Here is a 57671-nt window from a genome sequence, read left to right on the forward strand (position 1 = left end):
GCAAAGAATGGTATAAAATAGTAGAAAATTTAATTACTCTTTGTAAATCACTCCATCCTTCATTACAAAAATTGCTTGTCGCATTGCGGTAATATCTTTTAAGGGATTGCCTGGTACGGCGATTATGTCCGCTAAAAATCCTTTTTCTAGCCTTCCTAGGGTGTCCAAATGAAATATTTTGGCATTCAGCGACGTCATGGATGCAAGTACGTCTATGGGTTTCATTCCATAGGCGACCATGAGTTCCATTTCACGGTAGTTTTCTCCATGTGTGAAAACGCCAACATCACCTCCAAAAACAATATCCACGCCAGATTCCATGGCCAATTTGAAAGAAGCTTTTTTGTTCGTGATACGTTCCGGTTCGGAATCGATTCCTTTTTTCCACCCTCTATATTGTGAAATGGCGTCTCCGGCAGCCAAGGTAGGGCAGAAGGCTACTCCTTTTTCTTTCATCAATCTAAAAATTTCCAAAGTGCCGCCATCACCATGCTCAATAGTTTCTACGCCTCCTAGAATGGCACGTCGCATACCTTCAGGGGTACTGGCGTGCGCCACAACATATGCACCTGCGCTTGTCGCCGTAGCGACCATGGCATCTATTTCTTCCTGTAAAAAGGTAGGTTGGGATTTTGCACCGGGAGCCCAACGGTAATCGGCATAGATTTTTATAAAATCGGCTCCATTGCCCAATTGCCTTCTTACGGTTTCAATTACTTGAGGCACACCACTAGCGGGTTCGGCACCTAATGGCACCATAACGCCATCGTGAAACCCTTTAGGTCCATAGGCACCTGTAGCCACTATGGCAGGCCCCGCAACCAACAGCCGCGGTCCGGGAACTAGATTGTCCTCTATGGTTTTCTTTAAATAAACGTCTGTGTATCCCGCACCTTCGGCACCTAAATCACGCATGGTAGTCACTCCGGCCATTAAAGAGTTCTTGGCGTGAATTGTACCCCTAATCGCTCTTTCCACGGGGGATTCCTTTAATACCTGATCATTCCAAGAAGTTTCGTTATAAGGATGTAATAGCAGATGCGAGTGGCCTTCAATAACCCCTGGCATCAAGGTCATGCCTTTTAAATCAATCCTTTTTGAATTTTTAGGCGTTCTAAACTCAGAAGCTTCACCCGCATATTCAATTTTATTACCGACTATATAAACCACCCAGTTTTCTTGCATCTGCGTCCCATCAAAAACGCGGTCCGGTAGAAGTAGCGTTTGTGCTTGTAAAAGTGTCACACTGAAAATTAGTACTGTAAAAAAGGATATTCGCACCATTTTATTTCGAAGCATTTTCGGCAATTTTATTGAGACGTTCATCAATTTCAGTTTTGGTAATTAGCTGTCCTTTTAAAATTACGGCCTGTATCTTTTTAAGCGCTTTTATATCTTCTAAAGGATTAGCTTCCAGTAACACCAAATCTGCTACCAATCCCTCTTTTACCTGCCCGAAGGTGTCCTCCATATTAAAAAAAGTAGCAGGGTTCAAGGTTCCGGACTTTAAGATTTCTGTCGGGGTCATTCCGGCACCCAACATGCCATCTATTTCATGATGAATGGAAAACCCGGGAACGTTGAAAAGTTGTGGAGCATCCGAACCTAGTAAAATACCGTGTCCGTTTTTATTTAGAGCGGCCAAAAGTTGTTTTCGGATGGAATCAAATCGTTGCCATTGTGTTTCGGAAAAATCTTCTTCGGCCATATACCTTTCCTTCACTGCTTTCCAATTCTCCAAAGTTGCCTTGGGCATGTATTTCATTTCAGGTTGTTGTAATAATTTGTCGGCGGTAACGGGCGCAAACCAACGTTCAAAAAGACTTTGGGTAGGTACTATCCAAACCTTATGCTTTTTAGAAAGGGAAACCAATTCATTTATATTGGTCGTGTCCGCTAATGGTGTAAAGGCGTATCCAAAAAAGCCATTGGCCGTAGGGTCTACATTTTTGTCCTCGGGTACTAGGCCTTCCAAAAAGCCATCTATGTGATCAATGGAGGCATATTCACTCTTTAGTGCGTGCCGTATGCCTACTGCTACGGGAACATGCCCCGCAAAAGGAATTCCTACCTCATTGGCGGTCGCCACTACCTGATCAAAGACCTCACGCTGAATACCTGGATGAATTTTTAAAAAATCGAATCCTGCTTTCTCGTATGCCGTTACCTTGCTAATTGCTTCTTCTTTGGTAGTTACCGAATTTCCGTTAAGAGATGGACTTGCGGTAAATATCCTTGGCCCGAGTGTTTTTCCCGTAGCAACATTCTCCCGAAGCTCAATATGCTCTTCATGGCCAAGCATACCCCTTATAGTGGTAATTCCATTGGACAGATAAAGAAAGAGTACTTCCTCCGAACGCTCTTTTGGCGTATTGGGTTGCGGAATATGCGCGTGCATTTCGGCAAGCCCCGGTATTAAATAACCATTATTGGCATCGATTTGATTTTTATATCGATTCGCATCGGGAAGCGCATTGCCAATCGCTTGTATTATCATAGAATCTATGACTATTTGTTGGTTCTCCAATATAGTTCCATTTGCAACATCGACTATATTGACATTGGAAATTATCGTGGCCGTTTCACTTACTTCCTGTTGTGATTGCCCACAGGAACATAATATGGCAATAAAGCCGAGAAGTACTAGTTTTTTCATTTTTACGAAATTAGTTATTGTTTACGGCCGATGCCAATAGTTCTTTGAGGTCTTTTTTATTCAACACCGTGGTTCCTTTTATGACCGTATGTATGTTTTGTGTTTGTTTGACGTCTTGTAGCGGGTTTTTTTCTAGCAATACCAGATCCGCAATTTTTCCAACGGAAAGGGTTCCATAATCCGAGTCTTTCTCCAAAAATTTAGCACCATTATAGGCCGAGGTCCGTAACGCTTCCAAGGGGGAGATGCCATTAGCAACCATTTGTTCCAGTTCCTTGTGCAAGGATATTCCAGGATAGGTATAGGAGTTAAAGGCACCGCTGTCAGAACCTGCTAAAAGACCCACGCCAGAATCGTTCAAGGATTTTGCCAATTTACCGAAAAACTCTTGCAGGGCTTTGCGGTCATTTATTTGTTTTTCCGATGATTGCATCGCTCTTTGAATGCGTCCTTGATATGTTTTTAGAATACCCTTGCCCATGTAATCAAGGTAGCTATCGTCGGAGTGGTCATGTTCGTCCAAGTAGCTCAATGTTTCTCCAATGTGCAAAGTGGGAACTACATAAACATCATTTTCTTTTAAATTTAAAAATGTTTTTTGCGCGACGTTTTCTGAATAACCCTTGAGCAACAGTGGCATAGCGCCCCAAAAACCAATTTCGCCGGACTTCATTTTTTCTGTAACGGCTGCTTCGTTAGCTGCGCAACCTTTCATAATATAGTATAGGTGCTCAATGGCATCAATCCCCGCAGCTACGGTTTCTTCCAGTGTTACGGTAAAAGGCATGTGCCCAGAGGTAATCAATCCTCTTTTTTCGGCCTCTTTAATAGTAGCCAAATAATTTTCGCCCGAAAGCCGACTTTCATAAAGTTTCACAAAGTCCGTTGGAATGCTTTGTAATGAATCCAATGCCCTTTGAATATCACCATCATTTTCAACTTCCAAAGAACCTGCCCATGTGGCATCGGGGCCATCTATTTTTGGTCCAGAAGTGAAGATAGTAGGACCTACAAGATCACCTCCGGCAATCTGTTTTTTCCATTCCATGACCGATGACGTTAAATCACCACCGGCATCACGAACCGTAGTAATCCCATTGGCAATGAATAGTTTTAGAAAGTTTTTATTGGCATTGATCAATGAATCACCGCCCCTGAAATGTACATGATTGTCCCAAAACCCGGGGAGCAGAAATTTACCTTTGGCGTTTATGGTCTCTTTTGAGCCATAATAGATATCCTTGGCCCCTTCGGAAACTATTTGCGTAATACGCCCTTTCGCAATAAAAACATCCCTTTTCTTAATTTCGCCCGTAACCATATCTATGATATTGGCATTCTTGATGATGACATCACTTTCTTCGGGCAAAGGAGGACACCCGATCAGCAAAAAACAGATTATCAATATAAAATAATTGTGTTTCATTTGAAAAGTTGTTTGGACTATATGTTTTCCCCAATTCTACAGTAGGCATTAAAAACCTCTATTGAGAATTATATATAAGCATGAAAGTAAGGAATTTTTAAATTAAAAAACCGATGGATTCCATGTGTTATCTATTGATGAACCTACGTAGTGCAATAAAAATAAATATGAAAATGGAGTAGCCAATAAAAAAAGGTATGATATATTCCTTGTAACCCAAGGCAAGCATTAAACCGATAATCAGCAACTGAAACCCCAACCCAAACGTTGATACCGAAGTCATAAACCATTTTGGTAGATGTTTGCTTTCAACTGCCTTATGGTCAAGAAAGTATATAATTTTATCAAAGACCCCATAGAGGGTAGAGTAAATACCGAACAAGATATTTACATTTTGTTGTTTTTCTCCTGCTAAAGCCGTGGGTGTACCTTTTTCGAATACCCTGCTTGTAGTATCCCCATGATGTTTATTTCTCAGAATTACATAATAATAATTGTACAAAGTACCCTGTAATTGAAGACCAAAAAAAGCAATCAGGGTATAGAGCAAAGAGCCATCCGTAATGTGCCAAATAGTAATGAGTATAAAAAGGTTCAAAATAATATCCGACACGGAATCCAAGTACCTTCCAGTATGGGAAGGAGTCTTTTTTATTCGTGCTAGTTCACCGTCGGCAGCATCCAAAATCGATTTTAAAACCAACAAAAAAGCTGTGGCCCAGTAATAATGGTTCAAAATACAGGCAATAGCAACGAAACCCACAAAAATAAAGGCAATGGTAATATGTATGGGTGTAAAAGATGTGTTTTTTAAGGCGTTGGCAATATATCTTGCTATGGGCCTCCCATAATCCGATAAGTCCAAGAACTGATGTTCATTGGGTAATTTTGACATGACTGGTTGTACTTGAACGGAAAACCAATAACGGAAACACGCTAGCTTGGTACACCTTTCAAATGCAATACAAAAATAAGATTTATTTACAATTAATTAACATGGCGAGATACTGTTCTTGTGCTTGGAAATTTCATTAAATCATCGAGCGGCGCCGTTGCGATATTTTTGATTGGCTTCGCATAATCTTACTATTTCTTCGATACGCTTTTCGCGTGTTTCATCTCGCTTGGCTTGGTTTAGCCAATATAAATAACTTTTCCGTTGCCCTCTGGTAAAACCGGTATAGTTGTCAAAGGCCTCTTTGTTCCTATTAAAAGCCTTTTCCAGGTCTAAGGGAAGTACTCCATTTTCTACATCGTCCAAAGCAACCCATGAACCATTGGCTTTGGCAATTTCAATAGCGGCCAAACCGCTTTCATGCATTGATCCGTTCGTAATCAATTCTTTAACATGGGTCTTGTTCACCTTGCTCCAAACGCTTTTAGGTTTTCTAGGGCAGAAGTACTGTCTTCGTTTTCCGTTGCCCAAACTTTTCACGGTACTATCTATCCATCCGTAGCACAATGCAACACGTACAGCTTCCTCCCAGCGCATACTTTCTTTTTCGTGGGCTATGGTATAGAATATAAGATAAACGCCCTTTTTCCGATTATGATTTTGGTGTAACCATCCCCTAAATTCCATATCGTTCCTGAAATAAATCTCAACTAAATCTGACAAAGTGTTCTACTTTTATTAGGTTTTAGCACAAAAATAGCACCATATGCTTCAACAGTACTATTGTCCCATATGGTTAATATGTATTTTTACCCATTATTCATAATACAAAACAAATTTTCACGGATGAAAAAAGTAGTATTCTCTGTAATGTTAGCTATAACTTTAATTTTAGGTTCATGTGGCAACAAAAGAGATGGTGAACCAAAAGTGTTGGTGTTTTCTAAAACTATGGGATTTAAACACCCTTCAATTCCAGCAGGAATCACTGCGATTCAAAAGTTAGGTGTAGAAAATGGATTTGCTGTGGATACAACAAAAAATGCTGACATGTTCACTGATGAAAACTTGAAGCAATATTCTGCCATTGTGTTCTTGAGCACCACAATGAATGTTTTGGACCATTATCAAGAAGCGGCATTTGAACGTTATATCCAGTCCGGTGGTGGATTCGCTGGGATACATGCAGCGGCCGATTGTGAATATGATTGGGGTTGGTACAACAAATTGGTAGGAGCACAATTTTTGAGCCATCCTTCCGGCACGCCCGAAGCAGACTTTATTATTGAGGATAATAGCTTTATTGCTACGAAACATTTTACGGAAAAGGTATGGCATAGGGCAGATGAAATTTACAATTATAAAAATATTAATCCCGATGTAAACATTCTTATGTCCGTGGACGAGTCTACCTATAAAGGCGGAAAAAACGGTAAAAACCATCCTTTTTCCTGGTATCATGAATTTGATGGCGGAAGAGCTTTTTATACTGGTGCAGGTCATACTGATGAAAGTTATTCCGAGGAGCTCTTCTTAAAACATTTACTGGGAGGTATTCAATATGCCATAGGTGAGAATGAGAAACTGGACTATTCCAAAGCTACTACTCAAATACCGCCGGAAATAGATCGTTTTTCAAAAGTCGTTTTGTCGGAAGGGGAATTTTTTGAGCCTACAGAAATGACCATACTTCCAAATAGCGATGTACTTATAGCGCAACGTAGAGGAGAAATTTTGTTATATAGTGAAGCTACAAAAGAGATCAAAGAGGTTGCAAAATTGGATGTGTACCATAAAACCTTGAACACTCCGGGAGTCAATGCGGAAGAAGGTTTAATGGGCATTCAAAAAGACCCTAATTATACGACCAATAATTGGGTGTATGTGTATTATGCGCCAACAGGTGACGCGCAGATAAATCGTTTGTCACGTTTCAAATTTATCGATGGCAATTTTGACCTGACTACCGAACAAGTAATATTGGATGTAGATAGCCAAAGAGAAATATGCTGCCATACGGGAGGCTCCATTGCCTTTGGACCGGACAATTTGTTATATCTATCCACTGGTGATAACTCAACCCCTTTCAATGAGAAAGGCGTAAAGTATATTAATAGTGGGTATGCACCATTAAACGATATTCCTGGTCATGAGCAATACGATGCCAGAAGGTCTTCCGCGAACACGAATGATTTAAGAGGTAAAATCCTTCGAATAAGAATGAACGAGGACGGTACTTATGATATTCCGGAAGGTAACCTATTTCCTGTAGGTACAGAAAAAACAAGGCCGGAAATTTATACGATGGGGCACCGTAATCCGTATCGTATTTCCGTAGATATTAAAAAGGGGTATCTGTATTGGGGAGATGTAGGACCAGATGCAAAGGGAGATAGTTTGGAAACCAGGGGCCCTAGAGGATATGATGAAATGAACCAAGCACGGGAAGCCGGTAATTTTGGTTGGCCTTTATTTATCGGGGATAATTACCCCTACAGAGCCTATGACTATGAAACCGGCCAGTCCGGTGAGATTTTTGATCCGGAAAAACCAATAAACAATTCTAGAAACAACACGGGTTTAACAGAGCTGCCAAAAGCAATGCCGGCCTATGCTTTTTATCCATATGCCGAAACTCAAGATTTCCCCCAATTAGGGACAGGAGGAAGAAATGCCATGGCCGGACCAACATACTATTCCGACCTATACCAAGGTGATGAAAAATTACCAAGCTATTATGACGGGAAAGTAATCATTTATGATTGGATGCGGGGCTGGATGAAAGCTATTCACTTAAATGAAGACGGTAGCTACAGTAAAATGGAACCCTTTGCATCGGATATCAATGTAAATAGCCTAATAGATATGGAAATAGGTCCAAACGGTAAAATCTATTTGCTCGAATATGGTAGCGGTTGGTTCACCAAAAATGCAGATTCCGGCTTAGGCTATATTGAATACAATGGAGGCAACAGACCGCCATTAATAGATCAATTGATTGTAGACAATACTTCCGGAAAGTTACCATTATCCGTAACCGCTTCAGTGGAAGCAAGAGATCGTGAAAAAGACGCAATGACCTATATATGGGATTTAGGAAACGGGAAAATCAAAGAAACTACAGTGCCCCAGATTTCACATTCTTATACCGATACAGGAGATTATAAGATTTCAGTTGAGGTTAAAGATGCTGCGGGAGAATCCGCAAAGAGTAATTCCGTTACTGTTGTAGCCGGTAACTCAAGACCAGAAGTCACTATTGACATCAAAGGTGGAAATTCATCTTTCTTTGTGCCAGGTCAGGAGGTGCAATATGCGGTGAGCGTTGTTGATCCGGACGGAGACGGCACCATTAATGAGGACAATATCTTTGTAAGCGTGGATTATTTGGAAGGAATGGATAAGGTGGCCATGTCCTTAGGGCATCAGCAGGTATCCGCTGCGGTAACCGGTAAAGCCTTAACGCAGTCTATGGATTGCAAGACATGTCATAAAGAGGCGGAAGCTTCCATAGGGCCTAATTATACAGACGTTGCTAAAAAATATAAGGAGCGAAAAGATGCTATAGCTTACTTGCAGAAGAAGATAGTCGCGGGCGGTACAGGCGTTTGGGGAGAAGTTATGATGCCGGCACATCCCAATATTACTTCAGATGAATCCAGACAAATAGCAATGTACATACAGTCCTTGGTTTCTGATGATTTACAAAAGAAATCGCTACCTCCAAAAGGCACTATAGTAGCTAGACCCAAGAAGAGCGAAGAGGTCATGGTGATTACCGCCAGTTATACGGATGAAGGAGTAGAGGGAACCGTTCCGTTGACGGGAAGTACATCTGTTACCCTTTCAAACAAATAGGCTGAGAAGTAACTCATAGTGTTGATTCTTTCTATAGATAGGTTGACATAAAATCGACTTATTTTAGGACGGAACACTAAACAAAAAAGCCCGCTTTAAGCGGGCTTTTTTTGCTTCATATTGGTTTATTGAAGGAATATTTTAATTCCATTTCAAACTTAACGATATTTCATATCGAATATTTTTAAGGATACTGTGATTTTCGAACCAATACATAGGTGATTCCACTTTCCTTTACGGTGCTTAAATGTTTCAAAGGCCCTAGTTTATCAATTAAAACCCCGCCTAATTTTTGAACAGCTTTCCGTGAACGCAAATTGTGTTGGTCTACATGAAACAAGATGTATTTAAAATACTGAAACGCATAATCGACCATTAAGGTTTTAAAAGATTTGTTGTACAAACCGCCCCAGTAGTCTCTTGAAAGAAATGTCCAACCTATTTCAATAGCTTCTTCGGAGCTCTCTGATAGCTTGAACCTTGAACTTCCGATAATTGTATCCGTTGCTTTGTCAATAACTACAAATGCTCCTTTTGAATGAATTGCATCTTTAAAAAATATTTTAAAAATAGATTTTTTATATCTATCGGGATTTTGATGGAGTTTCCAAAGTAAAGGGTCGTTGGCGACTTTATACAATGCTTCAAAGTCTTCTACTCGAATAGGTCTCAGTAAAACCAAACTGTTTTCGAGGATGGGCTGAAGATTTATGCTCATTCCAAGTTTTTTTCCTTTTGTATTTCCGGTTGGTTTCTGGTGCTGAAATTAAAAATATCCGTTCTATTATAATGTCCATTTACATCAAAGTCCATTTTACTATGGATGATTTCCTCTAGATTCAACTCGGCTGTCAATACACCGGCTTTGCCAAACAATGGGCCTGCCAAAACTTTCCCCAATGGAGAAATAATAACACTTCCGCCGGGGCAGAGTTCTTCCGGCTCATCGACCGCTAATGCCCTATGCGCTTCCGAATACATGGATTTGGTAAAATATTGATTGCATCCCAGTACAAAACATCGGCCTTCCAGTGCAATATGGGTCATGGTGGCGGTCCACTCTTTTCGAGAATCCGCTGTGGGGGCCACGTAGATTTCGACTCCATTTTGATACATGGCCATGCGGGCCAACGGCATATAATTCTCCCAGCAAATGAGACCGCCCAGTTTTCCGATTTTGGTATTAAAAGTCACCAAAGATTCTCCGTTGGCCTCGGCCCAAATTAAACGTTCCGTACCTGTAGGTTTAATTTTACGATGTACTCCCAGAAGCCCGTCAGTAGGAGAGATGTAGACCATACTGCAGTAAAGACTACCGTTATGTTTTTGTTTTTCGGTGATGCCCGCCACCAAATACACCTTGTTCTCCTTGGCGAGCTTTACGAGCCGATTCATATCTTTTCCATCAACCGACATACTATTTTTGTAATATTCGGCATAAAGGGCCTTTCCTTCCGGAGTTCTACTTCCTATTTTTGCTCCAAACAAGAAACCTCTTGGATATCCGGGAACAAAAGATTCCGGAAAAACCAACAGTTCACAACCTTCTTTGGCATATTTACGAATAAGGGCTTCCATTTTGGCCAAGGTTTTTTCTTTCTCAAAAAATACGGGACTGTCCTGCACCAAGCCTACCTTTATTTTCATTTTTCAGCAATAGTTTTTAAAAAAGGTTCCATCTCCAAAAGGGTAATATCATCTCGTTTACGCAGTTGCCTAAGAAACCATCCTTTATGTCCGGCCCCATAAACAATTAGAAACCGTTTTCCTTCGTAACGGTGTTTTTCCAAAGCTTTCTCAATATTCCAATAATGTGCAATATTGATATTCTCCCAACCACCAAGTCCCAATTCTACATTAAAGAGCCTATTATAGGTTTGTAAGGCAATATCTTGGATACTGTCATAAGTAGGGGTGTGTATGAAATAGGAATCATTTACCTTTCCGGTTGCTCTGTAAATTGAATCCGAACGTTTATTTGCTTCCGTGTAAGCGTGCCAATCCGCTGTTCTACTACTATCCTTACTTATGGCCCTTAGTTTGGCACTGCGTTCATCGGCCATGGGTTTTGTCCATCCCGCGGTGGGAATAATTTCAAAGTCCATTTCTTTGGTCAAGGGAAAAATGACGTCTACATATTCGGGAAATCGTAGGACCCTGGGTTCGGAGATACTATCATCTCGTTTAAAACCGGTCATGGCCATTTCCATACGATCCGGCGGAATCTCCGCTAGAATATAATCAGGTTGTATCGCTTTAATCAGCTTTTTTAAATACGGGATGTTATAGAGGCTATCCGTTAGATGACCTCCGTGAATAGTTCCCAATACAAGCACTTCATTTTTTGGTCGCTCTTGTAGTTTTGGTGTTGTTTCATTACAACCAAACAATAATATCAGGATGGTTGTAAAAATGAATAGTAGTTTAATAAGTCTCATTTCATCAACAAATTTATAATTCCGGTTATGGGGCGTAATTCTTCCTTCTTTATCGTAACGGATTCCAATACGCTACCGCCTACCACTTGAAATTCATTTTTTAGGGTAGTAATGCATTCCTCTGCTTCCTGAATAGTAATCCCGTTGGGAACCTGATAATAGGTTTTGTCATAATCGGAAGGTTCAAGGCAATCAAAGTCAAAATGCAAATACAAGTGTATAATTTCTTTTTCTTTTAGGGTTTTGACCATTTCCAAATTGTTCATTTTTTTAGGAGCATAAATATTCCCTTCGTCAATTCTTGTCTGTTCGGTGGCATCAATATCCCGCAAGCCTACGTAGTGAATCTGGGAAGCCTTTATGGTTGATAACAAAAGCGTGTCCATACCTTTTTCACCTTCACCCAATAGTGTTCGTAATGGCATTCCAAGAAAATTGCAACTAGCGGAATCACAAGGTCTGTTAATATCGGCATGGGCATCAAACCAGATGATTCCTAAATTCGGATATTTTTGGTTGAGGTAAGATACCGGCACAATTTCCAGCCCACAATCGCCGCCTATCGTTTTGATAGTCGAGGGATTACTTGTAACCAATGCTTTCTTAAAGCGAGTCAATTGCTCGGTTATGGCATCATAATTATTAATGTTATACCGTTTTTCACCTTTTTCGCTTGCAATAATCGTAGATAATGGAATGGCCAAAAACTCAGGATCATCCAAATAGTCCAGTATCGTTTTTGCACCGGGCTCAATATTTGTTCCTGTCCCGGAACCTTGCCATTGCGGAAAGTAAATTTTCATGGAATTAGTATTTATTCTTCTATTTTCAACCAGTCTAGATAAGAAACGACTAAACTTCCTTTTAAGAACTATTTTCTTCGGTTATTTTCCAATATATTCCAGATAATGTCTATCCTATCCTAAAAAATATATAGCCATCGTAAGGATGTTTGTGAATATTATATGTTGTCTCGTTTTTGTTTAAAAATTTCCAGAAATATAGATTATTCGACTATTGAATTCTATTTGAATTACTGATATAAAACGTACCTTGGTGGCACAAGCCCGTTCAATCTCATGGACACCAACATTTGCCCTCTATGATGTGTAATATGGTCAGCAAGCAACAATAATATTTGTCTTTTTGATCTATTTAATCCGAAATAATCCAACTTGTCATCAAGTTTGGCCACATCAAATTCTCTGATTAGTTTTATGGTTTTATCAAATGTTTGATTGATTTTGGAAATCATTTCCTCTTTGGTTTTCTTATCAACTTTAAGCTCTGTGTCAGTTTGCCAATCTCTCGCTTCACGTCCTCCTAATAAGGATTCACTATGCCAGTCCATTGCCCAAGCAATGTGCATTAGGTTTTCCGCAAAGCTTTTGGATTCTGATGTTGCTCTAAATTCATATTTGTCCTCCGGCATGTTTTCCGCTACAAGAATTAAATATGTTCTTGAATTTTCCAATCGTTCTAAATACTCCTTTATAAAAGTATCTTGCTGTGCAAAAAGAGGCGACATGCATGAAGAAACCAACATTACCGATATTAAAATTAAAATCTGCTTCATAATTTCATATTTTTTAGCCCTTTCTGTAATTAACGAAGATGAATTTTTGAAAGGAATATTATTTGGGCATCTATTCCAAAAGTCTACTTTCTATATAATAATTACGGTCTATCCGTACTTTTGGTCGGCCTTCAATCTTATCGGTATTCCATTCTGTTGATGGTTGTAACGTATGTTTTTTATCGTTCAAATAGATAGTAATCGGCATGTTAAAACTATCGATAACATTGGTATATCGGTATTTTAGTACTCCATTGTCTACTTTGTATTCCAGAACAGGAATTTTGGTGGTTCTTAAATACTGGTCAAACACTTTTGATAGATCAACCCCGGATTCTTTGGAGATGTAATCTTCAATCTGTTTGGTGGTCACGGTCTGGTGGTAAAATTCCTTGTTCAAACCTCTTAGGATAGCACGCCATTTTTCATCATCATTTATGATTTGTCTAATGGTGTGCAGCATATTGGAGCCTTTAAAATACATATCGCCACTGCCTTCATAATTTACGTCATATTTCCCGATGATGGGCCTATCATTTTTTATCGCCTTGCGTAGACCAATGACATAATCCGCTCCGGCTTCTTTTCCATAATAATATTCCAAGAACAGACTTTCGGAGTAATTGGTGAAGCCTTCATGCACCCACATATCGGCAATGTCTTTGTAGGTAATGTTATTGGCGAACCATTCGTGCCCCGCTTCATGGATAATGATAAAATCAAACTTCAATCCCCATCCGGTTCCCGATAAATCTCGACCCAGATATCCTTTTTTATATTGATTCCCGTAGGTGACCGAACTTTGATGTTCCATTCCCAAATAAGGCACTTCCACGAGTTTAAAGCTATCCTCATAAAAAGGGTAGGGGCCAAACCAATGCTCAAAGGCCTTCATCATTTTTGGAGCGTCCTTAAAATGCTCTTTGGCTTTCTCAAGATTGGCTCTGAGGACATAGTAGTCCATATCCAAAACACCTTTTTCGCCCTCATATTTTTCGCCAAAATGCACATAGTCGCCAATGTTGATGTTCACCCCATAATTATTGATGGGATTGGAGACAAACCAGTCGTATAATTTATAACCGCCGTACTCGTATTCATATTCCTCACGAAGGCGACCGTTGGCTACTGCGACCAGATCTTTCGGGACGTCTATGGCAATTCGCATGCTGTCCACTTCATCATACATATGATCTTTATTGGGCCACCAGACACTGGCACCCAACCCTTGGCAAGAAGTAGCGGCAAAATGCTTGCCATTGCTATCTTTTTTCCAAGAGAACCCGCCATCCCATGGCGCATTGACCGCTTCCCGGGGATTCCCATCATATTGTACATATAGCTCATTGTATTCCCCTGGAACTTGTTTTTTCTTTAGATTGATGAAATGTGCCGGACCTATTTTACTATAGTTTAGTTGTTCCCCGTCCTGTGAAATACCCGTAATCTTCATGGGTTCCTGTAAATCGATTTGAATCACATCATATTCTTCCAAAACTTTGTAACGGATGATATTATAGCCTGCCAAGAATTTTTTGTCCGGTTGCACCTTTACATTGAGATTATAATACGATACATCCCACCAGGCTCTCTCCAGAGTAATACTTCCCCGGAGTGTATCCTGTTTTGTAAATTGCTGTTTGTCCTGAAGTAATTGGCCCATTGTACCGGTAAAGGTTGCCAAAAACAATAGAAATATTATTCGCCTATACATACATTTTAACTATCTATAATTAAAGAATCAGATCACCTTATTTTTTCTTGCTCTCAATGAATTCATCCATTCGGGAAAGCAACCGCCACCATTCCGTATTATCCTCCCTGAATGTTCTTATGGCACCTGAACGGACCAATATTTTTCTGAGCTCTTCGTCTTCAAATCCTCCAAGATGCTTTTTTAAGGTCTCAAAGGAACGATCTGTGTAAGCCTTATGGTTTAGGAAATGCTTTGCGGTGCTTTCCGCCATAAATTCGGTTTTATGTTCTTCTCGGAGTATTTTTAGCTCTTGCTTAAACCGTTGTCGCTGTAAAAGATAGGAAATAAGCCCTCCCACCAAAGTACCCAATAATGTAAAAATTGCGGTTTCCATAACGGAGAATTCCTATCTAAAGATACCGTTCGGGAAAACTACCGGACTCTCAAATCCGTCCTCTCCAACCGAGGAAACCCCAAAAAAGTAGTTGTCAATGACTATGCCATCAAGTACAAATTCGGTCACGTCACCTACGTTACGGCTGTAGTCCCACGTAGGAGAAGTAGTGTCCCTCCAATAGATTTTATAGCTTTTTGCACCGTCAACCTTGCTCCATTGAAACTTTGCAGAAGGTTCAACGATTCCACCGATCTTCACCTCTTTGGGAGCGGGTGGAGCCCATGCCAAGGAAGCTAAGTTGATGGCATTTACCGCTGTTAGTTTTGTGGCATACCCAAAGTTTACGTGCTCTAGCACATCGCCGTAGGCAATACCATCTTCAACCCTAATATCCTGATGTTGTTGGGTATAATTTTCATGGGCCTCCATGATACGGATTCCGGGAAAACCTGCGTCATTAAAAGGCCTATGGTGTCCACCACGACCGAAACGGTCCAGTCTGTAGATCAACATCGGATTCATTTCGGGCATATAGGTTTTGGTGTTTTTATGCACGTAACGCGCCAACTGGCGGGAAATACCGTCTACCTCGCCCCCATAAAAACGTCTGGCCTGCCTCTGTTGTTCCGTTTCTGTTGGGGGAACGGGTTCGGAAAAAATCCTGAAATCCGTGCTACTGGTAATACCGTCTACCCCGGTGATATTCCCTATCATATCGTTATTGAAAATTCCGATGACTTCCCAGCCTTGGTCCTTTGCGTATCCGGCCACTCCGCCACCCCCGAAAAGACCTTGTTCTTCTCCGGAAAGTCCCATATAAATGATACTGTTGTCAAAAGTATATTTGGATAGCACCCTTGCCGCTTCCAGGGTCCCTGCCATTCCACTGGCATTGTCATTGGCACCTGGGGCATCATCCGTAAAATTATTGGGGTCGCTGACACGCGAATCAATATCCCCGCTCATGATAATAAAGCGGTTCGGGTATTTTGTTCCCCTTTGGATGGCCAAAACATTTACTACTTCTACATCTTTCACAATACGTTTGTTGGCACCTTTTTTTACCAAATCTTTCTGATAGATGACTTCAAGGCAATTGTTACAGGCTGTCGAGGTTTTCTCGAATTCGGATTTTATCCATCTTCTTGCCGCGCCAATTCCTCTTGTATTGGATACCGTATCGCTCAACGTATGCCGCGTGCCAAAATTGGCCAAGGTGGTGATATCCTTTTCTATACGGTCCGTGGAAACCGCATCGATGATATCATAAATACGTTGGTCCGTTTGAGCGGATACAGTAAGAGTTGCGGCCATTAGGCCAATCAAAAGCATTTTTTTCATTTTAATCGATTTTATATTTTTTGTAAAACAAATAACTGTGGAGGCCACAAAACGGACCCAATAGAGAATAAAGTAAACCGGGCAGACCAAAATTTAATCCAATTTCTGAAGCGGCGACGATTATTGAAATAACGGCCGTCAACACAAATAATGCAAAGTGCCTTGCATAAAACAATAATTGCATGGAGCGTTCCATATTTCTCGACTTTTTATAGGCCCTAAGATACATTAAGGAAAGGCACAAAAAAAATAAGCGCGAAGCCTAATCCATAGAGTTCAAATATGCTGCCGAGTTTGTCCTTTGTCATACCGGAAGTGGCAAACCAAGAGTTTATCAATGACTTCAACGGAAATACGTAATAGAGTACCACAAAAAGTAAAACGGTATTAATGGCGATAATCCAATTGTCCATATAATTGGTACGTCTGAAAAAATTATAGTGAAGAAACCAAAAGATAAAAAGCACAAAAAAACTTATCGCGAAACCGGCAAAAGATTTTACATCAATATCTATAATGGAATCATTTGTCCCCGTTCCCAAACTTACTACCAATAGCGTGGCGGCAAAGGCAAAAACTGCATCGCTAAAAGCCTCTATCCTACTAATATGATGTGGGAGTTTCATGGTCCCTAAATGTATTAAAAATTAATCGTTTTTTTGACCCGACAATTGCCATAAACCAAAAAGGGGGCCTATTGCGAGTACTAAAAAAATATAGGTAGGTGCCATTTGTTGGGAGAGAACCGATAAGAGTTGAATACTTACGATCGTTATGGCAAAACCGATGCAATTTACCAATGTTAACCCCGTACCTTTTAGTTTTGGATCAATAGAGGAAGCCACCAAGTTTGAAAATTGAGGGGAATCTGCCGTAACGGCCATGCCCCAAAGACACCAACCGACCAAAAATAAAGATGAACCGAATTCAAATAACAGCGGCGAGACAAGACAAGACAACCCTGAGATAGATAAGGCCATAAAAGCTACCTTTTTACTGCCTAAATGCTGCGAAAGCAATCCGCCTATGGCACATGAGATTCCACCTAATGCAATCACAATTCCTGTCCAAAGCGGTATGGATAGATCTTGGTCGGAAATACTGTTAAAGGTTTTTATGGCAAAGGGCGTAAAGGCCCAAAAGGCGTAAAGTTCCCACATATGTCCAAAATAACCGAAGGCCGCTTTTTTAAAGTTGTTGTTTTGAAATAGTCGAGGTCCGGCCGATAGATTTAACTGTGTGCTCTTTTTTTGAAAAGGTCCGTTCGGGACCAAAAAGAATAACAGAAATCCGCCCAACATGGTAATTAACGAAGTAATTTGAATCACCATGGTGGCATCATTGCCCCAAGAAGTACCGTTTATGAGGTAGGGGAAAGAAGTACCCAAGACCAAAGCACCGACTAAAAAACCTAAGGCTTTGCCCAAGCCTTTTTCATAGTAATCGGCCGCTATTTTCATGCCTACGGGATAAATGCCCGCTAGAAAGAATCCCGTACCAAACCTTGCCGAAAGTAAACTCCAAGCGGCGTTATTTTCCAACAAAAGACTCCAGTTGCACAATGCGGCCAAGATGGCACAGACCATAAATACTTTGGAAGGTGAAAAACGGTCTGCCACCATAAGTAGTGCAAAAACCAATGTTCCTGTGATAAAGCCAAATTGCACCGCCGAAATTAAATATCCGATCAGCTCATTTCCCAGACCTGTTTTTATAATGAGGGAATCAATGATCGTGTTCCCGGCAAACCATGGGGAAGTACAGGCAAATTGAGCAAGGATTATGGTGGGAAGGATATGTGTTTTTGGTTTCAACAAATAAACTACCTTACGAATGTAACTCGTGCTATTTTACCATCATTAACTTCATATATAGCTACAGCACTGAACGTATTGCCATTGGCAGTCACCCGTTCTTGATCAATGACTTTGTTACCGATTACAATTCTATTTTTCAGCTCGCAATGTAAGTCAGGTGTTGCTTCAAAGAATTTGGAATAGCCTTCTCGCATTTGTATTTTTCCTTGGGACCTTTTCTTATCTGGGAAATTATATAAGGATATAGCATCAGCATATGTGTCTAAGAATCCTTCAATATCTCTAGTGTTATAGGCATCTAGTTGCTGTTGTACTACCGTTTTAGGATTGGGAACGCCTTTATCGAATATAAATCGCATACTCATGATTACATCGTTTTCTACTTCGTAAATAGCCACTTGCATTTGTTGAAATATACCATTCTTCATGACTTTTTCATTGTCAATTACCTTATTGCCAATCGTAATACGATTAACAACCTTCACATCGTACGTTTTATTTTCTGGGGAAAGTCCACTGTAATTTTCTCGCATTTTATCATGACCAATATACCAAGTGTCATTGGGAAACACACCTACATACACATTTTCTGAATAACAGTTTACGAAGGCATCAAGATTTCCGGCATTATAAGCCTCCACTTGTTTCTGGACAATCTTATCGGGTAATTCTTCAGAAACTATGGCAAGATATTTACCATTTGGGCTTACCGAAATCCGTGAAGGCCTGTGTATTGTAGCCTTATCAAATTGCCAAAAAGGTTCCCAGATTGAACTAGTATCCGCTTCGACTTTAACCACAGCTTTTTCGTTTGGCGATATTATGGTGGTAGGTGATACCCAATAAATATCTTCCTGTTTATTCCAGATATAATTAATAGTTTTAGTTTCTCCGGTAATCGGGTGTAATGATTTTATTTCCCAAGTTTCATTTTCCTTGCTTATGTAGCTTATCAAATCCGAATTGGGAATTTTGTGTAAAGACCTACCTGCATTTTTCTGAACCGTATAATTGGTGCCATCCTTAAGGTTGGAGACTACTAAATCCATACGGTTATCAACCAATACCGATGAAACGATAATGTCTTTAGTGTACCATACGTGGTAGCCCACTTTTAAGTCTTTGAGTATTTCTGTTGGCTTGCCAGTTTCACTGTTATATTGGTATAGCCGTTGAAGTCCATCTGTATCCAGCCTTATAGCTGAAATGCCTTTAGAATCTGGAATCCGGAGTGGAGAGTACTCGCTGCCGTCCGGGGTATCGGTTAACCAAGAAGTAGTTCCGGTCGGGATGTCATATTTGCGAATATCTGTTTGATCGTTTCTAGTGGATGAAAATAAGATGGTATTGTCATCATAGAACGAGGGTTGATTGTCATAACCCTTATTGTTGGAGATATTAATTGGTTTTCCAAATATGATTGTATCATTTTCTTTTGAAATATCAATTAAGTATACCTCTGTATTTTGTTGGGCAATAGCACTTGATAAAATAAAGAGAAAAGCGAAAATTAATTTTGATAATTTATTCATTTGTAATGGTTTAAATTGTCTTATATGAACTGAAAAATTATCTATTTTCCGCAAACCTAGCCAAGATATCCCGTACATTTTTAGTATTGTCCACAAAATATCTCGCCTGTGTTTTTTGTCTGCCTACTTTAACGGTCACGCTATCTTCGGGTAGTTCCTGAAACATGAATTCATCGGTCCAATCATCGCCAATGGCGAATACAAAATCATATTCCTGTTCAGAATACACTCGCATGGAAGCGCGACCTTTATTAACATTACTGCTCTTGATTTCCATCACCTTGTTTCCGTTAAGGACGCTCAAATCATCATTGGCGATAAGGCTCGTTAAAACGGTATTAAGCTCTACCGCCCTTTTTTGTCCAAAATCTGGGTCGGTATTGCGGTAATGCCAAGCTAGGGAGTAATTTTTTTCTTCCACGAAACTTCCTGGAGTTCGGTCCACAAAGGATTCCAGAACAGGAAGTATCTTTTCCATCCAGTCTTTCTTTACGTTTTCCAGCATACGGAACGCTTCGCCTCCTTGGGAAATCCATACACCATGCTCTACGATCATATTATATTTTTTAGGTAGAAACCATTTGGTAAAGGTTTCTTTGTCCCTACCGCTGATCAGGTACATATCCGTATTCTCCTGGGAAGAAATGTCATCCAACAACTCATAAAGTGCTTCGTCTGGACTTGCTTTTTGGGGATCGTTATGAAAACCGGCCAAGGTACCGTCATAGTCCAAAAAGACAAGCCTTCTTTTTGCTTTTTTATAATCTTTCATGATAACATTCATCAGGTCTACAGAGAGCCTTCGCGATATGTAGGTTTGATCCTTCTCTTTTTGATTGACCAAAGAAGTCATAAAATCATTGGCCCATTTTTCTACATTGTAACGTTCCAAACGTTTCTGAAGTAATGCATTTCGTTGTTGTTGCTCCGCCTCGGGCATGTTGATGGCCTTGTACAAAGTATCGGCAATCTGTTCGAAATTATTGGGATTGATCAATAGCGATTCGTTCATTTCATTGGCGGAACCTGCCATTTCGCTTAAAATCAGTACTCCGGTTTTATCGGTTCTTGTAGCAATGTATTCTTTTGCTACCAAGTTCATTCCGTCCCGTATCGGGGTGAGCCATGCAATATCACATGTGGTATATAAATCGATTAGATTTTCAAATGGCATCGACCTATAGAAATACCAAATGGGCGTCCAGCTTACGGTGGAAAGTTCCCCGTTGATACGCCCCACCAATTCATCTATCTCTTTTTTTAACAGTTTGTATTGTGGCACGTTGGAGCGGGATGGCACCGCAAGAATGATCAATCGTACCTTTTCTTTGTATTCCGGGTATTTGTTGAGAAAATATTCAAAGGCATTCAAACGTTTGGCAATACCTTTGGTATAATCCAAGCGGTCTATGGACAAGAAAAACTTGGTATCCGGGGCAGATTTTTTATGCGTATCCAATCGTTTTTGCAATTCGGATTTTTGGTCTTCCCCTCGTTCACCATGTTCTTTGGCTGCCTCACTAAATTTCTTGTAATCGATTCCCATAGGAAAGGAATCCACTTTTATGACCCTTTCATCCTGATAAATATCATTAAAACTCACTTCCAACCCCAGAAGCCTACGAACCGAACTCAAAAAATGCCTTTCGTAATCATATGTGTGAAAACCGATCAAGTCCGAACCCAAGAGACCTTGTAAAATCTCACGTCGCCACGGCAGTGTTCTAAAAATTTCAAACGAAGGGAAGGGGATGTGCAAGAAAAACCCGATAGAGGTATTGGGTCGTTTTTCCCTGACCATTTGGGGAACGAGCATTAGTTGATAATCATGTACCCAAATAATATCGTCGTCATCGGCTTTTTCTAAAATGGCATCTGCAAATTTCTGGTTTACGGCCTTGTACGTTTCCCAGCTATCCAGCTCAAATTCTGAGTATTCCAGAAAGTAGTGGAACAGGGGCCATATGGTACGGTTGCTGAATCCAAAGTAAAATCCGTCTACCTCTTGTTTGGTGAGTCTTACTTTAGAGGAGCCATGTTCTGCCAAAGCCTTGTCAATTTTAGGAGCTATTTCATCGGGAATCTCCTCGTCCGTAAGGCCGCTCCAACCGATCCAAAGACTATCCCCACCGGAATGAACGGATTTCATTCCTGTTGCCAGTCCGCCAACACTTGGTACGGCAGTGATGTTTCCATTGCTAATTTGTAATTGAACAGGGAGTCTATTTGAGATTATGATAGTTTTGGCCATAAATAGCTTCTTTTGCTTTGATATAAATTTAATTTCTCTCAATTTCGGGAAAAAGTAGGGCAATAGCAATGGATGACCCTATAGAATCATGATTTTTATTGAATGGATAATTTAGACTACGGAATAATTGGAAATTGTAGGAGTGCCGCGTTAATTTCAAAAACAGGCTCGTTGGATTGGTGCTGCCTGCCCGAATTTGATTCGTCCTCCATTTTTGCCAAACTGCTTGATGAAAAAATAGGAGGGAGTTTTGAAATTGTAGTTGCCGACGATTATGTCATAAAACAGCGTTACAAAAAGCACACGGCGGTCCTCATTACCCGTTTTACCAATGGCACCGATATTTTTGAGATACGCGATTTTATGCCACGCTACAGGAAAGAAGGCGGCGGATATAATTCCCCTCCGGAAATTGTTCGGTATTTTAAGCACGTAGCTGGCATACCAAAATTTAAGGTGCTGTATCATCCAAAATTGGAATATGCCGCGGCAAAGACCGAAACCTATATCAAAAAGAATTTTGTAGTAAGCCTTACCCATGGGGAGAAATACGATACTTTTTTCCTGTATACTTCATTTAACAAAAATGCCGTAGTAGAAGGGCGAGAAATAAAGCTCACGAAAGATGGTTATTTTTTATTGGGATACAACGAAAAGATATTTAAGCCTACGGTACGCAAAATGTACACGGAGTTGGAGCGCACCAAGGTATATTGGCTCAATTGGAGTGCAAAAACACCTAATTATAAGAAGTACAACAACCAGATCAGTCGCAGTGCCATTACCCTGAAATTACTGAGCTATGACAAGACCGGAGCTGTATTGGCCGCAGCCACTACTTCTTTGCCGGAGACCATTGGTGAGGTGCGCAATTGGGATTATCGCTTTTGTTGGATAAGAGATGCCTCCATGGCCATAAAGGTAATCGGTGATTTGGGACATAGAAACGTGGCCCGTAGGTACTTACAGTTTATTGTGGATTTAATTCCCGATAAGGATGAGAAGCTGCAAATCATGTATGGCATCAATAAAGAAAAAAAACTGACGGAGCTTACCTTGGATCATTTAGAAGGTTATAAAGGCTCTAGCCCCGTTCGTATCGGTAATGCGGCATATAAACAAAAACAGAACGATATTTACGGAATTCTGATGGATGTTATCTGTGAACAGCTTACCCGCTATAGTAACGATGTTGAAAACGGGGAAGAGCTTTGGGGCATTACCAAAGGCATTGTTTGGATTGTTGCCAAGCACTGGAAAGAGGCGGACAAAGGGATATGGGAATTCAGGAGCGAAGACCGTCATTTTACCTTTTCGAAAGTTTTGTGTTGGGTAGCCATAGACAGGGCGATAAAAGTAGCTAGAATTCTTCATAAGACCAGAAAATTGGAGAAATGGACGGCATTGGAACAGGAAATCAAGAATGATATCCATGATAATGCATGGAACCCCAAAGTAAATGCGTTCACCCAATCCTATGGTTCTCCAGATTTGGATGCTTCGGTTTTATTGATGGAATCCTATGGTTTCATTCATGCAAAGGACCCAAAGTTCGTGAATACTGTAAACGCCATTGAAAAAGAATTGAACAATGACGGGTTGTTATATCGATATAAAAATGAGGATGATTTTGGACTGCCCTCTTCTTCCTTTACCATTTGTACATTCTGGTTCATTAATGCATTATTTAAAATAGGGGAAGAGGAAAAAGCGATGCAGCAGTTTGATCAATTACTCTCTTACAGCAACCATCTTGGTCTATTTAGTGAAGATATCGATTTTAAAACAAAACGATTGCTAGGGAATTTCCCACAAGCGTATTCCCACTTGGCCCTGATAGAGTGCGCTATCAATTTTTCGAATAAAGAATCCGAAGAAAAAGTATTGGAATCCATGGCCTAAACTGAACTTAAAAGTTTTTGATACGATATATTGCTCATTCTATTTAGAATGATTTAGCAACAGTCTTTATTTTTTCTAAAAGTCCTTTTAAATGTGTTATCGTCGTAAACGGATTCATCAGCGAGGTTCTTAAATAATGAATTCCGTTTAGTTTTGTTTGGACCAAGTAGAATTCCCCATCTTCCAGAAGGGTTTGACGGATTTTGCTGTTTAAGTGATTCAGTTCGCTATCGGACAGTTGTTCATTAATATACCGGAAACAAAGAATGTTGGATTGTGGAGCAACCGCCAGTTCAAAGTTTGGGTGACTGTAGAGCGTTTTTTCAAAATCACGGGCCAGATTATATTGCCTTGTTACAAATTCATCAAAAAGGCCTTCCCCATAAAATTTGAGTAATACGTACCAATGCAGGCTCATCATGTTCTTGGTACATTCAAAAGTACGTTTGCCGCCATTGTACCAGTCCTCATGGTCCGTGTCATTTAATAGGTAATCCGCTTTTTGACTAAAAGTTCCGTGGGAATCCGCTCCATTTTTAAAGAGTAGGGCAGTGGTAATAGTGGGCATTAACATCATTTTGTGCCCATCGATCACAACGGAATCCGCTTTTTCAATGCCTTTCAAGAGATAGCTGTATTTTTGGGAATAGATAGCCGCTCCTCCATGGGCACCATCCACATGAAACCATAAATTATGGTCTTGGGCAAAATCTCCAATAGCATCCAGATCATCATAAATTCCCGTAGCCGTAGATGGTGCACTGCCAATAATAGCAAATATTTCGATTCCGTTTTCCGTAGCCTGTCGATAAGCGGTTTCCAGTTTTTGAACATCCATGTTGAAGTTGACCGTAACAGGAATTTTAATGATTCCTTTTTCTCCGAGCCCCATGATTTTAGCGGCTCTATCCGCACAATAATGCGCTTCTTCGCTGACTAGAATTCCTAGCGGTTTCGTATGTCCCTCGTTCCAAACATCGTGCGAGACCTTTGCTTTTCTAGCGGTGAGCAAAGCGGTCAAATTGGCTAAAGTGCCACCTGAGGTCAATAAACCTCTAGCATTCTTGTCCCAACCTATTTTTTCACATATTTGATCGGTTACGATGCGCTCCATGGCCGTAGGAGACATGCCCATTTCATAAACGGCCATGCCATTGTTCAAGAATGAACTTACCAAACTGGTCAGGGCCGTAATCGGCGCAGTGGCACCTACTTGATGTCCTACATACTTTGGGTGGTGTGTGTGGGTAGTTCTTTGAATAATTTCATTGAAAAAATCTTCAGTATTGCCTTTTTCTAAAAAATTCTGCCAGAATAAAAGTTCGTTTTCCGGTGTATTCCAATTGATAACTTTAGAATTATTTTCATTGATAGTATTTGATAGATGCACCGATAATTGTTCCAAAAGCTTTTCTCCAATACGTTTGAAATCATTTTCGGAGTATGCTTTTAATAGTAAAGAATCCTTCATTCTTCAAAATTAATCTCTTTTCGGTAACGGTGAAAGTGGGTTGTCTAAAAAGACTACAAAGTATTGTTGAAACTTAGGTTATCAACCATATTAAGAAGTTCGCACTGTTGTTCCTCAGTATCATAATAAAGCATGATATTGAAGTAGTAACCCTTTCGTTCTTTAGTGAAACATAAAACGTTCTTCACTTTAGTTTTGGTAAACATGGTACCTTGATTGAAGCAGCCTTCATAAACGTCAAAACGTTCACCAGAGATTTCCTTTTTATCTCTTATCAGTTGATTATCAAAATATTGTCCATCATAAACTGTTGCGGTGTGATAGGGAACATCAAGAACCAATATGCGCAAATAATGGCTAGTACCATTTAACTTTCTTAATAGCTCTTCATATCTAGTTTTAGCTAATTCATCATTGCTAAAAAGTTCGCTTTTTACGAATTGAGGGTCAATTTTTAAAAGTTCAGCAGATGCTATTTCATGTGGGAGTTTTTTTAGCACCTGAATGGTATCCGCTTCCGTTAAGCTTGAATATTGCAAATCGTACCACTTATAGTTGGCTCTATAGTTGTTCGGTATCGTTATTTTAAAATCGAAAAAATCATTGCAATATTGATTTCCTTCTAGCGTGCCATAATCAAAGTATTGTACCTTTTTTCCTTCCTTCTTTTTTTGTTCGAATAAGGTTGTTGACCAATCCAATTGATACAAATGATAGCAACCGTAAAAAAGTAGGATAATTAAACTTCCCCATAAAAGTAGTTGCTCGCTGAAATCTTTTGTTCTTTCTCTTCTCATCTATCCTTAAGATAGTAAAACAGAATACCCAACGCATCACGGTAAACCGTGAAAAAAAGGTTTTTGATGTAAAAGCCTCTTTATGTAAAGCGAAGTTTAAGCCATATCTAGTTCAAACTGTTAGAACTGTTGATGACCTTCTCTGCCGCTTTGGTCACTTTTTCATGACTGGCCGAAGCAAATCCTATTCCCATAGATTCCGTTGTATTTTTCATGGCCTTGTATTTTTTTGGATTCCTGGACAGCTCTCTTAGCTCCCTACTTGCTTTGATATAATTATCTATATCCATATAGTAGATAATAAATGGGGAAGGTCTACTAATGTTCATTTCCCTTTTTAATCTATCCTTATCGTTGGCAAGCTTCTTAAAAGCATTGTAATGGGCAATCAATTCTTTTAAATTTTGGTCGTAGGTTTCCAAATCTAATTGATCATATTCTTGATAATTTATTTCATAGAGCGGTGCGGTATGCTTTTTTAAACTGTTGATAATCATCCCTTTGTTATATAGTAAAAGCTGATTGTTTTCTTTGTACTCCACCAATGCCTCCGTGGATAATTTATTGTCTATTTCCTGTAATATGGGCCCAAGTGCATCACTTGCTTTAATAAAGTTTTTGATAGGTCCTCTTATCTTAAAGTAAAGTTCCCTTGATTTTTCAAAATCGTCATCCAAATAGGATTGTAACTTGTAATAATCCGAAAGTTGTTGTAATGGTTCCCTAAACGCCTTATACGACTTAATGATGTCCGGTCCCAATTTATCCAATTCCGGAATTTCAGGTTTTTCATTCAAGATTCTTTCTAAATAATCTATAGCACTACTTTCTGGCACTGCCGGGATATAGTATTTTTCACTTTCTTTTAATGGATTTCCTGTTTTGTCATTTATAATATTGTAAAGCGAATTGTAACTGCGTTCCACCCTTGGACTCACATCGTTCCAAATGGCTATATATGCGTTATATTTATTAATATAGGCTTGTTTTTCATCTATTTCTATATTAGAGGACGTATTGGCATTGGTCTCCGTACCCTTAGAATTATTTGTATCCTTACATGATTGAAATAAGGTTAAAGCGAGAATAATTGCAAATGTTTTTTTTATGGTTTTCATAAGAGATAAAGTTAATGTTTGCATAAATGTACCACTAGAAATTTGAACGGTATTCCCTGTTTTCAGTTAAAATGTATAACAAAAAACCGCTCCTTTTAGGAGCGGTTTTACTTCTGTACAAATAACAAAAGTGCAATCTGAATTAGTCAAAGGTGTACCCGTTATCGGCAGCTACTTTGTCCGCAATTTGTGTGCGTAGAGCTACTACGTTAGGGTAATTGGTATATTTTGTAAAACGTTTGAGCCCCATAAGCATCATACGTTGTTCATCGCCTTCCGCAAATGAAACAATGGCTTCCCTACCTTTTTTCGTCACTGTTTCCACAGCCTCGTAGAGATATAGTTTGGACATGGCTATTTGGGTGGTCTGCGAATCTTCCCCGTTACGTTTGGCATTTTTTTCCGTACGTAAAATGGTGGATTCCGCCATATAGATCTCAATTAGGATGTCTGCGGCTGCCAACATGAGCTGTTGGTGGTTTTCCAATTCGGGCCCAAATTTTTGTACGGCTGCTCCTGCTACCATAAGGAAAACTTTTTTCAATCTTTTGATCAAATCTTTTTCTTCGGCAAACAACTCCGAAAAATCAGGAGTTTCAAAAGACGGGATTCCCATTAATTCCTCACCGACCGCAGTTGCCGGCCCTAATAGATCCACATGGCCCTTCATGGCTTTCTTGACAAGCATGCCTACGGCCAGCATCCGGTTGATTTCGTTGGTGCCTTCATAAATTCTAGAGATACGGGCATCCCTCCATGCAGATTCCATTGGTGTATCCGCACTAAAGCCCATACCGCCAAAAATTTGGATACCTTCGTCCGTGGTGTTCTGGACATCCTCGGAAACGGCGACCTTTAGTATAGAGCATTCAATGGCATACTCTTCAACTCCCTTCAATTCGGCTTCCTGATGTGTATTCCCGTCAGCTTCCCGAATGGCTATCCTATCCTCAATATTTTTAGCCGCCCTATAGCTGGCCGATTCCCCCGCATAGGCGTTGATGGCCATTTGGGCCAATTTTGCCTTGATGGCCCCGAAATTTACGATTGGGGTCTTAAATTGGATTCGTTCGTTGGCATATTTTGCAGCTTCATTGATTACCCTTCGTTGTGCATCCAAACAAGCAGCAGCCAATTTAATACGACCTACGTTCAATGCATTCATCGCAATTTTAAAACCGTTTCCTCTCTCGGAAAGCATATTCTCTACCGGAACTTTGGTTTCATTAAAGAATACTTGACGGGTAGAGGAGGAGTGGATGCCCAATTTTTTCTCTTCATCGCCTAAACTAATGCCGTTGCTTGGGTCATTTTCAACAATAAATCCTGTGATGTTTTTATCGTCTTCAATTCGTGCAAATACAATAAAAAGATTACAGAACCCCGCATTGGAAATCCACATTTTTTGACCGGTAATGCTATAATACTTTCCATCGTCCGATAAAACAGCCTTGGTCTTACCTGAATTGGCATCCGAACCTGCGCCCGGCTCTGTGAGACAATACGCTCCGAACCATTCGCCCGAAGCCAATTTTGGTACATATTTTTGTTTTTGTTCTTCGGTGCCGTAGAGTGTGATAGGCATTGTCCCGATACCTGTATGTGCCCCGAATGCCGTACTAAAAGAACCCGTCGCTCCCGAGATATAATCGCACACCAACATGGTAGAAACAAAGCCCATTCCCATACCACCATAGGATTCCGGAACTGCTACGCTCAAAAGACCGAGTTCCCCTGCTTTGCGCATAGTTTCCTCGGTATAGGCATAGTCTTTTTTCTCAAAACGCTCCCAATGCGCCCAAAGTTCCCTATCTACAAATTCTTTGGTACTTTCACGCATCATGCGTTGTTCTTCGTTTAAATCCTCTAAGGTGAAAACGTCTTCGCAATTGGTTTCTTTGACCAAAAATTGTCCACCGCGAAGGATATCTTTTTCTATTGTTTCCATATAAATATGATTTGAGAAGATGGATAAAAGAAAAAAGACTTATTTGAGACTATTCTGAAAACTCATAGTCATCTAGTCATCTTTTGCCATTCTTCAATCTTGTCTTCTAATAAATTTAGTTTTTCAGTATTAATATAATTTCTATGTTTTGCGACCAAAAGTTGTGTTCCTAATTCAAATGAGGAGCCTAAAGCAATGTCTATAAAGTGTTTAAAAGATTTATCGGTCCTTGCTGACCCTTCACAGCTACATTACTTGGCATAGAAACGGAACATCTGCTTAATTGTGAGCTCAAATCATAACGTTCATGTTTCGGAAAATTTAATAACAAGTCAGATACATCATTGGTTATTTCTAAACCCAATTTCCAGATTTTCAGATTCTTATAATTATGTCTTTTCACAGTCTATATTCTATTTTCTAGGGTCTTTTCTCCTCTAGGATAAAAACTCATAAACCCCTGCCGCTCCTTGTCCTGTTCCTACACACATGGTAACCATGCCGTATTTCCCTTGCATATTGCGCTTACGCATCTCATCGAAGAGTTGCACTGATAGTTTTGCGCCTGTACACCCTAAAGGATGGCCCAAAGCGATAGCACCACCGTTTACGTTTACAATGTCTTGATCAAGCTTCAGTTCCCGAATTACCGCCAAGGATTGTGAAGCGAATGCTTCGTTCAATTCGATTAGTTCTATATCATCTTGCTTTAGACCAGCTTGTTTTAAGGCTTTTGGTACGGCGGCAACAGGTCCTATTCCCATAATTCGTGGTGGGACACCTGCAGCGGCATAATTCACCAAACGGGCAATAGGTTCTAAATTCAATTCTTTCACCATGTCCTCGCTCATCACCATCACAAAAGCGGCACCGTCACTCATTTGTGAGGAATTCCCTGCGGTAACGCTACCTCCGGCAGCAAAAACGGGGCGCAATTTGTTCAATACTTCGACCGAAGTGCCTTTTCTTGGTCCCTCATCTTTGGTTACGGTATATTTTTTCGTGGCTTTTTTACCATTGGCATCAATATAGGTCTGCTCTACTTCAATAGGTACTATTTGGTCTTGGAACCTGTCTTCGGCCTGTGCCCTTAATGCTTTCATATGAGAATTGTAAGCAAACTCATCTTGGTCCTCACGGGACACTTTGTACTCTTGGGCTACCGCTTCCGCCGTGTTCCCCATGCCCCAATAATAATCTTCATGACCTTCGCTTACCAAATCATAATTTAGTTCCGTCTTATAGCCTGTCATCGGGACAGAACTCATGCTTTCCGCGCCACCTGCGATGATACAATCCGCCATTCCAGCTTGAATTTTGGCCGTAGCTATCCCTATGGTTTCGATTCCCGAAGAGCAGAAACGGTTTACCGTAACACCGGGAACATCTACGATGTCCAATCCCATTAAGGAAATCAAGCGAGCCATATTCAATCCTTGGGAACCTTCCGGCATAGCATTGCCCACAATGACATCATCAATTCGTTTTTTATCGAAATCGGGCAGTTCCTTCATCATGTACTCAATGGTCTCCGCGGCCAATTCGTCCGTTCGCTTGAACCGGAATACACCTTTAGGTGCTTTTCCTACCGCCGTTCTATATCCTTTAACTATATATGCTTGTTTCATATTATTTAGATACTAGTTATTAGTATTGAGTATGTAGTTCTGTTTTCGATAAAGATTTTTGAAAACTATAATTCATTTTTTGAATTTCAACACACAATTCAATAACAGGTTGTACTTTTTCTTTTATTATTAGATTTAGCTCAATAATTAGTATTAGCTGCGTTTGCAGTTCGTAAGCGGAACCATTGGCAATGCTTAAAAAGTATTTAAACTCTTTTTGAGAATTTCTACCGGCACCTTCCGCAATATTTGAAGGGATAGAGACAGCACTTCTTTTTATTTGTGAGACAATTCCAAATTTTTCCTCTTTTGGTAATTCAGAAATGATCAAATAAACTTCTTTCACAAGCTTAATTGCTTTATTCCAAATCTTTAAATCTTCAACTTTATGCATAACCTATTATTTCTCAATACTAAAACCTCAATACTAACTTAATTTCTTAAAGGTTTCCCCGTCTTTAGCATATGTTGAATACGCTCCAATGTTTTTCTTTCGGTACAGAGCGATAAAAAAGCTTCGCGTTCCAAGTCCAACAAATATTGCTCGTTTACTAGTGTAGGTTCCGACAAATCGCCCCCGGCCATTACGTACGCCAGTTTATTGGCGATTTTTTTATCATGCTCGCTGATGTAATTGCTCGCTTCCATGGAGTCCGTTCCTACCAAGAACATTCCTAGCGCCTGCTTTCCAAGAACTTTAATGTCCTTTCGTTTCACAGGTTGCGTATATCCGGCTTCGGCCATTAATTTTGCATGGGCTTTGGCTGTTGCTATTTGGCGGTCTTTATTGACAACTACAATATCCTTTCCGTGTTGGAGAATCCCAAGGTCATAGGCTTCGTAGGCCGATGTGGATACCTTTGCCATCCCAATGGTCAAGAAATATTCTTGCAACACGTTCAGTTCTACATCACCTTTTCTAAAGGAATCCTGTGCCCTCAGAGCGAATTCTTTGGAACCACCACCACCAGGAATTACCCCGACACCGAATTCTACCAGACCGATATAAGTTTCTGCCGCAGCGACTACCTTATCCGCATGAAGCGAAAGTTCGCAGCCTCCACCAAGGGTCATCCCATGCGGAGCCGAAACTGTAGGTATTGCGGAGTATCGCATGCGCATCATGGTATCTTGGAACATTTTAATGGCCATATTGAGCTCGTCATATTCCTGTTCCACGGCCATCATAAATATCATTCCGATATTGGCCCCAACAGAAAAGTTTGCCGCTTGATTACCGACCACCAGTCCTTGAAAATCTTTTTCGGCCAGATCGATCGCTTTGTTCAATCCTGCCAACACGTCGCCGCCAATGGTATTCATTTTGGACTGGAACTCCACATTCAAGATTCCATCTCCCAAATCTTCCACCACAACACCACTGTTTTTAAAGACTTCGTTGGATTTTCTAATGTTGTCCAAAATGATGAAAGCATCCTGTCCGGGGATTTTTACCATTTCTTTTTTAGGAATATCATAGAAATAAGTAGCACCGTCCTTGACCGAATAAAAGGAATTGATTCCTGCGGATTTCATTTCGGCAACCCATGATGCTGCTTTTTGATTTTCAGCAGCGATAAATTCCAAGCCTTTGTCCAGGCCAACGGCATCCCAAATCTGGAACGGTCCATGCTCCCAACCAAAGCCGGCTTTCATGGCATCATCTATTTTGTACAATTCATCGGTAATTTCAGGAATACGATGTGATACATAAGCGAACAACGCTCCAAAACTCTTTCTGTAGAACTCACCGGCCTTGTCCTTTCCCCCGGTCAAAACGGAGAACCTGTCAACAACTTTGTCAATGGTTTTCGTCAATTCCAAAGTGGCGAACTTGGCACTTTTTTTAGACCGATACTCCATGGTATCCAAGTCCAAAGTGAGGATTTCGGTCTTGCCTTTATCGTCCTTCGTTTTTTTGTAAAATCCTTGTCCCGTTTTACTTCCCAGCCACTTATTATCCATCATCGTGGAAATAAAGTCTGGTAGCGAAAACAAAGCATGACGTTCATCCTCCTTACAGTTTTCCGAGATACCGTTGGCCACGTGGACCAAGGTATCCAAGCCCACAACATCTACGGTCCTAAAGGTGGCAGATTTTGGTCTTCCAATAACGGGGCCTGTCAACTTATCTACTTCTTCAACGGTCATCCCCATTTCCTTGACCATATGGAAAAGGCTTTGGATACTGAATATTCCGATGCGGTTTCCGATAAATGCAGGCGTATCCTTTGCGACTACAGAAGTTTTCCCAAGAAATTGTTCTCCATATCCGTTTAAAAAGTCAAGTACTTCCGGAGCGGTTTTTGGTCCCGGAATGATTTCAAAAAGCTTTAAATACCGAGCTGGATTAAAGAAATGCGTGCCGCAGAAATGTTTTTGGAAGTCATCGCTTCGTCCTTCGGACATAAATTTTATGGGAATACCGGAAGTGTTGGAAGTGATCAATGTGCCCGGCGTCCTATGTTTTTCAAGGTTTTCAAAAACCTGTTTTTTGATATCCAATCGTTCCACGACTACCTCAATGATCCAATCCACTTTGGAGACCTTTGTGATATCGTCCTCTAAGTTTCCGGTGGTAATGCGATTAGCAAATTTTTGATGGTAAATAGGGGAGGGTTTCGATTTTAAGGCTGTTGTCAGCGCATCGTTTACCAAGCGGTTACGCACTACGTTATCCTCTAAGGTAAGTCCTTTCGCCTTTTCCTTGTCGGTCAACTCTCTCGGGACAATATCCAAAAGTAGAACTTCTACCCCGATATTGGCAAAATGGCATGCAATACCGCTTCCCATGATACCCGAACCGATTACCGCTACTCTTTTAATATGCTTGTTCATTATATTAAACTGCTATTAGTGATTTGAAGAATTTTTTGAATATATATTTTTGTCCGCTATCAATTTGTTTATAGTATCCGTCACTTCAAAAAAATGATTTAATTTTTCTTCTGATACGTTTTCCTTTACAACTTCATTAAATCGTAGGACTACATTTTTAGAATCGTTCCTTTTTTCCAGTCCAAAATCGGTGAGATGAATCAAAACTCCACGACCATCGGCCGGATTCGGTTTTCGTTCTATCAACCCTTTTTCTTCCATACTTTTAAGAATCCTGGACAGGCTAGTAGCTTCCATTCCCATTTTGGGACCTAAAGCTGTTGATGGTGTTCCCGTTTTGGGATCTATGCTCAATAGGGTAAAACCTACTGCCATAGTGCTGTCAAAATCCTTTGCCTCTTCATTGTACATACGTGCTACAGCTTGCCATGTGGCCCGAAGCGCATAATCAATAGTGATTTCCCTCATAAAGTTTAATTGGCTCTCAAATATATTAAAATTTATTATGCATGCATAATAAATTAAGGTAATTTTTAAACTATAATTAGCTGTGAAAGTAAAGTCTCAAGAATTCTGTTGTGCCCTTTTTTTGATTTCCTTTTCAATATTGGATGAAAAAATGGAAGGTAGAACTACCAAGGGTCCCAAAATAGGAACTAAATAAATAATGAAATTGTTGTTAGAACCATGAGCCGTTTGATAAAGTCCCGCACCTAACATGACGCACATGATTACTAGGCCAACAATACCCAAAACAAGCAAGACTTTTTTGTATTTCTGAAGTTGGCGAGTGGAATATTTTTCATATGCCATAATTTACTTTGATTAAATGAAATACGATATAAGTATTTTAATGCCCGTAAATATCATTGTAAAGTTCAATGTATTTTTCTTTTATAATTTTCCTGCGCAGTTTCATGGTGGGAGTTAAATGCCCGTCATTAATACTCCAAACATCCGGTGTCAAACGAAACTGTTTCACTTTTTCCCACTTGGCAAAACTTTCATTGGCCATGTTTACCTCATGTTGAAATTGCTCCAATACCTTTTCATTTACCGTAACATCGGAATTTTCGGGAATGGTAATATTATTTTCCTTTATCCACTGATTTAAATATTCAAAATCGGGCTGGATCAATGCTGCTGGCATTTTTTCGCCTTCGCCTACCACCATTAATTGTTCAATAAATCGTGACTGTTTAAACCTATTTTCCAATAGTTGCGGGGCAACATATTTGCCACCGGATGTTTTGAACATTTCTTTTTTACGATCGGTTATTCTCAAAAACCCATCTGCATCAATTTCCCCGATATCCCCAGTATGAAAGTACCCGTCGATAATTACCTCGTCGGTTTTTTCAGGATCTTTATAATAACCCATCATCACCTGCGGGCCTTTGATGCATATTTCACCGTCATCCGCAATCTTAACTTCGGTATTTGAGATGGGCCTTCCTACGGTACCAATTCTAAATCCGCCGTTTCGCATATCGTTTACGGAAACTACGGGAGAGGTTTCCGTTAAGCCATATCCTTCCATCAACCCAAATTCCGCTGCATTAAAAATACGGGCCAAGCGAGGCTGGAGTGCTGCACTCCCAGATGCTATGACCGCTAAATTGCCTCCGAGACCATCTTTCCATTTGCTGAAAATCAGTTTTCTTGCCAATGCTAATTTTTGTTCATACCACCAGCCGTTTTTCCCATAAGGCTCGTATTTGAGTCCGAGGTCAACTGCCCAAAAGAACAATTTCTTTTTAATGCCGGATAACTCACTACCCTTTGCTATAATCTTATCGTACACTTTTTCCAACAGTCGAGGTACCGCTGTCATTACATGTGGAGCGACTTCCTTAAGATTATCGCTGATTTTATCCATAGATTCCGCATAGTAGATACTTGTACCACAATATTGATAGAGATAAATGAGCATACGTTCATAGACATGGCAAAGTGGCAAAAAACTGAGCGCATCGGCATTGCCCTTTTCTACGGGAATTCGTTCTTCACTATTCAAAGCATTGCTTACCAAATTTTCGTGTGACAGCATCACGCCTTTAGGTCTTCCAGTGGTTCCTGAAGTATAAATGAGCGTTGCCAAATCCGATGATTTTACGGCATCCTTTCTTTTTTCAACTTCATCTTGATTTCCCTTATCTTTTCCTTTTTCCAGTACCTCGTTCCAACTTCTGCAATTTTTTAAATCATCAAAAGAGAAAATATCCTCAAGGTTCTTTAGCTTGGAAGCTATTTTCATCATTTTTTCATGCACTTCGTTGCAGGAGACAAAACAAAATTTTGCTTCGGAATGGTTTAGAACATATTCATAATCATCCTCGGATATGGTGGGGTAAATAGGGACACTCTGCGCACCTGTCTGTAAAATACCGATATCCATAATGTTCCACTCCGTACGGTTGTTCATAGAGATTACGGCAATCTTATCGTTGGGTGTGACCCCCATGCGCAACAATGCCCTACTTATGGTATTGGCCTTATCTATGTATTCACGCGTGGAAGTAGCTACCCATTTGCCGTTGTATTTGGTGACAAGAGCTTTATCCAGATTATATTTCTCCAATTGGTAATACGGAAAATCGAAAAGACGGGTAACTTTTTGCATACTAAGTATCTTTTTAGTAATTGCAAAATAGGGAAAGCAAGCGGGATTTTAAAATGGCATCTCTAAAAACCAAGCTAAATAATTGCCAATATTTTATGATAAATGAAGTTTCATTCCTTCATGCGAAGCTTTGAAACCAAGTTTTTCATAAAACCGAAGTGCTTTTGGACGTTTTTTGTCAGTTGTCAGTTGCACCACATGTGCACCTCTTATTTTCGCACGATTAATCGCCCATTCAAAGAATATTTTGCCCAAACCTTTGCCACGATGCTCGTTGTGGATACGAACCGCCTCGATTTGAGCGCGAATACCTCCTTGGTAGGTTAAATATCGGATAAAGCTCAATTGGAGGGTTGCAATAATTTTACCTTTGTCGTTTTCCATGACCATCAATTCCTCGTTGGAGTCGGCAGCAATATTTTCAAAAGCGTTGTAGTATTCTTTGGGCAAGGGATCCTTATAATTTTCACGTAGTCTGCCCAGTTCATCATCGGCAATCATTTCAACAATAAAAGGGACATCTTTTTTGAGTGCTTTTCTAATGGTCATTATTATGTAATATTGTATTTTTTATCAAGCTGTTTCAAAAAAAAAGACGGATAAATCCCTGTGCTTTTATAAAAGGATTTGCTAAAGGCCTCGGTGGTGTTAAAACCTGCTTCATTGGCAATGGCTTTTATGGTGTATTTTCTGAATTTAGGATTGTTTTTAAGTGCATCTACGGCATAATTAACCCGTAGGTCGTTGATGTAATGACTAAAACTTTTGTTTTTATAGGTATTGATGATTTTGGAAAAATATTTGGAATTGGTACCGAATTCTTTGGCGAGAACTCCTAAGGAAAGGTCAGCTTTGAGGAATCCGTTGGTAGTTTCAAAGGTGTTGAGTTGTTGTAATATGTCCTGAATAATGTCTTCAGGTACGTCAATAGATTTTGAGTATTCGGCAATGTGTCCAGAAGTTTCATTATTGGTAATAGACTCTTGCTTTGTTTCAGTTTTTTCTAACAATTTATAAAATCGTTTTTTGTAGATTTTCTGTTTTTTGTAATTCCAAAGAAGTAAGGCAATCAATCCAACAGAAAAGATAGAAAGTAAAATAAGTACAATTTTACTCGTGCTTTTCTCGTTTTCTAATTTACTGATAAGTTGTTGTTTTTCACGTATTAAATTGGGGGTATCATAATCATTATGCAATTTTTTGGATAAATAGGCTTCATCCTTATCCAAAATTTCATCTACCTGAAGCAACCTGTTAATGTAGAACAATTGCTGCTCAGTATCTTTCTTTTCTTTATAATAAGTGATTAAAAATTCATAGTTTTCTCTAAAACTTTCCACAAAAAAAGAATCTGCAAACGCTAAGGAATCCATTTTTTTCAGGTAAGGTAGCGCAATTTCCTTTTTTCCTTGTTTAAAATAGGTATTTCCGTACCAGAAGGCAATTCTCAATTCTGTACCAATTCTCACTTCTTTCTCTTTTAAAATAGCCTCGTATTTTAGTAAAGAATCAATACTAGATTGGTACTCAGATTTTGCGTTAAGCGATTTTACAGTAGAAAGTAGCATTCTGCTATATAAAATACTATCGTTTAATTGTAGTGCTTTCGCCATAGCCTTTTTCAAATATACTAATGAAGAATCTGGCTGTTTTAACGCAATTAATTGATTTGCCTGTGCAAAAAGAGCTTGCAAATACCATCTACTAGCGGTACTATCTTTAAGGAATTTGGTTTTATGGTACGCTACTACCTCGCTTAATAATGAAAGCCCTTGCTGATGCTCTCCTACACTAGATTTTAATAGAGCGATAAAATACTTTATATCGTATTGTTGGTCTATATTTTTGGTTTTACGGGCGTAGTCATCAGCTATCGTCAACTCATCCATCGCGATCGTAAAATTGGTTTGCGCCCCATTGATGTTTGCTTTTAAAATATGCGCTTGAGCCGGTAAGATATTTGTATAATTCTTTTTGCAAGCAACGATTGCAGAATCTAAGTAGGGTAAAGCCTTATCGTACGCTAAAGCATTGGTTAGGTTTTCTGCGACCATGTAATACCCTTCAGCTTTTTTAAGGTCGTTTTTTTCTTTTTTTGCTTTCAACAAAAAAGCATGTGCAAAAGACTTGGCTAAAGAAATGTTCTCTTTAGATTCATCATAAGCGCTGTTCAGCTCTTCAAAACTACTTTTGGATAAAAACTCAATATTGTCTTTAGTATTGTTCTGTGCAATGCCACAGGTAAGACCGCATATTAGAAATAAAAGGAACAGAAAACCATCTAATTTTTTTGGAAAATTAAAAAGAAAAATAGCTTTTCTTCGGTTTTGGATATACAATAAGTTTTTGGTTTCGTATTTCACCCTCTAAATATATCACATTTATAGATTTTAAAGAGATACGGTACTTTAAAGTTTTATAGTTGAATTTAATTAGCTGTCTATCAGCTTATTAAATTAATTAATATATAACTTGATTTTCAATCTGTCTTCCCTGAATACCGACTTGTAATTCTTGGAAAACCGACTTACTTTCCTTGTTATACTATATAATTTACAAGTTCTTTGGACTCAAATCAATCGTATGAAAAATATACTTATTACACTATCATTCATTTTCTGTTTTGCCTGTAAAAATGAAAAACATCAAAAAACATATTCCGTATCAAAGGAAAACAATACTACCGTCTTAAAAAGTATAGATAAGGAGTTGGACAGCCTTTACGCCTTAGGTATTTTTAACGGCTTTACTGCCACTATTGTGGATAGCACAGGAATTGTTTACAACAAAGGCTTCGGGTATGCAGACATCAATACCAAAAAATCGTATACCGAGCAGACCATTATTAATATTGCATCCATATCTAAAATGTACATTGGTGTGGCACTTTTAAAAGCACAGGATATGGGCTTACTCAATCTGGACGACCCCATTAATAAATACCTGCCCTTTGCCGTGGTTAACCCGAATTTCCCGGATGAGATTATTACCATCAGGCAACTGACCACCCACACCAGCAGCATTGTAGATACGGATACCTATCTGGGTACCGCTTATGCCAATAAGGATGATGTTGCCCTAACGGAAGATTTAAAAAGATACAGCACCTATTATCAGAATCCGTCTTCGCATTGGATGCCTTTGGCGGGCTATATGCAAGAAGTTTTAAAACCAGACGGTAACTTCTATACGGCTTCGGTCTTTGCGAACAGAAAGCCAGGAACGCTTTTTGAATACAGTAATGTAGGGGCGGCACTGTGCGGACTCATTATAGAATACGCCTCGGTTAAACCATTTAACGAATTTACCAAGACGCACATCTTTCAACCTTTACAAATGTCTGCCACGGGTTGGTTTTTTGAGGAGGTAAACGTAGCCAACTATTCCAAACTCTATTTTGATGAACTTGAACTGCCGTACTATAAAATTCTTTCGTACCCCGATGGCGGACTTATAACTTCCAGTACGGATATGGGGAAATTTTTAGTTGATTTAATACAGGGCTATTCTGGTAATGGCAGCATTTTAAGCCAGACTGGATACAAAGAGCTTTTTAAATCGCAATTAAATGAAGTGGCTTTTCGGGAGAAAAAAGACTTTAATGTGGGCATTTTTACCGAGAAACAATTGGCGTACAATGTTATTGGCCATACAGGAGGCGACCCAGGCACCAACACCATGCTCTTTTTTAATACGGAGACCAAAACAGGACGGATTTTTATGACCAATACCGATTCTAAAAAAGAAAACAGCTATCCGGTGATGTGGAGTATTTGGGACGCCATAGGCAGGTATGGAGCAGAACAATGAAACAATGTGTTTAAGGTACAGTCTTTAAAAAAACTAGTCGCTTATTTTTATTCTAGATGGATAAGCCGAACTCGTTTCTATATCGTATTGAAACCCGCGAGAATATTTCAGAATGAGCTCCCTGTAATACGCTCAGAGTGACGTAGCTTCATATAACAGATTAAAAATAACGCATTAATAATTAAATACTATGAACCCATTAACAAACATCAAAATACTAATGATACTAATGAGTATCACTAGTATAGAAGCCTGTAAATCCCCTGGAAATCATCAAAAAGAACTACCAGAATATGTTCAAACTTTAGATTCAATCCTACAAATCGAATATGATTACGGCGTATTAAATGGAAGCGTTCTGGTTGCCAAAAACGATACCATTGTCTACGAAAAAACGTTTGGATACACCGATGCCGACAACACCCGTGAGTTGGATAAATCCAACATATTCAACATTGGCTCTATCGCCAAAGAATTTAATGGGGTGGCGATAATGATATTGCAAGAACGGGGATTGCTGCATATTGACGACCCAGTGTCCAAATTTGATTTGGGACTACCGGCGTGGTCGGAAAACATTACGATAAGACATCTGCTAAATTATGCCAGTGGTTTACCAGTCATAGATTTTCCTGGTACTACAGATGAAAAAGCATGGGCGATATTAAGAACTGCGGATAGTTTGGTTTTTGAACCAGGAACCCAATTTCTGTACACCAACAGTAATGTATTTCTACAACGGCTCATTGTAGAAAAAGTAGCAGGTAAAACCTTTCAAGCTTTTGTTACCGAAAATATAGTTACCCCTTTACAGTTAGATACTGCCGTATTTGACCCTGGCGAAACCCATAACAACAGAACGTTCTGTTATGATAAAGACAACAAGCCTTGTCCTAAATTACAATTTATCAGTGGTTGGTTATGGATGAACGCCAACGATCTGCACAAATGGATAAGGGCAATGAATTCAAATAAACTGATTTCACAAGCATCTTTTGATGTGCTGTTGCGTAATCCGTATGCGCCAAAACTGGCGTCGTCTTTGGGCGAATATTTTGAGGAGGAACAATTACAACGGCATGATGGTACATCTTATGGATTCCGTTCCATTATGCTCAACGATTTTAAGAATGATATGATTATCATTATGTTATTAAATAACACAGGTCCTAGGATAAAATTAGGGCACATGGTGCACGATATCGCTTTGGAAAAGCCATTTTCGACTGTGAAAAATTCTATTTATGATGTTTTAATAAGTACTTTTAATAAGGATATAAAAAAAGGTTTGGAAGCCTATGCCCAATTAAAACGAACGAAACCGGATAGGTATGCTTTTGATGACCCTAGCGAATTAAATAAAATTGCCTACGCGCAATACAGGGAACAAAATAACGTAGATAGGGCTATACAGGTATTAACCTTTGCGGTAACTGAATTTCCGGAAAATGCCAATCTCTATGATAGTTTAGGAGAAATGTATCTGAACAACAAACAGCATGACCTCGCCCTAAAAAATTACAAAAAAGCCATTGCACTGGGCGGTACCAATGGCAATGCCAAAGCTATGGTGGAGAAAATCAATAACTTTTTAAGAAAATAAATAAGTCATATAAAATCCATAAAACCATGAAAAACAGTATTAGAACCATCATTTTTATGTGCATGATACATACATTATGTACTGCGCAAACCACAGCACAAAAAATAGATGCCATTGTAAAAAAATATCGTACGGAACACCCAAAAGTGGGCATAAGTGTGGGGTTTATTCATCAAAATCAAGAATTTTATACTGCCTATGGTCATTTGAGTCGGGCAGGGGAGGTCGCCATCAATAAGAATTCGGTTTTTGAATTGGGTTCCATCACTAAAATCATCACAGCAAATTTAATCGCCCAGGCCGCTTTGGAAAGAAAGTTTAAATTGAATGATGTAATCGATAGCTACCTGCCAAACGAATTTGTATTGCATCCAAAACTCAGGAATACCATTAAAATTTCGGATTTGGCATCCCACCAATCCGGGCTCCCGGATATTGATTTTGGAAAACTTATTGCCGATAATCCACAACAACCGACCAGTGTAGTCACCAAGGAAACGTTGACTATGTTGGTCAACAATGCAACCGAATTAACGGATTATGGTACCTACCGTTATTCTACTTTGGGATATACCTTATTAGGGCAAATTCTCGAGGAGGTATACGGTAAAACCTATGATGAGCTATTACATGAAAAAATACTGACTCCTTTACAACTATCCGATACGTTTACCAAAACATTTAGCGTACCCCATAAAACAACGGCGTACAATCCAGAAGGTGGCGAACAAGACTTTTTTATATGGAATATTGTTGCCCCGGCTGGGCTTATAAAATCGAATGCTTCGGATATGGTTGTATATCTAAAGGCAATTTTAAACGAAGGAAACGCCATTTACGATGCGTCCGTATTAAGCGAACACATGGTGTATTCCAAAGCGGGTCGGGAATTAGGTCTGGGACTGGGAATTTTAAAGGACGAAGGGAATGTATTGTACCTAAAATCCGGGGATACCATGGGGCAATCCTCCGTATTATGCTATGACCGTACCAAAAATTGGGGCATCATCATTTTGCTCAATGAGCGCAATTCCAGACTACGCCAAGAGTTATTAAACGAGATTTATGAAACGGTGTTGCGGTAGCATTTTAGATTAAAGTTGAAAATAAACAATTATTTATTTACTTCCACCCACTCCCTGGCATTTACAAAAGCGGTTATCCACGGTGAAACAGTATCGTTTTGCCTGTCTTTTGGGTAATGTGCCCAGTTCCACGGAAACGTAGAACGCTCTATATGCGGCATCGTTACCAAATGGCGTCCTGTTTTGTCACAAAGCATAGCAGTATTAAAATCACTTCCGTTAGGATTGGCAGGATACCCTTCGTAACCGTATTTAGCTACGATATCATACTGATTTTCTGAGTGTGGCAGACTAAATTTACCTTCTCCGTGACTAATCCAGACTCCAAGTGTGGTGCCCTCTAAAGAAGATAACATAACGGAGTTGTTTTTCTGAATTTTTACTGAAGTAAAATTACTCTCATGCTTTCCGGAATCGTTGTAGATCATTTTGCCGTGCGCTTCGTGTTCAGGATTAATAAGGTCTAATTCCATAAACAGTTGGCATCCGTTACAAATTCCAACGGAGAGCGTATCAGGTCGTGCAAAAAAGTCCATAATAGCCTTATTTGCCTTTTCATTATATTTAATGGCACCTGCCCAACCTTTAGCACTGCCCAGCACATCGGAGTTAGAGAATCCACCAACAGCACCTAAAAACTGAATATCCTCCAAGGTTTCCCGACCAGAAATTAAATCGGTCATGTGTACGTCTTTTACATCAAAACCAGCGAGATACATGGCGTTGGCCATTTCGCGCTCAGAGTTGCTTCCTTTTTCACGAAGAATAGCGGCCTTTGGTCTCGACTTTGCTCTATTTGGTAATTTACCTGTAAAGCCTTTTGGAAAAATATATTTTAATGGCTGTTTTTTATAGGTGTCAAATCGGTCTTTGGCGAGTCCGTTTGCGGTTTGTTTATCGTCTAATAAATAGGAAGTTTTAAACCACATATCTCGTAATTCAGGCACATTTAAAACAAATGTATCCGCTTCGTTTTTGAGGATTAAATCAGTATTTTTGGTAACTTTTCCGATATTGAAAAATTCGATATTTGCTTCGGTCAAAACACTTTCTACCGAATTGTCTTTGGATTGAAACACGATTCCCGAATTTTCTGAAAACAATAATTTAATGGAGTCAATTTCCCCTAAATTTGAAATATCTAAATCAGCGGCAAGGTTAACATCAGCAAAGCATAATTCCAGCAAAGTGGTAATTAATCCACCGGAAGCAACATCATGACCCGCTAAAATCTGACCATCCCTTATTAATTTCTGAATTGTATTAAAAACCGTTTTTACATATTTTGCATCTTGTACCAGAGGAGTTTCGTTTCCGATTCTATTTAAAATCTGGGCAAATGAACTTCCTCCTAGTTTAAAATGGTCTTGCGATAGGTTGATGTAGTAAATAGCACCGCCATCAGCCTGGAAAACAGGTTCTACCACTTTGGTAATATCGTTACAATTCGCAGCAGCAGAAATCACGACCGTTCCCGGCGAAATCACCTCTTCACCATTGGGATATTTCTGTTTCATAGATAGCGAATCTTTCCCTGTGGGGACATTAATTCCCAAATCGATAGAAAACTCAGAAATTGCCTGTACGGCTTCGTACAAACGGGCATCTTCTCCTTCATTTTTACAAGGCCACATCCAGTTGGCAGACAGGGAAACACTTTTTAATCCGTCTTTAAGGGGTGCCCAAATTATATTGGTCAACGCCTCGGTAATGCTACTTCTACTTCCTGCAATGGGGTTAATCAACCCAGAAATCGGGGAGTGTCCAATAGAAGTCGCAATGCCTTCTTTTCCTTTAAAATCTAAAGCCATTACACCAACGTTATTCAACGGTAATTGCAATGGACCTGCACATTGTTGTTTGGCTACGCGTCCGCCCACGCAACGGTCTACCTTATTCGTAAGCCAGTCTTTACAGGCTACAGCTTCCAGTTGCAATACCTGCTCTAAATAGGTTTTGAAATTATCCGGAGTGTAGCTTAAATCGTTATATTTAGCCGTAATGCTGGTATCGGTCATGATGGTTTTTGGAGAACTCCCGAACATGTCTTCCATAGCCAAATCCATAGGTTTATTGCCTTTGGTTTTAGATTCGAACGTAAAGCGATGATTGCCCGTAACGTCCCCTACGGTGTACATCGGGGAGCGTTCACGTTCTGCAATGTTTTGAAGTGTTTTCAGGTGTTTTTCCGGAATCACTAAGCCCATGCGTTCTTGCGATTCGTTCCCGATGATTTCTTTATCGGATAGGGTAGGGTCGCCCACCGGAAGCTTATCCAAATCGATATGTCCTCCGGTTTCTTCAACCAATTCTGATAAGCAATTTAAATGCCCACCAGCGCCGTGGTCGTGAATGGAAACGATTAAATTATTATCGCTTTCCACCATGGCTTTTATGGTATTAGCTGCTCGCATCTGCATTTCTGGATTGGAACGCTGTACGGCATTCAACTCGATGCCCGAAGCAAACTCGCCGGTATCCGCACTGGAAACAGCAGCACCTCCCATACCAATACGGTAGTTCTCGCCTCCGAGAATTACAATTTTATCGCCATTTTGTGGCGTATCTTTTAAAGCCTGGTCTGTCTTTCCATAGCCAATTCCTCCAGCTTGCATAATGACTTTGTCGAATCCTAATTTCCGGGTATCCTCTTCGTGTTCAAATGTTAAAATGGAACCACAAATTAAAGGTTGCCCAAATTTGTTACCAAAATCCGAAGCGCCATTACTGGCTTTTATTAAAATATCCATTGGCGTTTGATAGAGCCAATCTCTTTCCGGAAATGCCTGTTCCCAGGATCTGTCTTTTTCTAATCTAGAGTAAGACGTCATATATACTGCTGTACCAGCTAAAGGCAAGGAGCCTTTGCCTCCTGCGAGTCTATCTCGTATTTCACCTCCTGAACCTGTTGCTGCACCGTTAAAAGGTTCTACGGTTGTTGGGAAATTATGGGTTTCTGCTTTTAACGAAATTACCGATTCAAATTCCTTTTCGGTATAAAAATCGGGCTTATCTGCACTTTTTGGCGCAAATTGAGTCACTTTTGGACCTTTAATAAACGCAACATTGTCTTTATAGGCGGAAACTATATCGTTTGGATGTTGTTTGGAGGTTTCTTTGATTAATTTAAATAACGATGTTGGTTTTTCCTCTCCATCGATGATGAATGTGCCGTTAAAAATTTTGTGCCGGCAATGTTCTGAATTTACCTGAGAAAAGCCAAACACTTCGGAGTCGGTTAAAGGTCTTCCTATTTTTTTTGAAACGCCTTCCAGATAAGCAACTTCTTCATCACTCAATGCCAAGCCTTCTTGTTGGTTATATGTTGCTATATTTTCAATGCTTAAAATAGGTTCCGGCTGAATGTTAATGGTAAATGTATCTTGGTGTAAACCCTTAAACTTTTCGGAAATCATTGGGTCATAATCTGAAAAATCTTCGGGAATGGCAACAAATTCTTCAATGCGAATAATCCCGTTGATTCCCATGTTTTGGGTGATTTCAACGGCATTGGTACTCCAAGGGGTTATCATCGCAGCACGTGGACCAACAAAAAAAGCATCGAGAGATGCTTGTTCTATTTTGGGTTGGTTACCGAAAAGCCAGTTTAATTTTGAGATGCTTTTGGTTGCTAATTCTTCTGCTGTTTGTACAGCAAATATCTTGCTGTTTACGTTTCCAAAGAAGTGAATCATACAGTAGTGTTCTTTTGTAAAAATGGAAAATGCAAATTTAGCTTTTAAAAGGCTATTTATCAGTAATGGGCTGGCTAAAAAGTTAATAGTTTTAAACGGATGTTGTTAATAGTTGGTAAATGAATAAGCAATGAAATTAATAGTCAGGAAATTCTCCAAATTTTACCAAAGCAGAATCATTTGTAATTTCAAAACGTATATAGCTATCCAAGACTGTTCCATTAGTGTAATAGCCACTTGAGATTTTTTTAGTGCTTCCATCTCTGTGGGTGTATGATAACGTATACGAACCATCCATCTTGTTGTTTTTCATGGACAAGAACCCTTCTTGACTTTCATTTTTTTGAATACTATCAAAAGAGACACTTTCTAAATTTTCGGAAGTGGAGATTTTCACACCGGTGATTGGAAAGTCAGCACTGTTCGTGATTTTGAAGGTGATACCTTTTTCTTGAAATATGGAACAGGAGCATAGCGATACCAGAATAATTATGAATTTTACCTTTTTCATGATGCTTTGTTATGGTATAATCTTGATTGATTCCAATAAGAGTTCAAACTGCTGTGCTTTTTTATTCCCGATCAAAAAACGCAATTCTTCAATCGTGTTTTGATCAAAATTGGGCAGGTCCAATTTTCGGCCACGAAAAGTAGGGTGGAGGTCGGCTAGCACAAATTCTAGATTTTGCCAATCGCCCGTGGTTTTAAATATCGTTATATAGCTATAATAATCTTGTTTATTAGCTTTTACCCGAAATTGATACGTTTTTCCATCACCTTTTAATCGAACTTGAATCTTACTTTTCGGGCCTACTTTTAAGGGCTCTACGTCATAACGTACAGAAGAAAAGCCTCCATTGTTTTCCAGGGAAACTTCGCCATAAAATTTGCCGTAGCCTTCTTCAGAAATTTCAAACGTTCCCGAGGAGCGGCCACCCATCACTACATCGTCCACTACTTTCCAACCTTTGGTTGTTGGAGTTTTTTTCAAATCGATGATGGTCTGTGATGCCATTGTTGAGGTGATTAAGATTAGAACTAGGGTTATAATGCGTTTCATTTAAATTAACTACAATTTTTTATCTATTGACAGGTGACTTTAGACCTTAGTTTGCAGATGGAAATGAATATGGATTTTAATTACCCTTCACAAAAACCATGCAATGCTGCCATGGCAGATTGGTTCTATTTTTTTCCAGTTTAAACCCTACGGCCTTCATTTCCAAAACCGCTTGGGCTTCGGTCATTTTATGTAGTTTTTTAATAGGTACGTTTAAATCTTCACCCCGGTATTCAATCAAAAACAATTTGCCATCGTCGCGCATTGCTTCTTTGATGGAGAGCATCAACTCGTAGGGAAAACTCATTTCATGGTATACGTCAACTAGAAGCACTTTATCCACGGAATTTGGTTTTAGATGGGCACTTTTTTCGCCTCCTTTGACCAATTCCACATTGGTTACCTTGCCCTTGACGATTTTGTCCTTCATGGAGGCCAACATCTCATCTTGAATATCCACCGCATAAATAGTTCCTGCTGTGGCCATTCTTGCCATTTTAAAAACATGGTACCCGGAGCCGGCCCCAATATCCGCAATGACATCCGCATCAGTAATATTCATATTATCTAGGAGCGCAGTCGTGTTTTCTTCTTTTTCCCGTTCGTCCCGTTCCAGCCAGGACATGCCTTGATAACCCATTACTTGGGCAATTTCACGACCTTGATACCACTTCCCGATTCCGCTATAGTCTCCTTTTTTATAGGTGTAAATATTTTCTTGTGCGAAAGATATTGTGGTAAATAGAAATAATAAAAAACCAAGTTGTAATCTTTTCATTTTAGTCAGCATGAATTTTTTTGCTTGGTTAGGTTGTTATTCTAAAGATACGGATTACTAATTTTTAGACTTGATTATAGTATCCATTTCAAAAAACAAAGAATAAAAACAATACTTGAAAATACAATTTCGGGGATATATTATCGTTCTATTTCAACTTTGAAAATTAAACTTTAACCTATCCAAAAAAATTAAGATTATGGAAATTGTAAAGAACGAACAAGATTACGGAATGTTTGATTGGTACAAAAAAGTATTGACAGAAAATTATGCGAACTTTAGTGGTAGGGCCAGACGTTCTGAATATTGGTACTTTGTGTTGACAAATATTCTTGTAATAATAGGATTATATGTAGTTGTTATTTTAGGAGCTGTTGCAGATATACCTGCTATATCCGCAATTGGGGGCGGTTTGGTAGTATTGTACGCCTTGGGAACATTCATTCCTGGTCTGGCTGTTGCTATTAGAAGATTGCACGATACCGGAAAATCCGGTGCATTCATATTGTTGGCTTTTGTACCCTTAATCAGTCTTATACTGATTGTTTTTTATGCTACGGAGGGAGACAAGGCTAAAAACGAATACGGAGAAGACCCTAAACAGGTCATTGTATAGGAAGAAGGACCTAAAAACACCATTTAGTTTATCCGTAAAAGATAGTTTTAAATGGTGTTTAATGGATTTCGAGGTGTCTAAGAATTCTCAATCGCTTTGCTTATTTCGAAATGACTCGATGTTATCTGTATTTCTTTCGTACAGTTTGAGTCGATTTGAATAAATGTGGGAAATTTCTAGAAAACACAGCTTTCCCAATTGTTGTAGCGTGGCAAAAGAACTATTTTCTTTTCAGCAAAGCCATGTAGAATCCGTCAAATCCGCTTTTGGAAGCGTAGATTTTCTGCTCTTCCATCAAGCTAAATTCTTTTCCTTCTTCCGAAGTCAAAAACGAATTGACCTGCTCACTATTTTCTTGTGGTAGTATGGAGCAGGTGGCATATACCATTTTACCGCCCGGTTTTACAATTTTGCTGTAAGAGCGGATAATGTCGTGCTGTACTTTAGTGATTTTATCCAAAAACTCCGGTTGTAGCTTCCATTTGGTATCCGGATTTCTGCGAAGAACACCCAATCCGGTACAGGGAGCATCGATCAATACACGGTCTGCACTTCCATATAATTTTTTGAATACTTTGGTAGAATCAATTTCCCGTGTTTCAATATTATGGGCTCCGTTACGCCTGGCACGGCGTTTTAGTTCTTTCAATTTACTGCCATAAATATCCATGGCGATAATTTGACCCTTATTTTCGGTCAGCGCGGCCAAATGTAAAGTTTTACCACCTGCTCCGGCACAGGTGTCCACTACGCGTTGCCCGGGTTTTATATCCAATAATTGCGCTACCTTTTGCGAGGAAGCATCCTGTACTTCAAAAAAACCATCTTTAAAGGCCTGGGTAACAAAAACATTGGCGCGTTCGGGCAATCGTAGCGCTAACGGATATCCTCTAATGGACTCGGCTACAATGCCTTCGTCCAATAATGTTCTGCGTAATTTCTCCTTCGTTGTTTTTAGAGTGTTGGTCCGTAAGATGACCTCGGCGGGTTCATTGAGTTTCGCCAACTCTGCTGTCCATAATTTATCTCCCAATGCTTTTTCACATAGTTCATCTATCCAATCTGGAACCGCTTCCCTAAATTTTCTGATCTTTGAGAGCTCATCGAACTTTCCTTTGATCCGTCTTTCCGGGGTAGGTTCTACCTGTTTCCAATCCGGTAACTTAATGCCTTTTAAAACGGCCCAAACCGCCCACATGCGAAACAGGTCCGGCCTGCTAAAAGGAGCCTTTACTTCAGCAATCTCAGCATATAGCCTTTTGTAGCGTACCATTTCATACGTGGTTTCTGCTATAAAACCACGGTCGCGTGCTCCCCACCTTTTGTCGAACTTTAATACTTTTTGCACCACTTTATCGGCATATTCGCCTTCATTGAATATCAAATTTAAAGCGTCTATTACGGCAAAAACCAAGTTTCTATGCAGTTTCATACAAATGTCCTCCTCTAAAAAATTAGTGTGCAAAGGTATTGTTTTAGAAGTGATTCCCTTTATTTTTGAGAAACTTAAATTGATGCGCCACCTAACTCTCCTAATACTTTTTTGTATACTTTTTGCCTGTTCCGAGTCGAGCAAAAAGCTTTCATTTTCATCCGTTCGTATTGAAACGGTTTTTGAGGATTCTGTCAGTATCAGGGTAATCGAGTTTTTGGATAAGAATACTTTGGCTTTTGCGGGCAGTAGCGGAATATATGGTACGGTTGATATACCTACAGGGAAAATACGGTCCAATATCATGAAATTCCATACCGTAATTCCGGAATTTAGGTCGGTCGCGCATACTTCCAACGATTTTTTCATGCTTTCTGTTGGGAACCCAGCATTACTTTATAAAACTGGTGACAATGGACGAATGAATCTAGTATATATAGAAGAGGGCGATGCCGTTTTTTATGATGCCATCAATTTTTGGAACGATAGAGAAGGTGTTGCCGTTGGGGATAATACTGACGGTTGCTTGAGTATTATCATTACCCGTGATGGTGGAAATACATGGAATAAATTACCCTGTAACGTACTTCCGGAGTTTATGGAAGGCGAGGGTGCTTTTGCGGCCAGTAATACCAATATCAAAATTATAGGTGATAAAACATGGATAGCGACTACAAAACGAATCTTATATTCAATGGATAAAGGCGAAACATGGACCAGTTTTAAAACACCGGTGAAAACCGATGAAACTTCCGAAGGAATCTTTTCTATCGATTTTTACGATGAAAATGTAGGGGTTGCCATTGGCGGGGATTTTGCCAAACCCGATGGGAACCTAGCAAATAAAGCAATTACCGAAGATGGAGGAAAAACATGGCAACTATTGGCAGACGGTAAGGAGCCAGGATATAAAAGTTGTATTCGGTTTGTGCCTAATTCTGGAGGGAACGGATTAGTGGCAATAGGTTTTACCGGGATTTCATACTCAAAAGATAGGGGAGCTACTTGGGAACGATTATCCAAAGAAGGATTTTATACGATACGTTTTTTAAATGATAGCACAGCGTATGCGGCAGGTAAAAATAGAATAGCCAAATTGAGTTTTAGATAGTCGCTGGTAATTATGCCATTTTTGCTCTATTCGCCTTAGTGGTGAAGGATAAGGCTTTCTTAATTCTAGAGTTCTTGAATCTATATAGTCTAGTAATTTGAGCTTCGCTAGAAATGCTTTTTTTAATAGTGACGTTCAATTCAACACCTTGAGATAAGGCTGCAACTTTAACTTCTTTAGCCGTGTTTTGTGCCATAGCGGCAAAACCGATAAAGAATATGAAGAATACTGTTAAAATTGTTTTCATGGTTTTTACTCTTACTTACAATGTAAAATTACCTCAGTAAAGACCTTCGGTCAGATTTTGGTCGCTCTCTCCCTCTAAATTTTCGATAAAAAACATTTCGATAGATATAGTGTATTTTATCGACGATGAACGTAATGATGGGTGGTAACAGGTAACCGAGCGTATGTGTATTTCAACGATAGTACCTACAAAAAAGGGAGCCCAATATTGGGCTCCCTTTTTAATTATAAGATTGTCGGATATTAAAATTTCCTATTTAGGTCCTTCCCGCACACGTTTAAGAAGCCTCCTTTTAAATTCTTCCTCTACTTTTAAAAGCGCTATCGCTTTTTTTGAAGGAATCGCCTTATTTATTTTTTTATAGAACTGTATGCGTTCTTCATGTTTTTCGTTTTCTAAGGTAAGTAGCCTTTCAACCAAGGCATTGGCCTCTTTTTCGGTCAAAGCACTTTCGCGAATTTTATCATGAATCTCAGTTCGCTCTTTTCGTCGGAATTCGTGTTTTTTTTCTTCATGTGCGTTATATATAGGCCAAAAAGCTTGCGCTTCTTCAGTGGTAAGATTTAAGCGCTCCGTAATGAAGGCTATCTTAAGCGATTTTATTTTTTCCCGACTATGTTTGGACTGCGCTATGGTCGTAATGGTAAAAAGTAAGATTACGATATGTATCAGTTTATTCATTTTCTTCAAAATTTAATTCGTTCAGATCATCAATATTGTCATTGAGATATTCTAAGATATTTTCTTCTTCTATTTTATTATCGATAATATCGGACACTTCCAAATCTTCCAACGAAAATACTTCTGCAATTTCATAGGAGGATAGTCCCGCATCGGTATCTTCCAAATAGGCCGTTATTTCAGCACTGGCCAAACCCGTAAACTGTATTTCTTTTTCCGTATTCCAATTGAATCCGAAATACGCGACAACCATTGCAGCTATGGCGGCTGCTATCGCATAATAACGATAATATGATTTTAACGGAATTACTTTGGCCTCTTTTCCTGCAAGTCTATCAGTGACATTTTTTTGTAAGCTTTCAAGGTATCCTTCGGGCATTTGAAATCCGTCGTTTTTGGGAATAATACTTTCCTGCTTGGAAAGACGCTCCTTTAATGCATCCCCAAAACCATCAAAATAGCCTTTCGGGATTTTAAATGGATTTTTTTTTTCATTCGTTTTCATTCAATCCTCTCAATTTATAAGCTCTTTAGATACCCTTCCACTTTTTTCACGGCCAAATGATAGGAGGCCTTTAATCCACCGACGGAAGTATCCAGGATTTCAGAGATTTCCTCATACTTTAATTCATCAAAATACTTCATATTAAATACCAATTTTTGTTTTTCGGGCAATGAGGCAATCGCTTTCTGCAATTTTAATTGAATTTCATCGCCTTCAAAATAAACATCGGCCTGTAAATCGGTAATCATTTTACTTTGATATTCCCCATCCGAAAGTCCCAGCTTCTTTGATTTTTTATTTAAAAAGCTAAGTGATTCGTTCGTCGCAATCCGGCACATCCATGAATACAATTTACTATCGCCTTTAAACCCCGCTATGTTTTTATAGACCTTGATAAAGGTATTCTGCAAAACATCATCGGCATCATCATGGTTCAACACAATTCTACGAATATGCCAATATAATCGTTCTTTATAGGTATGGACCAATATCTCAAAAGCACGAGATTGTGTCTCTTTGTCCTTCAACTCTCGAACCAAGGTTTCCTCCGCTATCAATCCTATGTATTTGGTTTGCTTCTTAGACTCTAAAGTTAGGAAAAGGTTTAATTTGGTGGGAATTAGGAATAAGTATTCAGTACTAAATAAAAAGTACCAAGTAAACAGTATTTAGTAATTAGTAATAATTTTTTTGTTTTTTGGTGTGGAATGGATTTTTTTACCATCAACCATCAACCATCAACCATCAACCATCAACCATCAACCATCAACCATCAACCATCAACCCAGTTCTGGAGCAGAGCCAAAGGAATCAACCCATAGACTGCATTTCGACCAACTTTTGGTAGGCCCCTTTTTTGCTTATCAATTCGGTATGGGAACCTTGTTCAATAATTTCGCCTTTTTGTAAGACCACAATAGTATCCGCATTCTGTATGGTAGAAAGTCGGTGTGCAATGACGATAGATGTTCTGTTGCGCATCATTTTTTCCAGTGCATCTTGTACCAAACGTTCGCTTTCCGTATCCAAAGCGGAGGTGGCCTCATCCAAAATCATAATCGGCGGATTCTTAAGTACGGCCCTTGCAATAGAAAGACGTTGTTTTTGCCCCCCGCTCAATTTATTGCCACTATCGCCAATATTGGTATCGTAACCCTCAGGAAGCGCTGTGATAAAATCATGGGCGTTAGCAATTTTTGCGGCCTCTATAATTTCTTCAAGAGTTGCATCTTTTTTGCCGAGGCCTATATTGTTTTTTACAGAGTCGTTAAAGAGAATGGAATCTTGCGTGACAAGGCCCATAAGACCGCGCAGCGATTCTTTCTTTAAATTCTTTATGTCGACGTCGTCTATCTTTATAGTCCCTTCATTGACATCGTAAAAACGCGTGACCAAGTTGGCAATGGTACTTTTTCCACTACCGGATTGCCCTACCAGCGCCACGGTTCCGCCTTTTGGAACATTGAGGTTGAAGTTTTTCAACACGTATTCTTCCCCATACTTAAAGGAGATATCCTCAAGTGCTATACCGGACTCAAAAGTATTTTTCTCGATTGGATTAGGAATTTCGGCTATTGGATTTTCGGTCTCCAAAATTTCCAGAACACGTTCCGCTGCGGCGTTTCCTTTTTTTACACCGTAGGAGGCCTTGCTAATGGCTTTTGCTGGTGTGAGGATTTGGTATGCCAATCCCATATAAGTAATGAAAAGCTCCGGCTTCAATGTTTTTTCTACTAAAACCATTTGACCTCCATACCACAATATCACACCAATGGCCGCTATCCCAAAAAATTCGCTAGTGGGCGAAGCGAGGTTTTGTCTGTTGAGCAAACTATTGGAAAAGTTGTAAAATCTTTTTGTGGATTTTTTAAAAGTATTTGAAAATCTGGATTCTGCATTGAAGGCTTTTATAACTCGAAGTCCTCCCAGGGTCTCTTCTAAAATGGATAAAAAATATCCCTGTTCTTTCTGAACTTTGTCAGACTTTCGTTTAAGTGATTTACCGATGAGTGATATTAAAAAACCGGAAATAGGCAGAAATAAAAACACAAATAAGGTCAATTTTGCACTAATCGAAAGCATGGCTATAATAGTAAACAAAATTGTTAAGGGCTCCCGTACAACTAATTCCAAAATGGACAGAAAGGAATGCTGAATTTCTAACACATCCGAAGTAATTCTCGCTATGGTATCTCCTTTTCTCTTTTCCGAATAATAAGAAATAGGCAATTCTACTGTTTTTACATACAATTCATTTCTTAAATCTTTCAATACACCATTTCTTAAAAAGGTGATAAAATACATTGCTAAATAACCAAAAAGGTTTTTGAGAAAAAAGGCTGTAATTACTATTGCAACCATAAAAAAAAGGGTGTCCCCAGGACTACCACTTTCACTTTTTTGAGTGACAAAGTAATTAAGATATTCCATTAAGTATTCCTTTCCCATGGATATTCCGTTCCAAATCGGTTTCTCAAAAACGGGCTCGGTTTGTTTGAACAAAACGGCCAACATTGGGAACAAGGAAATCATGGCCAATGTTGCAAAGAGGGCATAGAAAATATTGGAAAGAATATTCAACAGGGCATAAACCCTATAAGGTTTCGCAAAGCGAAGAATCTTTTTAAAATATTCCATTAACCTAAATTGAGCTCGCTTAAGATGCTTTGTATCTTGGCATCCAGTTCAGCGGCTACTTTTTTATAGTCTTCGGCAGTGTCCAAAATTGTATTGGTGCTGATATAGAATTTCACTTTAGGCTCGGTTCCGCTGGGTCTTGCGGCGATACGAGTGCCATCTTCGGTTTCGTAAATCAATACATTGGCTTTGGGAAGGTCAATCCTGTTTTCTTCACCTGTCAAAACATTTTTTGCTATAGAAGTGTTATAATCCTCGATCCACTTTACTTTGGAACCCGCAACGGAGGACACCGGATTTTCTTTAAAGTCCTTCAGCATTTGTTTGATTTCTTCCGCACCGCTGATTCCCTTTTTCGTTATCGACACCAAATGCTCCTTGTAAAAACCATAATTCACATAACAATCGATTAAATCTTTATAAAAAGAGCTTCCGTTCGCTTTTGCTTGCGACGCAATTTCACAGGCCAATAGGGTAGAGGTAACCGCATCTTTATCACGGACAAAATCACCCACCATATAACCGAAACTTTCCTCACCGCCACCAACAAATTTTGACTCCGGAAAATCCTTTATCATTTTGCCGATCCATTTAAAACCGGTCAAAGCCGTCTTAAATTCTACTCCATATGCTTTGGCCATGGCCTCCATCATTGGAGTGGACACAATGGTAGTTGCTATAAATTCATTCCCTTGAAACCCTTTTTCTTTTTGCTTTTCCAATAAAAATTTGGTCATCAATACCATAGCTTGGTTCCCGTTCACAATCTCCATCTGCCCGTCAAGATTACGGACAGCAATTCCCAAACGATCACTGTCAGGGTCGGTTCCTACGACCATATCGGCACCGATTTCCTCGGCCTTTTTAACGGCGATGGACAATGCTTCCGACTCTTCTGGATTTGGGGATTGTACCGTAGGAAAATTCCCATCAGGCTCGGCCTGCTCGGCGATTACCGTTACGTTTTTGTATCCCGCCCTTTTCAATACTTCGGGTATGGCGGTGATAGAAGTTCCATGTAAGGAAGTGAATACAATCTTGAATTCATCTTTGCCATCCGCATTAAAATTCCCATTTTTGACCGACTCGTTTATAAAAGCTTCATCGGCATCCGCATCTATAAGCTCAATTAAACTTTCATTTGCATTGAATTTAATGGCGTCAAACGAGAGCGAATTAATTTCTGCGATAATTTCACCATCCTGAGGTGGTACGATCTGCCCGCCATCCGTCCAATACACTTTATAGCCATTATATTCCGGTGGATTGTGGGAAGCGGTCAATACAATACCTGCATGGCAGTTTAAATGCCTGACCGAAAAAGATAACTGAGGGGTAGTTCTCAAACTGGAATATAAATACACTTTTATGCCGTTTGCGGAAAAAACTTCCGCCACGGTTCTGGCAAGGGTATCACTGTTATGCCTACAATCATAGGCTATGACAACTTTTATTTCTTCGTTGTCATACACCTTGTTTAAATAATTACTGAGGCCTTGGGTACTTTTTCCCAATGTGTATTTATTGATTCTATTGGTCCCTGCACCCATGACACCGCGCATACCTCCAGTCCCGAATTCCATATTTTTATAAAATCGGTCTTTTAATTCTTCGGTATCATTATCTATTAAGTGCTGGACTTCCTTTTTTATAGCTGGGTCGAAAAAATCCGTGAGCCAACTTTTGGCACTTTCAAGAACATCGTTCATACTGCGTGTATTTTTGTATCAATTTAAATTTATAAAGAATATTCTGATTCCTTGTTTTGGTTTTTGGTTTCTTCCGAAATAAAATAGCGGTTTTCCTTTCTTTTAGAGCGAATTAGTATTTCTCCTATAAAGCCCGCTAGAAAAAGTTGCGTACCAATGACCATGGAAGTCAGGGCAATGTAAAATTGAGGCCTATCCGTAATCAACCTACCAAAACGGTTTATGAACAATTTGTCAATGCCCAAATAGAGTGCAAAACCAAAACCTATGATAAACATAAGCACACCTAGAGCACCGAATAAGTGCATAGGTCTCTTGCCGAACCGGGAGACGAACCATATGGTAATCAGATCCAAAAAACCGTTGATAAAGCGGTCCATACCAAATTTGGTCTTCCCGTATTTTCTAGATTGATGTTTAACAACTTTTTCTCCAATAACGGCAAAACCGGCATTTTTGGCCAAAACAGGAATATATCGGTGCATCTCGCCAGA

General features: G+C 39.5%; 48 protein-coding genes and 1 pseudogene (1 of these 49 running past the window's edge). 7 read left to right on the top strand and 42 right to left on the bottom strand.

Annotation, left to right across the window (positions count from 1 at the left end; genetic code table 11):
• Positions 1–33: 33 nt before the first annotated feature.
• The 5 genes from ACKWBX_RS09355 to ACKWBX_RS09375 form a co-directional block, all read right to left on the bottom strand.
• Positions 34–1299 carry a metal-dependent hydrolase family protein gene (locus ACKWBX_RS09355; protein WP_413968411.1) on the bottom strand — a complete coding sequence of 422 codons (1266 nt, stop codon included), beginning with the start codon at positions 1297–1299 and terminating at the stop codon, positions 34–36.
• Positions 1286–2656, bottom strand: coding sequence for an amidohydrolase family protein (locus tag ACKWBX_RS09360; protein WP_413968412.1), 1371 nt, complete (start codon positions 2654–2656; stop codon positions 1286–1288). Before ACKWBX_RS09360 ends, ACKWBX_RS09355 begins: the two co-directional genes overlap by 14 nt.
• A gap of 10 nt (positions 2657–2666) precedes the next feature.
• Complete coding sequence (locus tag ACKWBX_RS09365; protein WP_413968413.1) at positions 2667–4082, bottom strand: amidohydrolase family protein; 1416 nt, start codon at positions 4080–4082, stop codon at positions 2667–2669.
• A 127-nt stretch (positions 4083–4209) separates the two neighbouring features.
• A complete protein-coding gene (locus tag ACKWBX_RS09370; RefSeq protein WP_413968414.1) occupies positions 4210–4977 on the bottom strand; it encodes a CDP-alcohol phosphatidyltransferase family protein in 768 nt (255 codons plus the stop codon).
• 141 nt (positions 4978–5118) lie between these two features.
• A complete protein-coding gene (locus ACKWBX_RS09375) occupies positions 5119–5700 on the bottom strand; it encodes a YdeI/OmpD-associated family protein (RefSeq protein WP_413968415.1) in 582 nt (193 codons plus the stop codon).
• A gap of 123 nt (positions 5701–5823) precedes the next feature.
• Between ACKWBX_RS09375 and ACKWBX_RS09380 the strand changes: the two genes are divergently transcribed.
• Positions 5824–8835 (top strand): ThuA domain-containing protein, encoded by a 3012-nt coding sequence (locus tag ACKWBX_RS09380; RefSeq protein WP_413968416.1) that lies wholly within the window; start codon positions 5824–5826, stop codon positions 8833–8835.
• Between the two features lie 184 nt (positions 8836–9019).
• On the opposite strand, the gene ACKWBX_RS09385 is transcribed toward ACKWBX_RS09380, so the two are convergent.
• The 12 genes from ACKWBX_RS09385 to ACKWBX_RS09440 form a co-directional block, all read right to left on the bottom strand.
• On the bottom strand, positions 9020–9553 hold the full coding sequence (locus ACKWBX_RS09385; protein ID WP_413968417.1) for a GNAT family N-acetyltransferase: 534 nt from the start codon (positions 9551–9553) through the stop codon (positions 9020–9022).
• The gene (locus ACKWBX_RS09390) at positions 9550–10482 is read right to left on the bottom strand and encodes a carbon-nitrogen hydrolase family protein (RefSeq protein WP_413968418.1); all 933 of its coding nucleotides are present in this window, start codon (positions 10480–10482) and stop codon (positions 9550–9552) included. The genes ACKWBX_RS09385 and ACKWBX_RS09390 overlap by 4 nt, the downstream gene beginning before the upstream one ends.
• Positions 10479–11273 carry a hypothetical protein gene (locus tag ACKWBX_RS09395; RefSeq protein WP_413968419.1) on the bottom strand — a complete coding sequence of 265 codons (795 nt, stop codon included), beginning with the start codon at positions 11271–11273 and terminating at the stop codon, positions 10479–10481. The genes ACKWBX_RS09390 and ACKWBX_RS09395 overlap by 4 nt, the downstream gene beginning before the upstream one ends.
• Positions 11270–12076, bottom strand: coding sequence for an arginase family protein (locus tag ACKWBX_RS09400; protein ID WP_413968420.1), 807 nt, complete (start codon positions 12074–12076; stop codon positions 11270–11272). Before ACKWBX_RS09400 ends, ACKWBX_RS09395 begins: the two co-directional genes overlap by 4 nt.
• 230 nt (positions 12077–12306) lie before the next feature.
• Positions 12307–12849: a DinB family protein gene (locus ACKWBX_RS09405; RefSeq protein ID WP_413968421.1), complete on the bottom strand. Its 543-nt coding sequence runs from the start codon at positions 12847–12849 to the stop codon at positions 12307–12309.
• 70 nt (positions 12850–12919) lie between these two features.
• On the bottom strand, positions 12920–14563 hold the full coding sequence (locus ACKWBX_RS09410) for a M1 family metallopeptidase (RefSeq protein ID WP_413968422.1): 1644 nt from the start codon (positions 14561–14563) through the stop codon (positions 12920–12922).
• A gap of 37 nt (positions 14564–14600) precedes the next feature.
• On the bottom strand, positions 14601–14939 hold the full coding sequence (locus ACKWBX_RS09415; RefSeq protein WP_413968423.1) for a hypothetical protein: 339 nt from the start codon (positions 14937–14939) through the stop codon (positions 14601–14603).
• A gap of 12 nt (positions 14940–14951) precedes the next feature.
• A complete protein-coding gene (locus ACKWBX_RS09420) occupies positions 14952–16283 on the bottom strand; it encodes a M28 family metallopeptidase (RefSeq protein WP_413968424.1) in 1332 nt (443 codons plus the stop codon).
• Between the two features lie 218 nt (positions 16284–16501).
• Positions 16502–16909 (bottom strand): TMEM175 family protein, encoded by a 408-nt coding sequence (locus ACKWBX_RS09425; RefSeq protein ID WP_413968425.1) that lies wholly within the window; start codon positions 16907–16909, stop codon positions 16502–16504.
• 21 nt (positions 16910–16930) lie between these two features.
• Positions 16931–18097: an MFS transporter gene (locus ACKWBX_RS09430; protein WP_413968426.1), complete on the bottom strand. Its 1167-nt coding sequence runs from the start codon at positions 18095–18097 to the stop codon at positions 16931–16933.
• Between the two features lie 8 nt (positions 18098–18105).
• Positions 18106–19632: a nuclear transport factor 2 family protein gene (locus ACKWBX_RS09435; protein ID WP_413968427.1), complete on the bottom strand. Its 1527-nt coding sequence runs from the start codon at positions 19630–19632 to the stop codon at positions 18106–18108.
• A gap of 37 nt (positions 19633–19669) precedes the next feature.
• Entirely contained in the window at positions 19670–21883 is a 2214-nt protein-coding gene (locus ACKWBX_RS09440) for a bifunctional alpha,alpha-trehalose-phosphate synthase (UDP-forming)/trehalose-phosphatase (RefSeq protein WP_413968428.1), read from the bottom strand.
• 102 nt (positions 21884–21985) lie between these two features.
• Here ACKWBX_RS09440 and ACKWBX_RS09445 point away from each other — a divergent pair, with 102 nt between their 5' ends.
• Positions 21986–23785, top strand: coding sequence for a glycoside hydrolase family 15 protein (locus tag ACKWBX_RS09445; RefSeq protein ID WP_413968429.1), 1800 nt, complete (start codon positions 21986–21988; stop codon positions 23783–23785).
• Between the two features lie 43 nt (positions 23786–23828).
• Here ACKWBX_RS09445 and ACKWBX_RS09450 read toward each other — a convergent pair whose 3' ends face one another.
• From ACKWBX_RS09450 to ACKWBX_RS09510, 13 genes and pseudogenes are all read right to left on the bottom strand, one after another.
• Complete coding sequence (locus tag ACKWBX_RS09450) at positions 23829–25256, bottom strand: pyridoxal phosphate-dependent decarboxylase family protein (protein WP_413968430.1); 1428 nt, start codon at positions 25254–25256, stop codon at positions 23829–23831.
• Between the two features lie 53 nt (positions 25257–25309).
• Complete coding sequence (locus tag ACKWBX_RS09455; RefSeq protein ID WP_413968431.1) at positions 25310–26053, bottom strand: hypothetical protein; 744 nt, start codon at positions 26051–26053, stop codon at positions 25310–25312.
• 107 nt (positions 26054–26160) lie between these two features.
• Positions 26161–27171 (bottom strand): DUF3829 domain-containing protein, encoded by a 1011-nt coding sequence (locus ACKWBX_RS09460; RefSeq protein WP_413968432.1) that lies wholly within the window; start codon positions 27169–27171, stop codon positions 26161–26163.
• A 142-nt stretch (positions 27172–27313) separates the two neighbouring features.
• Positions 27314–29119: an acyl-CoA dehydrogenase family protein gene (locus ACKWBX_RS09465; protein ID WP_413968433.1), complete on the bottom strand. Its 1806-nt coding sequence runs from the start codon at positions 29117–29119 to the stop codon at positions 27314–27316.
• A 68-nt stretch (positions 29120–29187) separates the two neighbouring features.
• Positions 29188–29522 (bottom strand): annotated as a pseudogene (locus ACKWBX_RS09470) (four helix bundle protein).
• A gap of 34 nt (positions 29523–29556) precedes the next feature.
• Positions 29557–30747, bottom strand: a complete 1191-nt coding sequence (locus ACKWBX_RS09475) for an acetyl-CoA C-acyltransferase (protein WP_413968434.1) — start codon at positions 30745–30747, stop codon at positions 29557–29559.
• Positions 30748–30766: 19 nt separating this feature from the next.
• Complete coding sequence (locus ACKWBX_RS09480; RefSeq protein ID WP_413968435.1) at positions 30767–31141, bottom strand: four helix bundle protein; 375 nt, start codon at positions 31139–31141, stop codon at positions 30767–30769.
• Positions 31142–31179: 38 nt separating this feature from the next.
• Entirely contained in the window at positions 31180–33585 is a 2406-nt protein-coding gene (locus ACKWBX_RS09485) for a 3-hydroxyacyl-CoA dehydrogenase/enoyl-CoA hydratase family protein (RefSeq protein WP_413968436.1), read from the bottom strand.
• Positions 33586–33600: 15 nt separating this feature from the next.
• Complete coding sequence (locus tag ACKWBX_RS09490) at positions 33601–34053, bottom strand: MarR family winged helix-turn-helix transcriptional regulator (protein ID WP_413968437.1); 453 nt, start codon at positions 34051–34053, stop codon at positions 33601–33603.
• A gap of 96 nt (positions 34054–34149) precedes the next feature.
• Complete coding sequence (locus ACKWBX_RS09495) at positions 34150–34398, bottom strand: hypothetical protein (protein WP_413968438.1); 249 nt, start codon at positions 34396–34398, stop codon at positions 34150–34152.
• 37 nt (positions 34399–34435) lie between these two features.
• Positions 34436–36208: an AMP-dependent synthetase/ligase gene (locus ACKWBX_RS09500; RefSeq protein WP_413968439.1), complete on the bottom strand. Its 1773-nt coding sequence runs from the start codon at positions 36206–36208 to the stop codon at positions 34436–34438.
• A gap of 93 nt (positions 36209–36301) precedes the next feature.
• The gene (locus tag ACKWBX_RS09505; RefSeq protein WP_413968440.1) at positions 36302–36757 is read right to left on the bottom strand and encodes a GNAT family N-acetyltransferase; all 456 of its coding nucleotides are present in this window, start codon (positions 36755–36757) and stop codon (positions 36302–36304) included.
• Between the two features lie 2 nt (positions 36758–36759).
• The gene (locus tag ACKWBX_RS09510) at positions 36760–38571 is read right to left on the bottom strand and encodes a helix-turn-helix domain-containing protein (RefSeq protein ID WP_413968441.1); all 1812 of its coding nucleotides are present in this window, start codon (positions 38569–38571) and stop codon (positions 36760–36762) included.
• Positions 38572–38791: 220 nt separating this feature from the next.
• Between ACKWBX_RS09510 and ACKWBX_RS09515 the strand changes: the two genes are divergently transcribed.
• The 3 genes from ACKWBX_RS09515 to ACKWBX_RS09525 all read left to right on the top strand — a co-directional run bounded on the left by ACKWBX_RS09515 (position 38792) and on the right by ACKWBX_RS09525 (position 42706).
• Positions 38792–40018 carry a serine hydrolase domain-containing protein gene (locus tag ACKWBX_RS09515; protein ID WP_413968442.1) on the top strand — a complete coding sequence of 409 codons (1227 nt, stop codon included), beginning with the start codon at positions 38792–38794 and terminating at the stop codon, positions 40016–40018.
• Positions 40019–40247: 229 nt separating this feature from the next.
• Complete coding sequence (locus tag ACKWBX_RS09520) at positions 40248–41621, top strand: serine hydrolase (RefSeq protein WP_413968443.1); 1374 nt, start codon at positions 40248–40250, stop codon at positions 41619–41621.
• Between the two features lie 26 nt (positions 41622–41647).
• Positions 41648–42706 (top strand): serine hydrolase domain-containing protein, encoded by a 1059-nt coding sequence (locus tag ACKWBX_RS09525; protein WP_413968444.1) that lies wholly within the window; start codon positions 41648–41650, stop codon positions 42704–42706.
• A 29-nt stretch (positions 42707–42735) separates the two neighbouring features.
• On the opposite strand, the gene purL is transcribed toward ACKWBX_RS09525, so the two are convergent.
• From purL to ACKWBX_RS09545, 4 genes are all read right to left on the bottom strand, one after another.
• Positions 42736–46401, bottom strand: a complete 3666-nt coding sequence (gene purL / locus ACKWBX_RS09530; protein ID WP_413968445.1) for a phosphoribosylformylglycinamidine synthase — start codon at positions 46399–46401, stop codon at positions 42736–42738.
• Positions 46402–46537: 136 nt separating this feature from the next.
• Positions 46538–46912 (bottom strand): hypothetical protein, encoded by a 375-nt coding sequence (locus tag ACKWBX_RS09535; RefSeq protein ID WP_413968446.1) that lies wholly within the window; start codon positions 46910–46912, stop codon positions 46538–46540.
• Positions 46913–46921: 9 nt separating this feature from the next.
• Entirely contained in the window at positions 46922–47461 is a 540-nt protein-coding gene (locus ACKWBX_RS09540) for a CIA30 family protein (RefSeq protein WP_413968447.1), read from the bottom strand.
• Positions 47462–47537: 76 nt separating this feature from the next.
• On the bottom strand, positions 47538–48239 hold the full coding sequence (locus ACKWBX_RS09545) for a class I SAM-dependent methyltransferase (protein WP_413968448.1): 702 nt from the start codon (positions 48237–48239) through the stop codon (positions 47538–47540).
• Between the two features lie 199 nt (positions 48240–48438).
• Between ACKWBX_RS09545 and ACKWBX_RS09550 the strand changes: the two genes are divergently transcribed.
• Positions 48439–48855 (top strand): DUF805 domain-containing protein, encoded by a 417-nt coding sequence (locus tag ACKWBX_RS09550; protein WP_413968449.1) that lies wholly within the window; start codon positions 48439–48441, stop codon positions 48853–48855.
• A gap of 220 nt (positions 48856–49075) precedes the next feature.
• Here the strand turns inward: ACKWBX_RS09550 and ACKWBX_RS09555 are convergent, their stop codons facing one another.
• Complete coding sequence (locus ACKWBX_RS09555; RefSeq protein WP_413968872.1) at positions 49076–50287, bottom strand: RsmB/NOP family class I SAM-dependent RNA methyltransferase; 1212 nt, start codon at positions 50285–50287, stop codon at positions 49076–49078.
• 82 nt (positions 50288–50369) lie between these two features.
• Here ACKWBX_RS09555 and ACKWBX_RS09560 point away from each other — a divergent pair, with 82 nt between their 5' ends.
• Positions 50370–51398, top strand: coding sequence for a WD40/YVTN/BNR-like repeat-containing protein (locus ACKWBX_RS09560; protein ID WP_413968450.1), 1029 nt, complete (start codon positions 50370–50372; stop codon positions 51396–51398).
• 10 nt (positions 51399–51408) lie between these two features.
• Here the strand turns inward: ACKWBX_RS09560 and ACKWBX_RS09565 are convergent, their stop codons facing one another.
• From ACKWBX_RS09565 to ACKWBX_RS09595, 7 genes are all read right to left on the bottom strand, one after another.
• Positions 51409–51645: a hypothetical protein gene (locus ACKWBX_RS09565; RefSeq protein ID WP_413968451.1), complete on the bottom strand. Its 237-nt coding sequence runs from the start codon at positions 51643–51645 to the stop codon at positions 51409–51411.
• A gap of 252 nt (positions 51646–51897) precedes the next feature.
• Positions 51898–52326, bottom strand: a complete 429-nt coding sequence (locus tag ACKWBX_RS09570) for a hypothetical protein (protein ID WP_413968452.1) — start codon at positions 52324–52326, stop codon at positions 51898–51900.
• On the bottom strand, positions 52319–52831 hold the full coding sequence (locus tag ACKWBX_RS09575) for a hypothetical protein (RefSeq protein WP_413968453.1): 513 nt from the start codon (positions 52829–52831) through the stop codon (positions 52319–52321). Before ACKWBX_RS09575 ends, ACKWBX_RS09570 begins: the two co-directional genes overlap by 8 nt.
• Positions 52832–52845: 14 nt before the next feature.
• Entirely contained in the window at positions 52846–53388 is a 543-nt protein-coding gene (locus ACKWBX_RS09580) for an RNA polymerase sigma factor (RefSeq protein WP_413968454.1), read from the bottom strand.
• Positions 53389–53641: 253 nt separating this feature from the next.
• Positions 53642–55468: an ABC transporter ATP-binding protein gene (locus tag ACKWBX_RS09585; protein WP_413968455.1), complete on the bottom strand. Its 1827-nt coding sequence runs from the start codon at positions 55466–55468 to the stop codon at positions 53642–53644.
• On the bottom strand, positions 55468–57177 hold the full coding sequence (locus ACKWBX_RS09590) for a phospho-sugar mutase (RefSeq protein WP_413968456.1): 1710 nt from the start codon (positions 57175–57177) through the stop codon (positions 55468–55470). Before ACKWBX_RS09590 ends, ACKWBX_RS09585 begins: the two co-directional genes overlap by 1 nt.
• Positions 57178–57206: 29 nt before the next feature.
• A protein-coding gene (locus tag ACKWBX_RS09595; protein WP_413968457.1) for a glycosyltransferase family 2 protein crosses the window boundary here: on the bottom strand, positions 57207–57671 show its end. It continues 510 nt past the right edge of the window; only the last 465 of its 975 coding nucleotides appear in the window; its start codon lies beyond the right edge, outside the window; its stop codon occupies positions 57207–57209.

The organism is Maribacter algae (genome assembly GCF_047345745.1).
Classification (GTDB): Bacteria; Bacteroidota; Bacteroidia; order Flavobacteriales; family Flavobacteriaceae; genus Maribacter.

Bases quoted from the DNA above. Each gene is read 5' to 3' on its own strand.
- ACKWBX_RS09355 (WP_413968411.1), bottom strand. From the start codon at position 1,299: ATGCTTCGAAATAAAATGGTGCGAATATCCTTTTTTACAGTACTAATT.
- ACKWBX_RS09360 (WP_413968412.1), bottom strand. From the start codon at position 2,656: ATGAAAAAACTAGTACTTCTCGGCTTTATTGCCATATTATGTTCCTGT.
- ACKWBX_RS09365 (WP_413968413.1), bottom strand. From the start codon at position 4,082: ATGAAACACAATTATTTTATATTGATAATCTGTTTTTTGCTGATCGGG.
- ACKWBX_RS09370 (WP_413968414.1), bottom strand. From the start codon at position 4,977: ATGTCAAAATTACCCAATGAACATCAGTTCTTGGACTTATCGGATTAT.
- ACKWBX_RS09380 (WP_413968416.1), top strand. From the start codon at position 5,824: ATGAAAAAAGTAGTATTCTCTGTAATGTTAGCTATAACTTTAATTTTA.
- ACKWBX_RS09385 (WP_413968417.1), bottom strand. From the start codon at position 9,553: ATGAGCATAAATCTTCAGCCCATCCTCGAAAACAGTTTGGTTTTACTG.
- ACKWBX_RS09390 (WP_413968418.1), bottom strand. From the start codon at position 10,482: ATGAAAATAAAGGTAGGCTTGGTGCAGGACAGTCCCGTATTTTTTGAG.
- ACKWBX_RS09395 (WP_413968419.1), bottom strand. From the start codon at position 11,273: ATGAGACTTATTAAACTACTATTCATTTTTACAACCATCCTGATATTA.
- ACKWBX_RS09400 (WP_413968420.1), bottom strand. From the start codon at position 12,076: ATGAAAATTTACTTTCCGCAATGGCAAGGTTCCGGGACAGGAACAAAT.
- ACKWBX_RS09405 (WP_413968421.1), bottom strand. From the start codon at position 12,849: ATGAAGCAGATTTTAATTTTAATATCGGTAATGTTGGTTTCTTCATGC.
- ACKWBX_RS09410 (WP_413968422.1), bottom strand. From the start codon at position 14,563: ATGTATAGGCGAATAATATTTCTATTGTTTTTGGCAACCTTTACCGGT.
- ACKWBX_RS09415 (WP_413968423.1), bottom strand. From the start codon at position 14,939: ATGGAAACCGCAATTTTTACATTATTGGGTACTTTGGTGGGAGGGCTT.
- ACKWBX_RS09420 (WP_413968424.1), bottom strand. From the start codon at position 16,283: ATGAAAAAAATGCTTTTGATTGGCCTAATGGCCGCAACTCTTACTGTA.
- ACKWBX_RS09425 (WP_413968425.1), bottom strand. From the start codon at position 16,909: ATGAAACTCCCACATCATATTAGTAGGATAGAGGCTTTTAGCGATGCA.
- ACKWBX_RS09435 (WP_413968427.1), bottom strand. From the start codon at position 19,632: ATGAATAAATTATCAAAATTAATTTTCGCTTTTCTCTTTATTTTATCA.
- ACKWBX_RS09440 (WP_413968428.1), bottom strand. From the start codon at position 21,883: ATGGCCAAAACTATCATAATCTCAAATAGACTCCCTGTTCAATTACAA.
- ACKWBX_RS09445 (WP_413968429.1), top strand. From the start codon at position 21,986: ATGGATAATTTAGACTACGGAATAATTGGAAATTGTAGGAGTGCCGCG.
- ACKWBX_RS09450 (WP_413968430.1), bottom strand. From the start codon at position 25,256: ATGAAGGATTCTTTACTATTAAAAGCATACTCCGAAAATGATTTCAAA.
- ACKWBX_RS09455 (WP_413968431.1), bottom strand. From the start codon at position 26,053: ATGAGAAGAGAAAGAACAAAAGATTTCAGCGAGCAACTACTTTTATGG.
- ACKWBX_RS09460 (WP_413968432.1), bottom strand. From the start codon at position 27,171: ATGAAAACCATAAAAAAAACATTTGCAATTATTCTCGCTTTAACCTTA.
- ACKWBX_RS09465 (WP_413968433.1), bottom strand. From the start codon at position 29,119: ATGGAAACAATAGAAAAAGATATCCTTCGCGGTGGACAATTTTTGGTC.
- ACKWBX_RS09475 (WP_413968434.1), bottom strand. From the start codon at position 30,747: ATGAAACAAGCATATATAGTTAAAGGATATAGAACGGCGGTAGGAAAA.
- ACKWBX_RS09480 (WP_413968435.1), bottom strand. From the start codon at position 31,141: ATGCATAAAGTTGAAGATTTAAAGATTTGGAATAAAGCAATTAAGCTT.
- ACKWBX_RS09485 (WP_413968436.1), bottom strand. From the start codon at position 33,585: ATGAACAAGCATATTAAAAGAGTAGCGGTAATCGGTTCGGGTATCATG.
- ACKWBX_RS09490 (WP_413968437.1), bottom strand. From the start codon at position 34,053: ATGAGGGAAATCACTATTGATTATGCGCTTCGGGCCACATGGCAAGCT.
- ACKWBX_RS09495 (WP_413968438.1), bottom strand. From the start codon at position 34,398: ATGGCATATGAAAAATATTCCACTCGCCAACTTCAGAAATACAAAAAA.
- ACKWBX_RS09500 (WP_413968439.1), bottom strand. From the start codon at position 36,208: ATGCAAAAAGTTACCCGTCTTTTCGATTTTCCGTATTACCAATTGGAG.
- ACKWBX_RS09505 (WP_413968440.1), bottom strand. From the start codon at position 36,757: ATGACCATTAGAAAAGCACTCAAAAAAGATGTCCCTTTTATTGTTGAA.
- ACKWBX_RS09515 (WP_413968442.1), top strand. From the start codon at position 38,792: ATGAAAAATATACTTATTACACTATCATTCATTTTCTGTTTTGCCTGT.
- ACKWBX_RS09520 (WP_413968443.1), top strand. From the start codon at position 40,248: ATGAGTATCACTAGTATAGAAGCCTGTAAATCCCCTGGAAATCATCAA.
- ACKWBX_RS09525 (WP_413968444.1), top strand. From the start codon at position 41,648: ATGAAAAACAGTATTAGAACCATCATTTTTATGTGCATGATACATACA.
- purL (WP_413968445.1), bottom strand. From the start codon at position 46,401: ATGATTCACTTCTTTGGAAACGTAAACAGCAAGATATTTGCTGTACAA.
- ACKWBX_RS09535 (WP_413968446.1), bottom strand. From the start codon at position 46,912: ATGAAAAAGGTAAAATTCATAATTATTCTGGTATCGCTATGCTCCTGT.
- ACKWBX_RS09540 (WP_413968447.1), bottom strand. From the start codon at position 47,461: ATGAAACGCATTATAACCCTAGTTCTAATCTTAATCACCTCAACAATG.
- ACKWBX_RS09545 (WP_413968448.1), bottom strand. From the start codon at position 48,239: ATGAAAAGATTACAACTTGGTTTTTTATTATTTCTATTTACCACAATA.
- ACKWBX_RS09550 (WP_413968449.1), top strand. From the start codon at position 48,439: ATGGAAATTGTAAAGAACGAACAAGATTACGGAATGTTTGATTGGTAC.
- ACKWBX_RS09555 (WP_413968872.1), bottom strand. From the start codon at position 50,287: ATGAAACTGCATAGAAACTTGGTTTTTGCCGTAATAGACGCTTTAAAT.
- ACKWBX_RS09560 (WP_413968450.1), top strand. From the start codon at position 50,370: ATGCGCCACCTAACTCTCCTAATACTTTTTTGTATACTTTTTGCCTGT.
- ACKWBX_RS09565 (WP_413968451.1), bottom strand. From the start codon at position 51,645: ATGAAAACAATTTTAACAGTATTCTTCATATTCTTTATCGGTTTTGCC.
- ACKWBX_RS09570 (WP_413968452.1), bottom strand. From the start codon at position 52,326: ATGAATAAACTGATACATATCGTAATCTTACTTTTTACCATTACGACC.
- ACKWBX_RS09575 (WP_413968453.1), bottom strand. From the start codon at position 52,831: ATGAAAACGAATGAAAAAAAAAATCCATTTAAAATCCCGAAAGGCTAT.
- ACKWBX_RS09585 (WP_413968455.1), bottom strand. From the start codon at position 55,468: ATGGAATATTTTAAAAAGATTCTTCGCTTTGCGAAACCTTATAGGGTT.
- ACKWBX_RS09590 (WP_413968456.1), bottom strand. From the start codon at position 57,177: ATGAACGATGTTCTTGAAAGTGCCAAAAGTTGGCTCACGGATTTTTTC.